Annotated in this window: 47 protein-coding genes and 7 pseudogenes (1 of these 54 running past the window's edge); 22 read left to right on the top strand and 32 right to left on the bottom strand. The window is 62.3% G+C overall.

Translation table 11 applies throughout. The annotated features are described in order from the left end of the window. Nucleotides 1–139 precede the first annotated feature (139 nt). The 7 genes and pseudogenes from F4U95_RS20400 to F4U95_RS20430 all read right to left on the bottom strand — a co-directional run. Nucleotides 140–978, bottom strand: a pseudogene (locus F4U95_RS20400) (IS3 family transposase); the annotation flags it as partial. 200 nt (nucleotides 979–1,178) lie between these two features. Next, entirely contained in the window at nucleotides 1,179–2,435 is a 1,257-nt protein-coding gene (locus tag F4U95_RS20405) for an IS701 family transposase (RefSeq protein WP_120252822.1), read from the bottom strand. Between the two features lie 126 nt (nucleotides 2,436–2,561). After that, a pseudogene (locus tag F4U95_RS25555) lies at nucleotides 2,562–2,768 on the bottom strand (IS110 family transposase); the annotation flags it as partial. A 460-nt stretch (nucleotides 2,769–3,228) separates the two neighbouring features. Next, the gene (locus F4U95_RS20415; RefSeq protein WP_120253509.1) at nucleotides 3,229–4,746 is read right to left on the bottom strand and encodes an MFS transporter; all 1,518 of its coding nucleotides are present in this window, start codon (nucleotides 4,744–4,746) and stop codon (nucleotides 3,229–3,231) included. Between the two features lie 280 nt (nucleotides 4,747–5,026). Continuing rightward, the gene (locus F4U95_RS20420) at nucleotides 5,027–7,081 is read right to left on the bottom strand and encodes a glycoside hydrolase family 97 protein (protein ID WP_120252821.1); all 2,055 of its coding nucleotides are present in this window, start codon (nucleotides 7,079–7,081) and stop codon (nucleotides 5,027–5,029) included. Nucleotides 7,082–7,091: 10 nt separating this feature from the next. Next, nucleotides 7,092–8,702 (bottom strand): alpha-glucosidase, encoded by a 1,611-nt coding sequence (locus F4U95_RS20425; RefSeq protein WP_120252820.1) that lies wholly within the window; start codon nucleotides 8,700–8,702, stop codon nucleotides 7,092–7,094. Next, on the bottom strand, nucleotides 8,699–10,522 hold the full coding sequence (locus F4U95_RS20430) for an alpha-amylase family glycosyl hydrolase (protein WP_120253508.1): 1,824 nt from the start codon (nucleotides 10,520–10,522) through the stop codon (nucleotides 8,699–8,701). The genes F4U95_RS20425 and F4U95_RS20430 overlap by 4 nt, the downstream gene beginning before the upstream one ends. Before the next feature lie 158 nt (nucleotides 10,523–10,680). Here F4U95_RS20430 and F4U95_RS20435 point away from each other — a divergent pair, with 158 nt between their 5' ends. Further along, a complete protein-coding gene (locus F4U95_RS20435) occupies nucleotides 10,681–11,703 on the top strand; it encodes a LacI family DNA-binding transcriptional regulator (protein ID WP_120252819.1) in 1,023 nt (340 codons plus the stop codon). Nucleotides 11,704–11,857: 154 nt separating this feature from the next. On the opposite strand, the gene F4U95_RS20440 is transcribed toward F4U95_RS20435, so the two are convergent. Beyond that, nucleotides 11,858–14,641: a TonB-dependent receptor gene (locus F4U95_RS20440; RefSeq protein WP_120252818.1), complete on the bottom strand. Its 2,784-nt coding sequence runs from the start codon at nucleotides 14,639–14,641 to the stop codon at nucleotides 11,858–11,860. A 197-nt stretch (nucleotides 14,642–14,838) separates the two neighbouring features. On the opposite strand from F4U95_RS20440, the pseudogene F4U95_RS25205 reads away from it, so the two are divergent. Together F4U95_RS25205 and F4U95_RS20450 are read left to right on the top strand one after the other, a co-directional pair. Then, nucleotides 14,839–15,363 (top strand): annotated as a pseudogene (locus F4U95_RS25205) (IS5 family transposase); the annotation flags it as partial. A gap of 66 nt (nucleotides 15,364–15,429) precedes the next feature. Next, complete coding sequence (locus tag F4U95_RS20450; RefSeq protein ID WP_120252817.1) at nucleotides 15,430–15,630, top strand: transposase; 201 nt, start codon at nucleotides 15,430–15,432, stop codon at nucleotides 15,628–15,630. Here the strand turns inward: F4U95_RS20450 and F4U95_RS20455 are convergent. The 5 genes and pseudogenes from F4U95_RS20455 to F4U95_RS20475 all read right to left on the bottom strand — a co-directional run bounded on the left by F4U95_RS20455 (nucleotide 15,605) and on the right by F4U95_RS20475 (nucleotide 20,131). Beyond that, nucleotides 15,605–16,075 (bottom strand): recombinase family protein, encoded by a 471-nt coding sequence (locus tag F4U95_RS20455; RefSeq protein ID WP_211364662.1) that lies wholly within the window; start codon nucleotides 16,073–16,075, stop codon nucleotides 15,605–15,607. The two genes, F4U95_RS20450 and F4U95_RS20455, sit on opposite strands and share 26 nt — an antisense overlap. A gap of 108 nt (nucleotides 16,076–16,183) precedes the next feature. Next, a pseudogene (locus tag F4U95_RS20460) lies at nucleotides 16,184–17,440 on the bottom strand (IS701 family transposase). 132 nt (nucleotides 17,441–17,572) lie between these two features. Then, the gene (locus tag F4U95_RS20465) at nucleotides 17,573–17,890 is read right to left on the bottom strand and encodes a hypothetical protein (RefSeq protein ID WP_232016620.1); all 318 of its coding nucleotides are present in this window, start codon (nucleotides 17,888–17,890) and stop codon (nucleotides 17,573–17,575) included. A 176-nt stretch (nucleotides 17,891–18,066) separates the two neighbouring features. Further along, nucleotides 18,067–18,504: pseudogene (locus tag F4U95_RS20470) on the bottom strand (DUF934 domain-containing protein); the annotation flags it as partial. Further along, complete coding sequence (locus F4U95_RS20475) at nucleotides 18,497–20,131, bottom strand: nitrite/sulfite reductase (protein WP_120252815.1); 1,635 nt, start codon at nucleotides 20,129–20,131, stop codon at nucleotides 18,497–18,499. The gene F4U95_RS20475 and the pseudogene F4U95_RS20470, both read right to left, overlap by 8 nt. A gap of 225 nt (nucleotides 20,132–20,356) precedes the next feature. Between F4U95_RS20475 and F4U95_RS20480 the strand changes: the two genes are divergently transcribed. Further along, entirely contained in the window at nucleotides 20,357–20,800 is a 444-nt protein-coding gene (locus tag F4U95_RS20480) for an Rrf2 family transcriptional regulator (RefSeq protein ID WP_008828736.1), read from the top strand. 27 nt (nucleotides 20,801–20,827) lie between these two features. Here the strand turns inward: F4U95_RS20480 and F4U95_RS20485 are convergent, their stop codons facing one another. From F4U95_RS20485 to F4U95_RS20520, 8 genes and pseudogenes are all read right to left on the bottom strand, one after another. Further along, nucleotides 20,828–21,313 carry a DUF6306 domain-containing protein gene (locus tag F4U95_RS20485; RefSeq protein WP_056379653.1) on the bottom strand — a complete coding sequence of 162 codons (486 nt, stop codon included), beginning with the start codon at nucleotides 21,311–21,313 and terminating at the stop codon, nucleotides 20,828–20,830. Further along, on the bottom strand, nucleotides 21,310–22,158 hold the full coding sequence (locus F4U95_RS20490) for a LysR family transcriptional regulator (RefSeq protein ID WP_120252814.1): 849 nt from the start codon (nucleotides 22,156–22,158) through the stop codon (nucleotides 21,310–21,312). The genes F4U95_RS20485 and F4U95_RS20490 overlap by 4 nt, the downstream gene beginning before the upstream one ends. Nucleotides 22,159–22,615: 457 nt before the next feature. Further along, nucleotides 22,616–23,827: an NO-inducible flavohemoprotein gene (hmpA, locus tag F4U95_RS20495; RefSeq protein WP_004206960.1), complete on the bottom strand. Its 1,212-nt coding sequence runs from the start codon at nucleotides 23,825–23,827 to the stop codon at nucleotides 22,616–22,618. Between the two features lie 39 nt (nucleotides 23,828–23,866). After that, a complete protein-coding gene (locus F4U95_RS20500) occupies nucleotides 23,867–24,142 on the bottom strand; it encodes a TehB family protein (RefSeq protein WP_004206958.1) in 276 nt (91 codons plus the stop codon). Continuing rightward, on the bottom strand, nucleotides 24,135–24,614 hold the full coding sequence (locus tag F4U95_RS20505; protein WP_017503290.1) for a group III truncated hemoglobin: 480 nt from the start codon (nucleotides 24,612–24,614) through the stop codon (nucleotides 24,135–24,137). Before F4U95_RS20505 ends, F4U95_RS20500 begins: the two co-directional genes overlap by 8 nt. Before the next feature lie 319 nt (nucleotides 24,615–24,933). Continuing rightward, nucleotides 24,934–25,092: pseudogene (locus F4U95_RS20510) on the bottom strand (integrase); the annotation flags it as partial. A gap of 110 nt (nucleotides 25,093–25,202) precedes the next feature. Beyond that, nucleotides 25,203–25,988 carry an SDR family NAD(P)-dependent oxidoreductase gene (locus F4U95_RS20515; protein ID WP_004213209.1) on the bottom strand — a complete coding sequence of 262 codons (786 nt, stop codon included), beginning with the start codon at nucleotides 25,986–25,988 and terminating at the stop codon, nucleotides 25,203–25,205. After that, the gene (locus tag F4U95_RS20520; RefSeq protein WP_004213210.1) at nucleotides 25,985–26,536 is read right to left on the bottom strand and encodes a recombinase family protein; all 552 of its coding nucleotides are present in this window, start codon (nucleotides 26,534–26,536) and stop codon (nucleotides 25,985–25,987) included. The genes F4U95_RS20515 and F4U95_RS20520 overlap by 4 nt, the downstream gene beginning before the upstream one ends. A 139-nt stretch (nucleotides 26,537–26,675) precedes the next feature. On the opposite strand from F4U95_RS20520, the gene F4U95_RS20525 reads away from it, so the two are divergent. Further along, entirely contained in the window at nucleotides 26,676–29,633 is a 2,958-nt protein-coding gene (locus F4U95_RS20525) for a Tn3 family transposase (protein ID WP_150426801.1), read from the top strand. Nucleotides 29,634–29,669: 36 nt separating this feature from the next. Here F4U95_RS20525 and F4U95_RS20530 read toward each other — a convergent pair whose 3' ends face one another. Further along, nucleotides 29,670–30,245, bottom strand: a complete 576-nt coding sequence (locus F4U95_RS20530; protein WP_120252813.1) for a lytic transglycosylase domain-containing protein — start codon at nucleotides 30,243–30,245, stop codon at nucleotides 29,670–29,672. A 635-nt stretch (nucleotides 30,246–30,880) separates the two neighbouring features. On the opposite strand from F4U95_RS20530, the gene F4U95_RS20535 reads away from it, so the two are divergent. From F4U95_RS20535 to F4U95_RS20605, 13 genes and pseudogenes are all read left to right on the top strand, one after another. Continuing rightward, complete coding sequence (locus F4U95_RS20535) at nucleotides 30,881–31,762, top strand: DUF7146 domain-containing protein (RefSeq protein WP_232016618.1); 882 nt, start codon at nucleotides 30,881–30,883, stop codon at nucleotides 31,760–31,762. Then, nucleotides 31,759–32,394 carry a thermonuclease family protein gene (locus F4U95_RS20540; protein ID WP_245896652.1) on the top strand — a complete coding sequence of 212 codons (636 nt, stop codon included), beginning with the start codon at nucleotides 31,759–31,761 and terminating at the stop codon, nucleotides 32,392–32,394. The genes F4U95_RS20535 and F4U95_RS20540 overlap by 4 nt, the downstream gene beginning before the upstream one ends. A 29-nt stretch (nucleotides 32,395–32,423) precedes the next feature. Next, nucleotides 32,424–32,714, top strand: coding sequence for a hypothetical protein (locus F4U95_RS20545; protein ID WP_107394154.1), 291 nt, complete (start codon nucleotides 32,424–32,426; stop codon nucleotides 32,712–32,714). Next, nucleotides 32,711–33,151, top strand: a complete 441-nt coding sequence (locus F4U95_RS20550) for a hypothetical protein (protein ID WP_107394155.1) — start codon at nucleotides 32,711–32,713, stop codon at nucleotides 33,149–33,151. Before F4U95_RS20545 ends, F4U95_RS20550 begins: the two co-directional genes overlap by 4 nt. Nucleotides 33,152–33,439: 288 nt before the next feature. Continuing rightward, nucleotides 33,440–33,712, top strand: a complete 273-nt coding sequence (locus F4U95_RS20560; RefSeq protein WP_107394156.1) for a type II toxin-antitoxin system RelB/DinJ family antitoxin — start codon at nucleotides 33,440–33,442, stop codon at nucleotides 33,710–33,712. 598 nt (nucleotides 33,713–34,310) lie between these two features. Beyond that, the gene (locus F4U95_RS20565; RefSeq protein WP_107394157.1) at nucleotides 34,311–35,246 is read left to right on the top strand and encodes an ArdC family protein; all 936 of its coding nucleotides are present in this window, start codon (nucleotides 34,311–34,313) and stop codon (nucleotides 35,244–35,246) included. A 74-nt stretch (nucleotides 35,247–35,320) separates the two neighbouring features. Beyond that, a pseudogene (locus tag F4U95_RS25560) lies at nucleotides 35,321–35,638 on the top strand (DUF7673 family protein). 213 nt (nucleotides 35,639–35,851) lie between these two features. Further along, nucleotides 35,852–36,811, top strand: coding sequence for an Abi family protein (locus F4U95_RS20575; protein ID WP_107394158.1), 960 nt, complete (start codon nucleotides 35,852–35,854; stop codon nucleotides 36,809–36,811). Between the two features lie 663 nt (nucleotides 36,812–37,474). Further along, the gene (locus tag F4U95_RS20585) at nucleotides 37,475–38,830 is read left to right on the top strand and encodes a TolC family protein (RefSeq protein ID WP_370425139.1); all 1,356 of its coding nucleotides are present in this window, start codon (nucleotides 37,475–37,477) and stop codon (nucleotides 38,828–38,830) included. Beyond that, nucleotides 38,827–39,999 carry an efflux RND transporter periplasmic adaptor subunit gene (locus tag F4U95_RS20590; RefSeq protein ID WP_107394160.1) on the top strand — a complete coding sequence of 391 codons (1,173 nt, stop codon included), beginning with the start codon at nucleotides 38,827–38,829 and terminating at the stop codon, nucleotides 39,997–39,999. The genes F4U95_RS20585 and F4U95_RS20590 overlap by 4 nt, the downstream gene beginning before the upstream one ends. 3 nt (nucleotides 40,000–40,002) lie before the next feature. Continuing rightward, complete coding sequence (locus tag F4U95_RS20595; protein WP_232016614.1) at nucleotides 40,003–43,281, top strand: efflux RND transporter permease subunit; 3,279 nt, start codon at nucleotides 40,003–40,005, stop codon at nucleotides 43,279–43,281. Between the two features lie 14 nt (nucleotides 43,282–43,295). Continuing rightward, on the top strand, nucleotides 43,296–43,685 hold the full coding sequence (locus tag F4U95_RS20600) for a DUF190 domain-containing protein (RefSeq protein WP_107394182.1): 390 nt from the start codon (nucleotides 43,296–43,298) through the stop codon (nucleotides 43,683–43,685). A gap of 2 nt (nucleotides 43,686–43,687) precedes the next feature. Continuing rightward, nucleotides 43,688–44,947: a sodium:proton exchanger gene (locus F4U95_RS20605; RefSeq protein WP_232016611.1), complete on the top strand. Its 1,260-nt coding sequence runs from the start codon at nucleotides 43,688–43,690 to the stop codon at nucleotides 44,945–44,947. A gap of 509 nt (nucleotides 44,948–45,456) precedes the next feature. On the opposite strand, the gene F4U95_RS20610 is transcribed toward F4U95_RS20605, so the two are convergent. Beyond that, entirely contained in the window at nucleotides 45,457–47,394 is a 1,938-nt protein-coding gene (locus F4U95_RS20610; protein WP_120252811.1) for an FTR1 family protein, read from the bottom strand. After that, nucleotides 47,394–48,020, bottom strand: a complete 627-nt coding sequence (locus F4U95_RS20615; RefSeq protein WP_107394163.1) for a cation efflux transmembrane domain-containing protein — start codon at nucleotides 48,018–48,020, stop codon at nucleotides 47,394–47,396. Before F4U95_RS20615 ends, F4U95_RS20610 begins: the two co-directional genes overlap by 1 nt. 79 nt (nucleotides 48,021–48,099) lie before the next feature. On the opposite strand from F4U95_RS20615, the gene F4U95_RS20620 reads away from it, so the two are divergent. Continuing rightward, the gene (locus F4U95_RS20620) at nucleotides 48,100–48,510 is read left to right on the top strand and encodes a MerR family transcriptional regulator (RefSeq protein WP_107394164.1); all 411 of its coding nucleotides are present in this window, start codon (nucleotides 48,100–48,102) and stop codon (nucleotides 48,508–48,510) included. 6 nt (nucleotides 48,511–48,516) lie between these two features. Here F4U95_RS20620 and F4U95_RS20625 read toward each other — a convergent pair whose 3' ends face one another. Next, nucleotides 48,517–49,566: an aspartyl protease family protein gene (locus tag F4U95_RS20625; RefSeq protein ID WP_232016609.1), complete on the bottom strand. Its 1,050-nt coding sequence runs from the start codon at nucleotides 49,564–49,566 to the stop codon at nucleotides 48,517–48,519. A gap of 828 nt (nucleotides 49,567–50,394) precedes the next feature. Here F4U95_RS20625 and F4U95_RS20630 point away from each other — a divergent pair. Both F4U95_RS20630 and F4U95_RS20635 read left to right on the top strand, forming a co-directional pair. Then, nucleotides 50,395–50,586 (top strand): hypothetical protein, encoded by a 192-nt coding sequence (locus F4U95_RS20630; protein ID WP_107394166.1) that lies wholly within the window; start codon nucleotides 50,395–50,397, stop codon nucleotides 50,584–50,586. Nucleotides 50,587–50,626: 40 nt separating this feature from the next. Next, the gene (locus F4U95_RS20635) at nucleotides 50,627–52,450 is read left to right on the top strand and encodes a ParB/RepB/Spo0J family partition protein (protein ID WP_120252810.1); all 1,824 of its coding nucleotides are present in this window, start codon (nucleotides 50,627–50,629) and stop codon (nucleotides 52,448–52,450) included. Between the two features lie 196 nt (nucleotides 52,451–52,646). Here F4U95_RS20635 and F4U95_RS20640 read toward each other — a convergent pair whose 3' ends face one another. The 7 genes from F4U95_RS20640 to F4U95_RS20670 all read right to left on the bottom strand — a co-directional run bounded on the left by F4U95_RS20640 (nucleotide 52,647) and on the right by F4U95_RS20670 (nucleotide 56,860). Beyond that, nucleotides 52,647–53,144: an arsinothricin resistance N-acetyltransferase ArsN1 family B gene (locus F4U95_RS20640; protein WP_232016607.1), complete on the bottom strand. Its 498-nt coding sequence runs from the start codon at nucleotides 53,142–53,144 to the stop codon at nucleotides 52,647–52,649. Between the two features lie 67 nt (nucleotides 53,145–53,211). Then, a complete protein-coding gene (locus tag F4U95_RS20645) occupies nucleotides 53,212–53,472 on the bottom strand; it encodes a hypothetical protein (RefSeq protein WP_145986287.1) in 261 nt (86 codons plus the stop codon). A gap of 72 nt (nucleotides 53,473–53,544) precedes the next feature. Then, a complete protein-coding gene (arsH, locus tag F4U95_RS20650) occupies nucleotides 53,545–54,288 on the bottom strand; it encodes an arsenical resistance protein ArsH (RefSeq protein WP_120252807.1) in 744 nt (247 codons plus the stop codon). After that, nucleotides 54,288–55,574, bottom strand: a complete 1,287-nt coding sequence (locus tag F4U95_RS20655) for an arsenic transporter (RefSeq protein ID WP_120252806.1) — start codon at nucleotides 55,572–55,574, stop codon at nucleotides 54,288–54,290. Before F4U95_RS20655 ends, arsH begins: the two co-directional genes overlap by 1 nt. Further along, nucleotides 55,574–56,002, bottom strand: coding sequence for an arsenate reductase (glutaredoxin) (gene arsC, locus F4U95_RS20660; protein WP_120252805.1), 429 nt, complete (start codon nucleotides 56,000–56,002; stop codon nucleotides 55,574–55,576). Before arsC ends, F4U95_RS20655 begins: the two co-directional genes overlap by 1 nt. Continuing rightward, nucleotides 55,999–56,520, bottom strand: coding sequence for an arsenate reductase ArsC (locus F4U95_RS20665; RefSeq protein WP_120252804.1), 522 nt, complete (start codon nucleotides 56,518–56,520; stop codon nucleotides 55,999–56,001). The genes arsC and F4U95_RS20665 overlap by 4 nt, the downstream gene beginning before the upstream one ends. 10 nt (nucleotides 56,521–56,530) lie before the next feature. Next, nucleotides 56,531–56,860 carry an ArsR/SmtB family transcription factor gene (locus F4U95_RS20670; protein ID WP_120252803.1) on the bottom strand — a complete coding sequence of 110 codons (330 nt, stop codon included), beginning with the start codon at nucleotides 56,858–56,860 and terminating at the stop codon, nucleotides 56,531–56,533. Between the two features lie 201 nt (nucleotides 56,861–57,061). Between F4U95_RS20670 and F4U95_RS20675 the strand changes: the two genes are divergently transcribed. After that, nucleotides 57,062–57,671, top strand: the 5' portion of a protein-coding gene (locus tag F4U95_RS20675) for a hypothetical protein (RefSeq protein WP_246171665.1). It continues 254 nt past the right edge of the window; only the first 610 of its 864 coding nucleotides appear in the window; the start codon lies at nucleotides 57,062–57,064; its stop codon lies off the right edge, out of view.

Consider the following 57,671-nt stretch of genomic DNA (forward strand, 5'->3'; position numbering starts at 1 on the left):
CTGGATCCTGTGTTTGCTATGGCAGGGAGCGATCCCGTTGACGGTGGAAGCCATCTGGCTCAGAATGCATGCCTCGCCGCTCAATGCCGGCGCATAGAGATCTGTTGACCAAATCTCGCTTTCCTTCGTGACCCAGGACGTTATCGGACCGTATATGTGCCGGTGGCCCGCGCGAGATGAACAGGTCGGCGAGCGCTGCCAGAACATCCTCATGCTTGAGCTGCCGCGCGACGATGAGCGCCAGGCACTCCCTGCTGACCTCGTCGATGATCGTCAAAATGCGGAACTTGCGCCCGTCATGCGTGCGCCCTTCGACGAAGTCGTAGGCCCATACATGACCTGGATATTCGGGCCGCAGGCGGATGCAGGATCCGTCGTTGAGCCACAGGCGTCCACGCTTTGGCTGGCGCAGCGGAACCTTCAGTCCCTCGCGTCGCCATATCCGCTCGACCCGTTTATGGTTCACCGTCCACCCCGCATGGCACAGCAGCGCCGTCACCCGGCGGTAGCCGTAGCGCCCATATTGCTTTGCCAATGCGATGATGTCCTCCGTTAGCGCCTGTTCGTCATCCGCCCCGCGCGGCACTTTACGCTGCGTCGATCGATGCTGCCTCAGCACCCGGCAGATCCGTCGTTCGGACATCGGGACCGGAAGCTCTCGTCGTACATGATCGATGCAGCGTCGCCGTCGCGCGGGGCTCAGAAGTTTCCCTTTGCAGCCTCCTGCAGAATCAGTTTGTCCAACGTCAGGTCCGAGATCGCCCGGCGAAGCCGCTGGTTCTCTTTCTCCAGATCCTTCATCCGCCGCGCCTGGTCAGTCTTTAGGCCGCCATACTCCTTGCGCCAGCGATAGTAAGTCTGTTCGCTGACTGCGATCCGGCGACACGCCTCCGCCGTCGAGGCCCCCTGGGCCAGCACGATCTCAACTTCACGCAGCTTCCCGATAATCTCTTCCGGCTTGTGCTTCTTGCTTGGCATTCGTCATCCCTTTCGTGGTCCAGACTATCATAGTCTCTGGGCCACTCAGTGGGGGCAGATCAAGTTTGCCCCCCATCAAACACCGTCATTCGCTTTATGGGTTCACGACCTAGCACTACTTTGGCAGAAGTGAGATTGACGCGCTCGAGAGAGCGCCTCTGCAATGAGGGCATTGGCCTGGCGGTGGGCGCGAGAGGCGGTCAAGGATGGCTTGGCGGACTGCCGGCAGGCTGGGCTGAGGTGGTGGCCCAGAGACTCTTTTTTTTCCGTCCCGCTTGAGCGAGCCTGCGGGCCTGAAGGAAGGCATAGGCCATCATTGTCATCAAACAGTGGCGATGCAGCCCGGTCCAGGAGCGACCCTCGAAGTGGTCGAGGCCGAGTTCTCCCTTGAGTTGCTGATGCGCCTGCTCGCAGATCCAGCGCGCCTTGATCACCCCCGCCAGGTCCCTCATCGAGGTATCGGCCGGTAGGTTCGAGAGGTAGTATTTTCGCTCGCCAGTCGAACGATGCTCGCCAACCAGCCATGCTTCTTCGCCGGGCATGTGTTGAGCTCCAGCTGCGCCGATCCGCTGTGGCGCACCATCGGCGATGCGTACACGCACGGCGGCAAAGCGCGCTGACAGGCGCCCCTTCGTTCCCCGGCGCCAGCTGACCTGACGCCACTTTACGTCTTCGAGCATGGCGTGCGCGGCCCGGGATTTGACGTCCGGCACGTGCCGCACACGCGGACGCCCGCGGTTCGCCACCGGGAAGATCAGTTGCACGTCGGCAGGATAGACCTTCTGGTGCCGGGGGATGCCGAAGGCCCAGCAAAGATCCCGTGCGCTCAATGCCTGCCGGAACGAGGCGGATAGGCCATATCCCGCATCGGCCAGAACGCAGCCGAAGCGGGCCCCAGCGGCGATGAAGCGGTCGATCTCCTCAATGGCGATCTCGGGCTTCGTGCGATAGGTCTGGAGAAGATCCGGCACACCAGCCTTGGCCATCCGCACCGCATCGCTCGTCCAGCTTTCCGGCAGGAAAAGCCGTAAGCTCAGCATGACCGGCACTTCTCCCGAGGCCAGCGTCACCGATACCAGCGTTTGGCAGTTCGCGTTCTTGCCCAGCGCCGTGGCGTATTGCGGCGCGACACCGACCGACGCCTTGCCTTTCTTCGGCAGCGCGGTGTCGTCGATGATCAGCCAGGCCTTGTCACCGCCGACCAACTCATCTGCCTGTCGCCATAAGGTCGCTTCCAAGGGCGCGCTGTCCCAGATACCTACACCAATGAAATGGTGCAGCCGGTCGTAGCTGACCTCACTCACGCGGGCCGCCATGGGCTGGATGCTCTTGCGATCACCGGGACCGATCAAGCCCGCGATATACGCTGGACACATCCTCCGCCGTGTCTTGTTGCCGAGCCCCTGCAGATACGGTTCCAGCCAGCGCTCAAGATCGCCCTGCCAATCCCCTTCCATCACCAGCCTCCATCAAAGCTGGCTCCCTATGAATCACGCATCTTGCGCTGGGGGAATCCCAAAAATCAGGCTTCTGCCAAAGTAGTGCTAGCTCAAAGCGATCCAGTTTTCAGGTGGGAGAGCAGTTTGATCTGGCACCCAAACCGCAGTCAGCTTGCCAGCTCGATGGAGCCGGGCCAGGCTTACAGCGTCGCGACGGTTGGCCTTTACCCGGTCGCCCGCAAGTTTGGGAATGAGCGATGGCGCCACCACCTCACAATGGTGGCCGAGCTCAAGGATCTGGCGGTATAGATCGTATCCCGTTGGACCAGCCTCGTAGCAGAAATGAAGCTTGGCGCCGCGCTTCGCAAGCTTGCCCACCATCGATGCTACCGACGCCGGCTCCCCTGAGATATCGCCAAAAAACCGTATTTCGCCACTCCGCTCGCCCTCGGCGACCGCGACTGAAATCTTCAATTTTGATGCATCGAGTCCAACGAAAAGCTCGCTATCCTTTCCCATGGTCCGCCCTCGCTTAAGCATGGGGCTAGGTGCCGGCCCATCCGGCGCAATCCCGCATCGTGCTAAATACGGGGGCGGGGCACCTTCGCAGCCCGAACATACGGCCTTTTGGACGGCACAATCGAAAGCGGACGCTCGTCTGACAGTGCGGTGATGGCGCTTACGCATAACATCTGCCAAATGCCATTCAAACGCAGCAAGCATGATGATAAAGGCTTTGTGACGGCCTCAGATATCATGCTCCAAATCATAGTTTGATCGAGGCTGGACCTTCGATCTGGTCTCCTCGAAGTTACTCGAGCGTTTCTGACCCTAGTTGCAGAGTAGCTCCGGCTGCAGCCAGCATGACCGCGCCAGCGAAGGCCATGGTCCAGATCGGTTCGGTCGGGAAGAAATGGCGCATGATCGTGCCCATCACCGTCGCCACCAGCAATTGCGGGATGACGACGAAGGCGTTGAACAGGCCCATATAGATGCCAAGCTTGGTCTGCGGCACGCTGGAGGCGAGCATCGCATAGGGCATGGCAAGGGTCGAGGCCCAGGCGATGCCGATCGCCACTTCCGACAGGAGCAGCGCCTGCGCATCGCGCAGGACCAGGAAGGACAGGAAGCCGAGGGCGCCGAGCGTGAGCGCCAGCGCATGGGTCCGGGCCTGGCCGATGCGACGGGCAAGCGGCTGGAGCAGGAAGGGCGCGGCGAAGGCGGCAACGCCATTATAGGTGGCGAAGAGGATGCCGACCCAATTGCCCCCTTCATTATAGGCGGCGCTGGTCGGGTCGGCCGATCCGAACATATATTGGGCGACCACCGGCGTAGTGTAGATCCACATGATGAAGAGCGCCGACCAGGTGAAGAACTGGACCAGCGCCAGCTTCTTCATCACCGCCGGCATGGTCGCGAAATTGCCGACCACATGGCTGAGCAAATTATCGGTCCGGCCTTGCGCATGAAGGCCGCGCGCGGCGATGCGGGCAATGCCATAGGCGGCGAGCAGGCCGCCCAGCAGATAGAGTTCCTTTTCCAGCGCCCAGCCCCAGACGGCGGCGATGACGGCGAGGCCGGCGACGATCCAGAGCGGACCACCGGCGGGGACCGGCGGCGCCTCCTTCCGGCTTGCCGCTTCGCTGGCCTGTGCAAAACCGGCCATCTGCTCGGGCGAATATTCGCGGGTGGTGAGCACGGTCCAGAGCACGGCAAGGAATAGCGCGGCGCCGCCGATATAGAAGCTGACCCGTACCGTGTCGGGGATCATGCCGACGGGCGCGACATTGGAGACGCCCATCTGGTCGAGCAGCCAGGGGGTAGAGGAGCCGATCACCGCGCCGGTGCCGATGAAGGCGGTCTGGATCGCATAGCCGGCCATATGCTGTTCCTTCGCCAGCATATCGCCGACAAAGGCCCGGAACGGCTCCATCGAGACGTTGAGCGAGGCGTCGAGAATCCAGAGCATCAGCGCGGCAGCCATCAGGCCTGGCGCATTGGGCATGCCGAACAAAGCGAGCGCCGCGAACAGCGCACCGGCGAAAAAATAGGGCCGGCGCCGGCCGAGGCGGCACCAGGTGCGGTCGCTATAATGGCCTATCACCGGCTGGACCAGCAGGCCGGTCAGCGGCGCGGCGATCCACAGCAAGGCGAGATTGTCGAGATTTTCCCCCAGCGACTGGAAGATGCGCGACATGTTGGCGTTCTGGAGCGCGAAGCCGATCTGGATGCCGAAGAAGCCGAAGCTGATATTCCACAGCCCCCAAAAGCCCTGGCGCGGCCGACCATCGGACGTCGTCGCGCCCGGTTCCAGCCCCATCTCATTCATCCCGGCCATCCCCATCCTTCGCCTTAACTTCGCACATTTCCCGCACATTTTGACATTTAGTTGCGAGCGCCTGATCCTATCGGAAAGTCTGCGTGCATGCGGCCACTAAGCCTATCAAGCGCAGGCGGAATAGGACAGCCGAGGCTTTTGATCGCCCCCTTCCACCCTGCGTCATCCTGACGAAAGTCAGGATCCATTCGGCGCGACATCTGCGAGCGAGCGCTGAATGGATCCCGGATCAAGTCCGGGATGACGGTAGGAACAGAAGAGGCGTCAGCCTTCACCGCTTGCGCTTGCCGCCGCTGGCGACGAAGCGGATCGCCTGGCCGCCGCCGGGCGCAAGATCGATGGCGAGGACGTCGCCCTTCTTCACCTGCTTCTTCTCGATCACGATCGCGTGGCGTGCCTCTGTGCGATAGTCGGCGCCAGGGCCGTCGCGGTAGATTTCGGCGGTGTAGCTGCGGCCGGCATCGAGGAAGTCGAGCGCCACCTTGCTGGAGCGCGCCTGTTCATCGCCGACTGCGCCCAGATACCAGTCGTCGCTGCCCTTCGCCTTGCGCGCGATGGTGACATAGTCGCCAACCTCACCATTCAAGGCGCGGGTGTCGGACCAGTCGGTCGGCACATTCTTGATGAACTGGAAGGGGCCGGGATATTTGGCGTAATTTTCCGGCGTGTCAGCCGCCATCACGACCGGCGAATAAAGGACGACATAGAGGGCGAGCTGCTTGGCGATGGTCGAGTGGATCGTGCTGCCTTCCGAACCCGACAGGCTGAGCACGCCCGGCGTGAAGTCCATCGGGCCGCCCAGCAGCTGGGTGAAGACCAGGTTCGCCTCATGCTCGGGCGGGTTCTTGCCGCCGACCCAGGCATTATATTCCATGCCCCGGCCGCCTTCGCGCGCGACCCAGTTGGGGTAGGTGCGGCGCAGGCCGGTATCCTTGACCGGTTCATGGCTGTCGATGCTGACATGATATTTGGCGGCGGTCTGCACGACGCGCAGATAATGGTTCACCATCCACTGGCCTTCATGCCATTCGCGATGCTTGGCGCCATCGGCGTCGACCCGCTCGATCTGGCCCGCATCGGTGACATAGCCGGTCTTCACCACCTGCTCGCCATGGTCGGCCGCCCATTTGAAGGCGGTGTCGAGCTGGCCGTCATAATGGCTGGCCGATCCGCCGGTTTCATGATGGCCGATCAGGGTGACACCCTTGGACCTGGCATAGGCGGCGAGGCCATCGGCATCGAAGTCCTCGGTCGGCTGCGAGAAATTCATTGCATTGCCGTTGCCGAACCAGTTGCCGTCCCAGCCGACATTCCAGCCCTCGACCAGCACGGCGGGGATGCCACTGGCAGCGGCGAAATCGATATAGCGGCGGACATTGGCGGTGGTGGCGCCATGTTTGGGGCCCTGCGCCCAGCTCCATTCGCCCTTGATCATGTTCCACCAGACGCCGACGAACTTGCCCGGCCTGATCCACGAAACATCGCCGAGCTTGTTGGGCTCGTTCAGGTTCAGGATCATGTGGTTCATGTAGAGGCCGGCGGCATCGTCGGCGACGGCGATGGTGCGCCAGGGGGTGGAGAAGCCGGCGTCGCGCGACACCTTGGGTGCGCCCGCACCCGGCGTCAGATCGGCGCGGAAAGTGTTGCCTTCGGCACGGGCGAGATTCATGCCGGCATAATCGACCAGCGCGGCCTCATGCAGGGCGACATGGGTGCCGTCGGCCAGTTTCACCGTCATCACCGTCTGGGCAGTGCCGACCGCGTCGAGCGGGGTACGATTGTAGAGATATTCCTCGCGGTTCCATTCATAGGCGGGCTTCCACCAGGCCGTGCCGCCTTGCGCGAAGGCGAACTGGGTCAGTTCCTCGGCGATGTTGGCGTGATGGAGATTGGCCTGATCGGGCAGGCTGTAGCGGAAGGCGACGCCCTCATCGAACAGGCGGAAGGTCACGTCCATTTCGCGCTGGAGATCGCCCTTCTCGCGGAAGACCAGCTTGAGCTCATTATGATGGTCGCGGATCGTGCTCCACTCGCCCCAGGGCTGGGTCCAGTTGGTGTCTCTGCTCGCCTGCCTGGCATCGGCCAGCGTCAGGTTGCGCTCGATCTTGGGCGCATCGGTGAACATGAAGCCCAGACGGCTGTCGGCGATCAGCGGATTGCCATTGCGCTGCACGGCATAGCTGGGGCGCCCCTCGCCATCGAGGCTGATGGTGAGGGTGATATGGCCGTCGGGCGAGGCGGCCTTGGCCACCACATCGGCGCGCGCGGCGGTGGGCGCGAGCGCCAGGGCGATGAGGGGAAGAGCGAGCGCGGTCAGTCGCGTCATGGGAACGTCCTTAAACTTGGAAGGCGGCGACGAGGCCGGATGCGGGGGCGAAATTCCAGTCGGCGATGCTGCCGGTCGACAGTTCGACCTGCCAGCGGTCCGCATCGGCCGGGCGCCAGGCGACGGGGCTGGCGCCGAGGTTGAAGACGCAGAGGCGCTGCTGCCCGTCCTGCGTCCGTTCGAAAGCGAGCAGATCGTCCGGCGTATCGAGAAAGGTGATCGTGCCGCCGCGCAGCGCCGGGGTGGCATTGCGCAGGGCCAGCACCTCGCGCGTCCAGTGGAGCAGCGAAGCAGGATCGGCTTCCTGCGCATCGACCGCGAGCGGGCGATGCGCCTCCCCCACCGGCAGCCAGGGCTTGGCATCGGAGAAGCCGAGCCAGGGAGCCGCGCCGATCCAGGGCATGGGCGTGCGGGCGCCGTCGCGCGACAGAGTCAGCGGCCAGTTGGCGATCGCTTCGGGATCCTGCAGATCCTCGAACGCGATATCGACCTGCGGCAGGCCCAGTTCCTCGCCATAATAGAGGAAGATATTGCCGCGCAGGCAGGCCAGCAGCAGCATCTTCATCCGGCAATAGGCATGGGCGTCGATGTCGCCGGCCCAGCGCGAGACGGCCCGCGGCGCGTCATGATTTTCGAACGCCCAGCTGGGCCAGCCAATCCCCTGCTCCGCCGGCCAGCGCGACAGCGCGTCTTTCAGGAACGGCGCGGTCAATTTGGGGGCGTAGAGGAAGTCGAAGCCATAGGCGGTGTTGAGACGATGATCGCCCTGGGTGAAGGCCTTCATCTCCGCATCGCTGTCATCCCCGCCGACTTCGGCGACGGTGAAACGATCGGGATATTCGTCGAACACCGCACGCACCTTTTCCAGGAACAGCGGAATGTCCGGGTGGCTCTGGCTGTAGCGCTTGATCTGGAAATCATAGGGGCGCGTGCGAATGCGGCCATCCTGTAGCGCGGGAGGATTGTCGCGCAGTTGCGGGTCGGGCATCGAATGGTTGATCGCGTCGATACGGAAGCCGTCGACGCCGCGGTCGAGCCAGAAGCGCACGATATCCAGCACCGCCGCCTGCACCTTCCCATTGTGCAGGTTGATCTGCGGCTGCTCCTTCAGGAAATTGTGCATATAATATTGGCCGCGCCGCGCGTCCCAGGTCCAGGCCGGGCCGCCGAACACCGACTGCCAGTTGTTGGGCGGCGTGCCGTCGGGCCTGGCATCGGCCCAGACATACCAGTCGGCATGGTAATTCTGGCGGCTGGAGCGGCTTTCGATGAACCAGGGATGTTCGTCGGAGGTATGGGCCCAGACCTGATCGACGATGATGCGCAGGCCGAGGTCATGGGCGCGGGCGATCAGCGCGTCGAAATCGGCGAGCGTGCCGAAGATCGGATCGACATCGCAATAATCCGACACGTCATAGCCGAAGTCGCGCATCGGGCTCTTGAAGAAGGGCGAGAGCCAGATGGCATCGACGCCGAGCGAGGCGACATAGGGAAGATGGGCGGTGATGCCGGCCAGATCGCCGATGCCGTCGCCATTGGAGTCGGCGAAGCTGCGCGGATAGATCTGGTAGATGGCGGCGCCGCGCCACCAGGGAGCCATATCGGTCAGTGCGTCGGTCATTGCGGATTAGCGCTCCGTACAGCGCAGACGCTGTAGCCAAGGGGAGGAAGGTCGAGGGCGAGGCTGCCGGGCGCCGACGCGCGCGGGGCACAGGCCGCGCCGGCAACGGTGTCGAAAGCGGTGGAGGCTATATCCACCTGGACCTGCGCCCTGATCGGCGCGGTCGATGTGTTGAAGGCGATCAGATATTCCGCGCCCGTGTCGGGATCGAAGCGGGAGACGGCGAACAGGCCCGGTTCGTCGCCGCGCGCGCGGATCGTCTCGCTGCCCCGGCGCAGCGCGGCATGGCCGGTGCGCAGCCGGGCGAGCGCCGCGATCTCGCGATAGAGCGGATGGGCGGGATCGAAGCGCGGTGTGGCGGTGGTGGCATCGCTACCGAGCAGGCGATTGTCGTTATAGCTCGCCACCTGGCTGCCGAACATATCCTCGCGCGCGTCCTGATCGCCACCATCGCCAACGAAACCCTGTTCATCGCCATAATAGATGGTCGGCACGCCGCGCAGCGTCAGCAGCATGACGTTGGCGAGCATCACCCGGCGCAGCACTTCATCCTCGCCCGCCTGCGGGAAGGCGCGGCGGACGAAGGTGGCGAAGCGGCCGGCGTCATGATTGCTGACGAAGGTCGGCAACTGCCGCGCGGTGGCGCCGCCGCCCTGATAGAGGGCGTCGCCAGTCAGCATGCGTTCCCAGGTAGCTGTCGCCGCCTTGCCCGCGACGGTTTCCAGTGCGGCCTGGCGGAAGGCGAAGTCGAGCACGGCGGGAAAGCCGCCTTCGCGGGTGTGCCAGGCAAGCGGGCCGGCATCGACCGTCTCGACATAGACTTCGCCGAAGACATGGAAATTGGGGATGCCGCGCGCCTTGGCCCGCGCCTGCATGGCGGGGACGAATTGCTGCCAGAAATGCGGGTCGACATGGCGGGCGGTGTCGATGCGGAAGCCGTCAATCCCGAAGCGGTCGATCCAGCCGCCGAAAATGTCGATCATGCCGGCGATCACGCGCGGATGTTCGGTCATCAGATCGTCGAGCCCGGCAAAGTCGCCCATGGTCGCGCTCTCGCCCGAATAGGTCGTCTCGCCGCGATTATGATAATAGCGCACATCGTTTAGCCAGGCCGGGTTCTTCACCGCCTGCTCGCCCTTGGGCACGAACGGGGTATAGGCATAGGCGGGGTCGGTGAGCTTGCCGAAATTGGCGGCGCTATGATCGGCGTCGCCGGCAAAGCCCGGATTGATCGCCGGGCCGGCCACGCCGCCGCGGCGCTGATAGGGATAGTCGGCGCGCGAGCGATAGGGACAGGGCTGGTCGGCGCATTCGCGATATTGGATCACGTCGGCCGTATGGTTGGCGATGATGTCCATATAGACTTTCATCCCCCGGCCATGGGCGGCCTTCACCAGTGCGGCAAAATCCGCGTCGGTGCCGAAATGCGGATCGACATGCTCGAAATCGGTGATCCAGTAGCCGTGATAACCGGCGCTTTCCTGCCCCTTGGGACCCTGCACCGGCTTGTTGCGGAAGATCGGCCCGACCCAGATGGCGGTGGCGCCCAGCCCCTGAATATAGTCGAGCCGGCGGATCAGCCCCTTGATGTCGCCGCCATGGTAGAAGCCCTTGGACACAGGATCATAGCCGGTCTGGAGCCGGTCGCCCTTGAGGCCGCCCTTGTCATTGGCGGGGTCGGCATTGTCGAACCGGTCGGGCAGGACGAAATAGATGACTTCATCTTCGGGCAGGCGGGCGCGGAAACCGTCATCCTGTGCCATCGCCGGAGCGGGAAGCGCGCAGAGCCCAGCCAGCAGCATTGCCGTTCGTCCGCGCATGACCTTCATCCCTCCCATTGCCGCTTGTGCCCGATTGCCGCGGCTTGGCCCCTTCTTAGTCGGCGTGGACAGGGCGGGCCAAGGGAGCGGCATACGTATTCAGGCCGGTTTCAAACCCTTCTATTCCCAATGGAGACTCGCTGGCGTAGGGTTGCGCCATGGCCGCCAACGACAAAGTGACATCCTTCGACATCGCCACGCTGGCCGGCGTGTCCCAGCCGACCGTGTCGCGCGCGCTGCGTGGCGACAAGACGGTGAGCGAAGGGACGCGGCTGCGGGTCGAGGCGATCGCCCGGCAGCTCAATTATACGGTGGACAAGAATGCATCCTCGTTGCGGCGGGGCAAGAGCAATACGCTCGCGCTGCTGTTCTTCGAGGATCTGCTGCCCGACGAAAGCTGGATCAACCCCTTCTTCCTGTCGATGTTGGGCCCGATCCTGCAGACCTGCGCCAAGCGCGGCTATGACCTGCTGACCAGTTTCCAGCAGCTGTCGACCGACTGGCATGTCGATTATGAGGATAGCCGCAAGGCCGACGGCATCATCCTGCTGGGCTATGGCGACTATGAAATCTATCGCACCCGGCTGGAGCAATTGGTGGCGCAGGGCACGCATTTCGTGCGCTGGGGATCGGTGGACCAGCATGCGCTGGGGATGACGATCGGCTGCGACAACCGTCGTGGCGGGCGGGATGCGGGCAGACATCTGATCGCGCGCGGATGCAGCCGGATCGCCTTTCTGGGCGACGCATCGAGCCATTATCCCGAATTTCGCGACCGTTATGCCGGCCTGTCCGATGTGCTGCGCGAGGCCGGCCATGCGATCGACCTCGGCCTGCATGTCGATGCACTGTCGACCGAGCAATCGGGTTATGAAGCAGCGAGCCGCCTGATCGCGCGCGGCGTGACATTCGACGCGATCTTTGCCGGGTCGGACCTGATCGCGATCGGCGCGATGCGGGCGCTGGACGAACATGGGCTGTCGGTGCCCGGCGACGTCGCCCTGATCGGCTTTGACGATATCCCCGCCGCCAGCCTGACACGACAGCCGCTGACCACCGTGGCGCAGGACTATCTGCGCGCGGGCGAAGTGCTGGTCGATGCGCTGATCGGCCAGATCGACCGCAAGCCGGTCACGCCAACGCTGCTGGCGCCCCGGCTGATCACGCGGATGACGGCGTAAATCATCTCCCCTCCCTCTCAGGGAGGGGAGGAAGAAGAGCGGCCGAGCCTACTCCCTCTCCCCCCAAAGAAAAACGGACCGCCCTCCCCTCTAAGGGGTGGCGGTCCGGGGAGAGGGATTGCCCGCGTGCAGTCGGGCAATCCGGGGAGGAATTTTAGAACTTATAGGTCAGGCCCAGATAATAATCACGGCCGTAGCGCTGATAGTCGATGACCTGCCGCTTATCGCCATTCTGATAGGTGACGAAGGGCTGATCGGTGAGGTTCTTGCCCTGCAGCAGGATCGACAGGCCGGTGAGTGGCCCCGACTGGAATTCATAGCCGATCTGCGCGTCCAGAATGCCCTCTGCCTTGGCGGTGCGGAAGGTCGGCGCGGCCGAAAGGCCGGCGACTTCGCCCAGGAAGGAGGAGCGATAGCGATAGGAGACGCGCGCCTGGAAACCGCTCTTTTCATAATAAGCGGTGCCGCTGGCGACCCATTTGGAGAGGCCCGGCAGGGTGACGACATCGGTCGGGTTGCTGCCATATTTGACTTCGCTGTGGGTGTAGGAACCGCTGGCGAAGATGCCGAAGCCGTCGAGCGTTTCGCTGAACACCTTGAACGGCAGCGAGACGGTGCCTTCCGCACCCATGATCGTGCCCTTGCCGGTGTTGGCCGGGGCCTTCAGCAGACCGATATAGCTGCCGTCGGCAATGATCTGGTTGCGGATATCGACAGGCAGCGAGGCCAGCACATCCGAGAAATCATAGGCGATATTGTTGTTGGGATCGACGAAGTCGGTCAGATTCTTGAAATAGCCCGCGAGCGAGACATAGCCGCCACCCGAGAAATATTTCTCGATCGACAGGTCGATATTGGTCGACTGATAGGGACGCAGCGCGACGTTGCCGCCGTTCGAGCTGAACGGGCTATATTGCGGGTCGGAGCCGAGGCCCACATTGGCCAGGTTGAAGCTATATTCCTGGTTGATCCGTTCCTGGTCCATGCGCGGACGGACCATGGTCTGGGCCGCGCCCATCTTCACGAAGAAGCCGGGTTCCAGCTCGACCGAGAATTGCGCGCTGGGCAGGAAATTGGTGAAGCTGTCCTTGCCCGAAGCCGGCACGACTGTGACGACGCCGTTGGAGAAGTTGGAGATGGTGCCGGTCGACGCCTGACGGGTGTGGATCACCTGCACGCCGATCGCGCCCTTGAGCGGCTTGCCGCCCAGATCGCCATCCAGCGTCATCTTCGCATAACCGGTGAAGACATCTTCCTTGACGACATTGTCGCGCACCAGCGAGGATGGCCGGTTGTCATACACGGCATCCAGGACATTGTTGTAGAGATAGAGCGGGTCGAGCGTCAGCATCGCCGGCACGCCCAGATAGTCGAGCGAGACATTCTTGCCGAGCAGTGCCTCCTGCGGCACCGGCGCCGAACCGGGCGTGCCATTAGCGATGGTGCAATCCGTGCCGCCGGTGGGGCAGAGGAAATAGCTGGTATAGGCGCTGGTCTTCTTGCGCCGGCTGTAATTGCCGCCGACTTCCCAGTTGCTGAAGATGCTGCCCGAAATATCGCCGACCAAGTTGGCGCGGAACGACTTCATGTCGTCGATGAACTTGGGCCGGTTGAGGAAGCCCGCCTGCACGACGGCGGTGGTGCCGTTGTAGCCCCAGCCATTGGGGTCGGTCAGGCTGATCGCGTTGGTGTCGGTATAGTCGAGCGTCGGCACGATGCTGAACAGGCCGTTCGACTGGCGTTCGACGCGCACCGTGTCGGACACGCCCGACCGCAGATAGCCGGTGCCCGAATAGGTTTCGAGCAGGAAGTCGGTGCGCTTGGCGCGCGACCAGCTGGCATCGACATTGAGCTTGAGCCGATCGTTCAGGCGGATGTCGTTGTTCCAGCCGAGCGAGATAGTGTCGGCCTTGCGCTTGTTATAGTCGTTGCGCTGGACGCCATAGACGTTGGAGAAGGTGGCGCCGGTGACGAAGCCATTTTCGACCGTCACGTCGCTGACGCCGACATTGCTGCCCCAGACGAGCGGGAATTCGATGCCGCGCAGGCGCTGTTCTTCCTCGAAATGCGAGGCGAGGACGTCGAAGGTCGAGTGGAAATTGTCGCTCGGCTGCCATTCCAGCGTGCCGACCATGCCATAGCGCTTGAGCAGGTTCGACTGCACATAGGGCTTGGCGCCGCCGATGATCAGATTGCCGTCGGCATCGGTGGGGTAGCCCCAGGCGTTGAAACGCTCATTCTGCGACGGGGTCTGCGAGGCGGCGAAACCCAGCGACAGGCCCAGCGTGTCGTCGGCGAACTGATCGACATAGGTGGCCGAAGCGCGATAGCCATAGCGTTCGCCATCGGGATTGAGCTTGTCCATGCCGTTCATCTGGCCGCGCAGCGACACGGCGAGGATGCGGTCATTCTTGTCGAGCGGACGCAGCATGCGCAGGTCGACCGTGCCCGAGATGCCGGCGGCGATCAGCGCGGCGTCGGCGCTCTTGTAGACGTTGACGTTCTGGAAGAATTCCGACGGATACTGGTCATATTCGACGCCGCGATTGTCGCCGACGGTGACCTGTTCGCGGCCGTTGAGCAGGGTGGTCGAGAAGTCCGGGCCAAGGCCGCGGATCGACAGGCGCTGGTCGCGACCTTCGAGGCGCTGGGCAGTGACGCCGGGCAGACGGGCGAGCGAGTCCGCGATCGACACGTCGGGCAGCTTGCCAACATCTTCGGCCGAGATGGAATCCACGATCAGGACGGAATCGCGCTTGACCTTCGCGGCTGAGGCGAGCGAGGCCCGGATGCCGGTGACGACGATGTCTTCAGTCAATGATTTTTCAGATGGCGATTCCGTTCCGGCCAGTGCCTGAGCCTGAGCAATTGCTGGAAACGAAAGTGCAGCGCCAGCTAGCAATGTGATGCGAAAAACGGAGCAATGGAAATGACGCATTGCCGGAGCCTCCCCTAACTTTTTGTTTAGTGCGTTGATCTTGCCTACGTTCTTAAGCGCCACGGTAATCCGCCGGTGGCCACCTGCACAGATTTCAACATACGTATTCAACTGCGGCGAACAGGCCTGCTTCCGGCTTGGCTCAATCTTGCGTTTTCAGAGACCGTTTGGAAATGTGTTGATGCGGCGGCTCGGACATGATTCAAATTTGGGATGTGGACCCGAGCGAGCGTGGCCGGATGGCTGGATTTGAGAAACGATCGAAGCGCTACCCGACCGATTTGACGGACGAAGAATGGCTGTTCATTCAGCCGTTTCTGCCGCCCGTAGCCAAGCGCGGACGCAAGCCGTCGACAGACCTGCGTGATGTGCTCGATGCGCTTCGCTATCTGGCACGAACAGGTGGGGGATGGCGTATGTTGCCGAACAACTTCCCACCCTGGCAAACGGTGTATTGGTAGTTTCGTCGCTTCGTGCGCCGGCTCTTGTTCCGTACGATACACGACATCGCACTGATGCTCGACCGCGAACGCGAAAGGCGTGAACAGAGCCCGACAGCCGCCGTCGTGGATAGGCAATCCATCAAGGCACCGGCGGCGCAAAAGCGGGGTTTTAATGCGGGCAAGAAGGTTGTCGGTCGTAATCGGCACATTGCCGTCAATACCGATTGCCGATTGCTCATGGTCAATTTGACCACCGCCGACAATTCCGACAGCGCGGGGCGGGACCGCGATGGCCTCGGGGCGGCTGGCATCAAGGACCGGATCATGCACCGGCGGCACCGCTAGATGCCGAAGCTGCCGCGCTGGCAGGCGCGCCGCAATCTCCTCATCGCCAAACGGCGCGCACCGGTCGAGGCGGTGTTCAGCGCCATGAAGCGCCTCTACGGCGAGGCGCGCGCCAGATGCCTTTCCCTCGCGCGAAACTCCGCCGATTTCTTCGCATTCGCAACCATCTACGACCTCAGACGTACCACGATCCTCGCCTGATGCGCGCGCCGCACTCCACAACACCGCCGCAACCCTCGCCGTCGCACCAACAAAGGCCATGAACCGCCAGCACGCCAGCCTCACTTCCCCGTCCAACCGCGTTTCGAAGAGGAATCCCAAAGGCAGTGCGTCCCGCCTTACGCGCGGTCTCGACATCGACATGGCTGCTGGCAACAATCAGCCCGTTGAGAGCGGCATAGTCTTCGAGCAGCTTGACCTGAGCAGGGATCGAATAGCCTTCCCGCTCCCGATCCCGCGTCGATACCCGGGCGTAGCCGAAGGGCGCCACGGACGGCCAGAGGCCCTGACGGGCTTTCTCGGCCATGCCCTTGGTGGCTTCCTCGGAAAGATTGTCGATATAGCCCTTGACCATCAGCACCTTGATGCCGTGCATGAACTTTTCGGAGGAGCGGCATTCGTCGGAGAGGATAAAATTCTCCTTCACGAAATGCACTTCGATCCCTAGCACTACTTTGGCAGAAGTTTGAAATGCGTGACTGATAGGTTCCCACCGCAGTGTGGGCATTGGTCTGGCGGAGGTCGCGATATTCGGTCAATGATGGCCTGTCGGATGGCGGGCATGCTCGGCTGAGGCGGAGGTCCGGAGACTCTTTTTTTTCCGCCCCGCCTGCGCGAGCCTTCGTGTTTGCAGGAAGGCATAGGCCATCATTGTCATGAGAAGGTGGCGATGCAGCCCTGTCCATGATCGTCCTTCGAAGTGGTCGAGGCCGAGTTCCTCCTTGAGCTGCTGGTGCGCCTGTTCGCAGATCCAGCGCGCCTTGATGGCGCCAGCGACGTCCTTGATCGCGGTGTCGGCGGGAAGGTTGGAGAGATAGTATTTTCGCTCGCCGTTCGAGCGATGCTCACCTACCAGCCAAGCCTCTTCGCCTGGCATATGCTGAGCGCCAGCAGTTCCGATCCGCTGTGGCGCGCCATCGGCGATACGCACACGCATGGCGGCAAAGCGAGCCGTCAGGCGGCCTTTGGTCCCTCGGCGCCAACTGACCTGCCGCCATTTCGCATCTTCGAGCATGGCATGGGCTGCTCGGGATTCGACGTCGGGCACATGCCGAACCCGTGGTCGCCCACGTCCTGCCATCGGGAAGATCAACTGCACGTCGGCGGGATAGACCTTCTGGTGCCGGGGAATACCAACGGCCCAGCGCAAGCCTCGTGCACTTAGCGCCTGCCGAAACGGCGCTGACAAGCCATAGCCGGCGTCGGCCAGGACGCAGCCGAAGCGAACGCCGGCAGCAATGACCCGATCAATCTCCTCGATGGCGATGTCGGGCTTCGTGCGATAGGCTTGGAAATCGTTGGGCACGCCAGCCCTCTCCATCCGGGCCGTGTCGCTGGTCCAGCTTTCCGGCAGGTATAGCCGCAAACCCAGCATGACCGGCACCTCCCCCGAAGCCAAGGTCACTGACACGAGCGTTTGGCAGTTCGCGTTCTTGCCCAGTACCGTAGCATATTGGGGCGCGACCCCGACCGAGGCCTTACCCTTCTTGGGAAGAGCTGTGTCGTCGATGATCAGCCAGGCTTTGTCGCCACCGACCAACTCATCCGCTTGCCGCCACAACGTCGCCTCCAGCGGCGCGCTATCTCAGATCCCGGCACCGATGAAATGATGCAGCCGGTCATAGCTGAGCGCGTCTGCGCGGGCCGCGATGGGTTGGATGCTCTTGCGATCGCCGGGGCCAATCAAGCCGGCGATGTAGGCTGGGCACATCCGACGCCGCGTCTTGTTACCCAACTTCTGCAGATACGGCTCAAGCCAATGCTCGAGATCCCGCCGCCAATCCTCTTCCATCGCCAGCCTCCATCAAAGCTGGCTTCCTATGAATCACGCATTTCCCCTGCAGGGAATCCCAAAAATCACACTTCTGCCAAAGTAGTGCTAGAACCGCGATGAGGGCGGGATAGATCCAGATCTGCGTTGCCATCAGTGCTTTTCTTTAGAGAGGGCGGAGCGGCCCGGCTTGGTATCGCGCGAAGTTCCTCCATCCCGTTCTTCCCGGCCTACCAGATAGAGCAGGCCTGCCCCAACCAGAGCGAACACGGTGGCCATCTTCACGAACTCACTTTGCCCTAACGCAGCCAGCCAGGTGCCACCGACTATGATGAGCAGAAAAGCCGCGCCCCAGCGCGGATGATGAACGCGGGTGGCCAGCCACCAAGCCAGACAGGACAGCGATATCGCGACCAGCAAGCTGCCCAACGTCAGGCCGACAGCCGTGACCAGGATTTGCAACATCGGCATATCTGCCTCCATCGACATCCCCTCCGCGCCCTTCGTTCCAATATATCGTGTTGCGATATATTTACAAGGACCCCGCTCATCACTTCCAGCATTCAAGGCACGATGGTCTGATTAATATATGGTGCGCGCGCCAGGTGCCGAACTACCGTCCAAACCAGAGGAAGGAACTGCCTTCTTTCCGTGGCGAATTGGGGATGCCGCAGCGCCCAAACCGGTACTCGCCCATCTGTCGCGGACTGATAGACGTCAGGGTAGCGGCTCAGCGCAGCATCGACGGCACCCGGATGAAAGGGGGCGTCGGGCTCGAAGCTGTCGAAGCCGCAACGCCGCATAAAGAATACGAGATCAATGAGCACGTCACCGATCGCGCGGATTTCGCCTGTGTAGCCCGCCTCGCGCAATATGCTTGCGCTGGAAAAACCACGCCCGTCGCGAAACCGCGGAAAGTCGATCTCGACGAGCCGCACGCGGCCAAGTTCGGGTAACAAGGCGCGGACATCATCGCCCGCCTCGAGAAGCACTGAGGTTGCGTCCTTCTGATTGAGAAACGCATCCAGGGAAACTCCCGGCTCATCCGGTGCCGGATCGTCCCGGAAGCGTAACGGATCACCCATAAATAGCCTCCTTGAACGGATCCATGCCAACGCGGCGATAGCAATCGAGAAAGCGTTCACCTGGCTCGCGAATCTCACGATAGCGTTCGATCGTGCGTTCGACGGCATCGACGATCCCGGTCTCGTCGAAGCCCGGCCCGGTGATCTTGGCCTGCGAAACATCCTCGGCCCCGGACCCGCCAAGCAGCAACTGGTAGTTCTCTGTGCCCTTACGATCGACACCAAGTATACCGATATGGGCCGCGTGGTGATGACCGCAGGCGTTGATGCAGCCCGAAATCTTGATCTTGAGTTCGCCGAGGTCGAGCTGACGATCGAGATCGGCAAAGCGCTCTGCGATCTGTTGGGCGACGGGTATCGAACGCGCGTTGGCCAGGCTGCAATAATTGAGTCCGGGACAAGCGATGATGTCCGTGACGAGGCCGAGATTGACGCTTGCCAGCCCCCCCGCGTCCAGCGCCTGCCAGACCGCATGAAGATCCCGCTTGCGCACATGGGGCAGCACGAGATTCTGGACATGCGTCGAGCGCAGATCATCGAAGCTGTAGCGTTCGGCAAGGTCGGCCACGAGCTCCATCTGCTCGGCTGAAATGTCGCCGGTTATACCCCCGTCGGGTTTGAGGCTGATATTGACGATGGCATAACCGGGCGCCTTATGTGCGGCGACCTGGCGATCGACCCATAGCGCGAAGTCGGGATCGGAGCGGTCGAGCTCCTCGGAAAGCCCGGTCTCGAACGGCGGCGGGTCAAAATGGGCGGCAATCCTGTCATACTCGGCCTGCGGAAAATCCCGGCCCAGCGTCAGGATGTGCTCGAACTCCATCTCCACCTGACGGCGGAACTCTTCTTCCCCCAGTTCATGAACAAGGATCTTCATCCTCTGCTTGTGGATGTTGTCGCGCCGCGCATGCCGGTTCCACACCCGCAGGATCGCCTGGATATAGGAAAAGATCTGGCCTGCCGGACAGAACGTCCTGATCGGGAAAGCGATAATCGGCGTGCGCCCCATACCGCCGCCAGCATAGACCTCGAACCCCTGCTCACCGCTCTCGTTCTTGATGATGCGCAGTGCACAGTCGTGCCAGCGCAGCGCGGCACGGTCTTCCTGCGCGGCGATCACTGCGATCTTGAACTTGCGCGGCAGATAACTGAATTCTGGATGGAACGTCGTGGCCTGGCGGATCAGTTCGGCCCAGGGCCGCGGATCGCATATCTCGTCGGGAGCAGCTCCAGCATAATGATCCGCCGACAGGTTGCGAATGCTCTCGCCGCTCGTCTGGATGGCGTGCATTTCCACCGTCGCGAGCTCAGCGAGGATGTCGGGCGCATCCGCCAGTTTGATCCAGTTATATTGGATGTTCTGTCGTGTCGTGAAATGACCGTAGCCTCGGTCATATTTGCGCGCGATATGCGCCAGCTTGCGCATTTGCCGCGAATTGAGCGTGCCGTAAGGCACCGCTACGCGCAGCATATAAGCGTGCAGTTGCAGGTAGAGCCCATTCTTGAGCCGCAGAGGCTTGAACTGGTCTTCGCTGAGATGGCCTTCGATCCGACGGCGCGTCTGGTCGCGAAACTCTTCGACCCGGGCATCGACCATGGCCTGATCATACTCGTCGTATTTGTACATATCAGCCTCTCACGCCCAAGGGGACATCAGGATGGCATCACGAGCACTCATGCACAAAATGACTTTTAATGCAGCGATCCATCAAAATAATTGCTCGATAAGGCCGGTCGCTGCAGGCCAACAACCATGGGCCGATCGTTGCAAGCCGGCTCGAGGGCGATCCCGGCCTTAACATGTCTGTCACATACAGGTATGATGTTGCAGATTGGTTCTCGGGAGTTCTGCGTGCGGCTGACACGCTACACGGATTATTCACTGCGGGTCTTGATTCACCTGGCCCTTCACGAAGAGCGCCTGTGTTCGATCGGCGAAATCGCGCGGGCTTATGATGTCTCCCACAATCACCTGATGAAGGTCGTCAACGCCCTGGCGCACGACGGCTTCATCGAAACCGTTCGCGGTCGCGCCGGCGGCATGCGTCTCGCCCGACCAGCGGATGAGATCACCGTCGGCGAGGTCGTCCGCCGCACCGAGGAAGGCTTCCAACTCGCAGATTGTTCCGGGTGTGCGCTGTCTCCCGCATGTGGACTGACCGGCGTGCTGGCGCAAGGCATGCAGGCGATGATGGCGGTATTCGATACCTACCGGATTTCCGATCTCCTGTCCGATCGTGAGGCCATGAAGCGGCTGATTAACCGCCAATCACCGCTCGGCGTCGGCATGGACTAAATGATACAGCTGCGGATTCCGCGCAGGTCAATGCTCCGCTTCAAGATGCGCTGCGGCGCGATCGATGTTGACCCGATGGCTCTCGAGCATCTCGCGAAGATCGGCATGCAATGCCTCGTCACGAACCCTAGGGGTCAGAGATTCCAGTTTGCGAACCACCCAGGCTTGTCCGCGGTTGAGAAAGGCGAGCCTTTCAAGCGGATCAGGGATTGCCAACGCCTTCTTGTAAAAGGCGCCGGTCTTGCGTGAGGGCGCTGCGCCCAATCGCCTGATCTGCCTCGAGAGCATCGCGCACCAACGTGCTTCGTCGGCACGGACCGATCGCATCAGTTCGGCGTAGTCGGGATCGTTCGCCGACTTGGTGCTGGCGAGCGCGACGCGGGCGCCGGCCCGTTCGGCTTCCAGCAGTTCGTGGAGCGCCGCGAGGATCTCCTCGCGACCGGCAAAGCCCATGTAAATGTCATCGGCTTCGCTGGCGTAACAAACGGGCGAGGATGGTTCGTTCACGGTCATGCTGTAATCGCCGCGGCCGCCTTGAGGCCGGCACGAATGCGGTCCATCACGCCCGGGTCGGCCTTTGTGCTGTGGACGACATAGGCCGAGTACGAAAATTCAGGACTTCCGGGGACGAGAGCGAGGCGGCCTTCCTCGAGATAGGAGCGGATGAAGCCTTTGCGAAAATAGCCGCTACCCCCTGTCGCCAGGATATACTCGAGCGCGAGCGGACCATAGCTTATCGAAACGACGGCGTTAGGCTGATCCGGGAAAGCGGCGTGATAGCTCCCGGCAAACTCCTCACCCCAATCGATCTGAACATGATCTTCCGGTGCGAGAGGGCTGCTGGTTGGCGTGGTCCGCACCAGGACCAACTTTTCCTCGAACAAGAGTTCGGCGATGATCCCCGGACGGCTCGGCGCGGCATAGAGCACCGCCATATCGAGTGAGCCATCCTGTACCTGCTCCATCAGGCGTTCGGATGTGTCGATATGGGTGCTTACCGCGATTTCCGGACATTCCCGACGCATCCAGAGCAGCCAGTGCCGCAGCAAGGGACTCCACAGACTGAGCTCGGCGCCGACCGTTACCACGGTCTCCCGTCCCGGCGGGAGCGCGACGGCGCGGCGCGCCCGATCCCAGACCTGCACCATGGTGGTTGCAAAGCGCAGAAACTGCTCGCCCGCCGGTGTCAGCTTCGCACCTGCCTTGTTGCGGATGAATACTGGCCGATCGAGCAGGTCCTCAAGCACCCGGATGCGGGCACTGACTGCGGTCTGCGTGAGGTGAAGGTTCGACGCAGCGTTCACAAAACTGCCGGTTTTGACGACTTCCAAGAATGTGCGCGCAACATTGATATCCATAAGCCATCATCCTTGCGCTCAATGCGCAATAATATTCATTTGCTTGCTTCATGGTAGCGGGCCGATGATGGGATCACAAGGCAAGACCCGTGTGATCGACCCTGGACAGGCACCAACAACCATAAGGCGTCCAACGGTTTGGGCGAACTTTCAGATGAAACCTTTAGGCCGCTTCACGCCCGAACTTAGACGGAGGATAGGCCCAGCGACGGATACGGGTAGTGCGGTAATCAACCCGCGGATGAGAGCATGATCAATCGTCGTCGATCAGGCGCCCGCGGCACACCCGCCAAGGTCAATGCGACCGCTGGTCTCGAGGCTAGCGAAGGAGTAAACTCGGCCAGCGTCTCGCATGGCAGTCATGAGGCGTATATCTGTGCCCGTTTTATGTGACGCCCCCGACATGGCGGTTTGAGTAGACGCGGAGAAGGGCGATGTCGCCCTTCTCCGCGCTCAGTCAGGCGGCGAGCAATTCGTCCGCCGGACCGAAGAATTCGTAATGAATGCGGTCGGATGGGACGCCAGCCAGCGACAAGGTCGAGACGGCGTGCCGCAGAAACGGGCGTGGTCCGCAGATATAGTAATCGGCCTCACCTACAGGCGTGTTGGCGACCAGCCATTCATCGGTAATGATGCCGGCGACGTCATAATCCCGTCCTGCGACTTCATCTTCGAGCGGGGTCTGATGAAAATCGGTGACGGTGATTGACTTGCCCCGCCCAGCGACAGCGCGAACATGATCACGCATTGCGTGGGTATCGCGGTCATGAGTTCCGTGGACATAGTGCACGGGGACTCCCGCCTCGCCCTCAGCAAGCGTTTCGAGCATGGCCACCATCGGGGTCAGCCCCACGCCGCCCGACAGGAGGATCACCGGGCGTTCGACATGCGCTGCCAGGAAGAATTCGCCTGCAGGCGCGGCAACTTTGAGCACCGTGCCCGGCTTGGCTTCATCATGAAGCCAGCCTGACGCAAGACCAAGCGGCTCACGCTTGACCGAAATGCGATAGGTTTCGCCGTTGGGGGCTGCTGAAATCGAATAGTTGCGCTTGACTGGCGGATGTCCCGGAATTTCAAGCCAGAAGGTCAGATATTGCCCGGGCTTGTGCCGCATGACGGCCCCGCCATCAACGGGGCGCAGAACGAAGGAATTGATGACGCTGCTCTCACGCACGACGTCCTCGACGCGAAAATCGCGCCAGCCATTCCATCCGCCGGTCGCATCCTTCTGTTCTGAGTAGACTCGCTGCTCGCGGGCGATCAGGATGTTGGCCAGGAACCAGTAGGCTTCGCCCCAGGCAGCGAGAATCTCATCGGTGGCCGCATCCCCCAGCACCGCCTTGATCGCCCCCAGGAGCGCCTCGGCAACGTGCGGATAATGTTCGGGCAGAATTTGCAGGCCAACATGCTTCTGCGCGATCCGCTCGACCGCCGGGGCAAGCGCACCGAGATTTTCGATGTTGCTCGCATAGGCGAGAATGGCGCCGGTCAGCGCCCGCGGCTGCGAACCGGCATCACCATGGTGCGATTGGTTGAAAAGGTCGCGAATGTTCGGGTTCTGGAACATCCGGGAATACATCTCGTTCACGATGTCGAGGCCATGCGCTTCGAGCGCGGGAACGGTCGCCTTGACGAGCGCAATGGTCTGATCGCTGAGGGGCTGCGTCATCAACTTCTCCTTTTTGAATGCGTTGAAAATCCCGGAATGTCAGAGCTTGGGAATGTGATCGTAAAAATCCACCTGCATCTTCATCGGCCCTGTCGGCGTTACGAAATGCGGTTGCTGAGGGAGAATCAAGCCAGGCTGGTCAGGCGTCAGGACGATCTCCGAAGGTGGCTCGAGGTAGGTTAGCCGGAGTTCGCCCTCCAAAACCCGGATCACGCCCCAAACACCAGCCTTCGTGTCATGTCGCGCGCGCAAGGCAGCCGGCAGAGTGTCCTGGTTGAACACCGGCGTGGAACGGTAAGGCAAGATTTCAGCCATGGGTTTGCCCTGGTCGCTCGATGGCATCCTTACGTTCCGCGTTGGCGACCGATGCAGCACTCCGTTCCTCCAGTTGGAAGAACATCGCCAGTTGCAGGCTCTCGGCGATGCGCCGCGCCTTCGCTTGTAGCGCCGCTGCCGCTTCGGGCGTCATCCTGTCATTGGTCGTTTGAACCCAGAGTGCGAGCCAGCGCTCGAACAGCGCGGGCGTTATCCTGGCCTTATGCTTCAAATGGGCCGGCACCGGTTGCCCCTTGTATCGGCCACTGGTGAGCATGACGGAGGACCAGAACGCAGTCAGCTTCCCAAGATGCTCCGGCCAGTCATCGATCGCATCGTTGAAAATCGGCCCAAGCGCGGGATCGGCGCGGACCCGCGCGTAAAATTCCTCCACCAAAGGAGTCAGCTCTTCTTCTCTGATTTTCGAGACACCGTCCACGACTCGCGCTCCAATCATGTATATATAATACATCTATCATGATTGCGCATAAACGCAAGGCTAGCGCATATTTCCAGGTCGTCGGTCGCGGCGATGTACACAGCCTGAGAAACTGCTCAGCCCCGCTAGTTTAGCCTTGAATCCGAAACACGAAGGCATAGCATCAGCCAGCGACCCGAAGGAGTCTCGGTAAGACGTAGACACCTTTCCTTGCCCGCCCGTCAAAAGACGGGCGGGTTTTCTTTTCCGATTCCGTAGGACATTCGCTGGAACGCTAATCCGCGTGATCTGGCGCACTCGGAATTTTCAAACACCGTCACAAATACCTAATTGTGCGCAGCTCAAGATCTAATCACCCGATTTTCGCGATCAAGCGGCCGGCGGCACCCTGCTCTGCCGCCAGATTGCGATTATAGGCGAGCGGCATCCGGGGACTCTTCCAGCGTAGCGCATCCATGATCCCCGCCAGATCCTCGCCGCTCGCAAACAGATCCTGGTTCAAGCCCACCCGGGGGTGACTACACGAAAGTGACGTATCTGCACGCTAAGGGCGAACAAATCCGGTACGATGCCAGCAGATGCTATTCGCAGGCTTTCCTGCCCCTTTTATGTGGTGCCGCCCTACGGGCGCCGATATGGGAGGGCGGCAATCCGATTGACCAACGATCGAGGTAGAACCCTGCTCGCCAAATATGTGAGCTGGTTGCCCATCCCCGGTATGGCGAAGGATTGCCGATAAACCAGAGCGTGGACTGCATGGGCCGCGCACCGGTCAACGTCCATCAAACCCAACCTCCCCCACTTCAAATCGCTGAGGGCAGCCATGTCTGTGTCGATTCCACCGGGTGCAAAAGACCCAACACTCACTCCCGTCCCGGCAAGCTCCACGGAAAGCGCTCGCATGAGGGTGCTCACATAGGCTTTCGACGCGCCGTAGACCGCTTGGAAGGGCACGGATGTTTCGCCCGCCAGGCTCGACACGGCGATTACTGAGGATTCAAACGGCTGCTCCCTGAAAATCGCAATCAGGCGAGCCAGCAAATCCGTGAAACCGAGTATGTTTGTTTCAATTACCTCGGCATAAGTGTCGGCACGGCCTGCATCAAATGAACCAACGCTCGTCATTCCGGCAACCAACAAAGCGGCTGTTACTTGCAATTCTGCAACCTTAGCCGCGATTTTCTCCCTGCCCTCGATTTCACGTTGATCAGCCACTATAATCTCGCACGGCACATTGAACCGCTCGTCAATTTCGGTCTGTAGCTCCCGCAAGTTGTCGAGCCTTCGTCCAACAATCAGGGGCTTGGCCTGGTACGATGCCGCCAAGCGGAGGGCGGACGCTCTGCCCAAACCGGTCGAAGCCCCTGTGACCAGCACCCACGAGTTCTTGATCGCCAGCGGTTTCACGCGTTTTCCAGAGCCTTGTATAGGGCGGTTTTGCCGATCTTGAGCCGGGCCGCCGCCTCACGAACAGTGAGGCCCGCTGCGATATGCGCCCGCGCTTTACGTAGTTTGTCGGGGGTAACGACAGGCCGGCGACCACCCTTGTTGCCCCGCTCGCGTGCGGCCTTGAGGCCGGCATGAGTGCGTTCACGGATCAGGTCACGCTCGAATTGGGCCAGCGAGCCGAAGATGTTGAACACCAGCATGCCGCCCGAAGTGGTGGTGTCGATATTCTCGGTGAGTGAGCGGAACCCGATGCCGCGCGCCGCAAGCTCGCCGACCTTCTCGATCAGGTGGCTCATCGAGCGGCCGAGGCGGTCGAGTTTCCAGACCACCAGCGTGTCGCCGGGGCGCAAATAGGCGAGCGCTTCGGTTAGGCCAGGCCGATCGGCTTTTGCCCCGGATGCGTGATCGTCGAATATACGGTCGCACCCGGCAGTGTTCAGCGCGTCAAGCTGGAGCGACAGCTTCTGGTCTGCGGTCGAGACGCGCGCATAGCCGATCAGCGCCACATGATGCCCGATCCTGTCCGTTTTCCCGTCATTATGCGATCTTGTCCGAATCGCCGTTACAGGTCCAGAGTTAACGGACATATTCCTGTTGGCCGCCAGAGGACCGTCTGACGGACACGCAAAGCGAAGGAGATGATGCTTGGCGAGACGGCGACTGGTGAGCCTGGAAATCTGGGCGAGGCATTATGGCGCGCCGCTCGATGAGCGCGAGATCGCGCGTCATTATACGCTGACCAGCGACGACCTGGAAATTGTCGGCCGCCGTCGCGGCGATGCCACCCGGCTCGGCTATGCGATGCTCATGCTATATATGAGATGGCCTGGCCGTGCGCTGGAAGCGGGCGAAGTCCCGCCCGCTCCTGTGCTCGCCTATGTGGCGCAGCAACTCGGCGTCGCGCCGGCAGCCTTCGCGGATTATGCCCATCGGGACCAGACCCGTCGCGAGCATCTCGTCGAAATCCGACGATCGCACGGGTTCAGGATTTTTGACCGCAACGCTTTCCGTGAAGTTGTCGCCTTCTCGGTCCCAATCGCGCAGACCATCATACACCCCGGCCAGATGGCAGACGTCATCGTCGATGAACTCCGGCGCCTGCAGATCCTCCTGCCTTCTCCGTCGATTCTCGAAGCGGTGCTGCGGCGGGCGCGCCAGCAAGCCGAACAGCTTACCTATGAAGTGCTCACGAATGGCCTGCTGCCTGACACCCTTCAGGGCCTGGACGATTTGCTGGCCCGACGACCGGGGCAGGTCGCGACATGGCTATCCTGGATGCGCAATGCGCCACAATCGCCGGCAGCGCGCAACATCCTGCGCCTGATCGAACGGCTCGCCTATATCCGCGCGCTGGGCCTCGATCGCGCCCGTGCCGACATGATCCCGGCTTTGACTTTTGACAGGCTGGCGGACGAAGGCAGCCGCATCACACCCCAGCACCTTGGCGAACTCAATGCCCTGCGCCGCCATGCGACGCTGGCGGCAACCGGCATCCGGCTTGAGGAAAGCCTGACCGACGCCACCCTGACGATGTTCGACAAGCTGTTGGGCAGCATGGCGCGCCGCGCCGAGAACCGGACCCGCGACAAAGCCCTCAAGACGGTGCGCGAGTTGCAAGGCCACCTCCGGACGCTCACGGGGTCTTGCCGCCTCTTCATCGACGCGCGCAGCAAGGGCGTGGATTCTCTGGCGCAGATCGAGGCGCTGGACTGGCAGCACTTCGCCGTGGCCGTCGAGCAGGCCGAAGTGCTCGGGCGACCGGAAACCGTCGATCGCACCGCCGAATTGATCGAGCGGCATCGGACGGTGAAGCTCTTTGTCGGCGCTTTTCTCAACGCCTTCGAGTTTCGCGGCGCCGGCGCGGTTCAGGGGCTCCTGTCAGCGCTGGCCATCATCGCGGAGCTATATCGGACCGGCAAACGGCGCTTGCCTGATCGCGTGCCGCTACGCTTTGTGCCGCCCGCATGGCGCCCGTTCGTCCTGCGGGATGGCATCGTTGATCGTGCCGCTTATGAACTATGCGCCTTGTCGCAACTACGCGAGCGGTTGCGAGCCGGGGATATATGGGTCGCGGGAAGCCGGCAGTTTCGCGATTTCGACAGCTATCTCATACCGCCGGCGACCTTTGCGGCGCTGCGCGAGAAGGGGCCGTTGCCGCTCGCCATCGAAACGGATTTCGAGCGCCATATCGAGGAACGGCGCACCAGGCTCGACACGGCGATCGAGCAGGTAACGGTCCTTGCACGGCAAGGGGAGCTGCCCCAGGTTAAGCTTGACGAAAACGGTCTCATCATCTCGCCGCTGAAGGCGGCAACACCGCCCGCCACCGAGATTGCCCGTCGCGCCGCCTATGATCGACTGCCGCGCGTGAAGATCACCGATCTTCTGCTGGAGGTCGATGCCTGGACCGGGTTCAGCGAATGCTTCATCCATCGTCGTTCGGGCCGGGAAGCCGACGATCGCAATGCGCTGCTCACGGTCATCCTCGCCGATGGCATCAATCTCGGCCTCACACGCATGGCGGAAACCTGCCGGGGCGCAAGTCTGCGTCAGCTCGCCCATCTTCACGACTGGCACATCAGCGAAGCCGCCTATGGCGAAGCGTTGGGAAGGCTGATCGACGCCCATCGCGCCATGCCGCTCGCCGCGCTGTGGGGAGACGGCACCACTTCGTCGAGCGACGGACAGCAATTTCATGCCGGGGGCCGTGGGGCCGCGATCGGCGACATCAACGCGCGCAGCGGCAACGAACCAGGCGTTGCCTTCTACACCCATGTCTCGGATCGATATGACCCCTTCGCAAGTCGGGTGATCGCGGCGACCGCTGGCGAAGCGCCCTATGTGCTGGATGGCTTGCTGTATCACCAGACCGGCCTGACGATCGAGGAGCACTACACCGATACGGGCGGGGCATCGGACCATGTGTTCGGCCTCATGCCCTTCTTCGGCTACCGCTTCGCGCCGCGCCTGCGCGACATCAAGGAGCGTCGTTTACACCTCCTTCCCGGCCAAGAATCCGGCCCCTTGCTTGCCGGCATGACGGCCGAACCGATCGCATTGGGTCATGTCGCGGCGCATTGGGACGAACTGCTGCGGTTCGCCACGTCGATCCGCACCGGCACCGTCACTGCTTCGGCAATGCTGCGCCGCTTGTCCGCCTATCCGCGACAGAACGGACTGGCCCTCGCACTACGCGAGCTGGGCCGCCTCGAACGCTCCATTTTCATGCTCGACTGGCTGCGCGACATCGACCTGCGCCGGCGCACCCAGGCGGGCCTCAACAAAGGCGAAGCCCGCAACGCGCTCGCCCGCGCGCTCTTCTTCAACCAGCTCGGCGAACTGCGCGATCGTCGGTTCGAGAACCAGACCTATCGCGCCTCCGGCCTCAACCTGCTCGTCGCCGCCATCATCTTGTGGAACACTCGCTATCTCGAAATGGCGCTGGCGGACATCGGCACAGCCGACGAAATCGCACGCCACATCGCGCCATTGGGCTGGGAGCATATCTCGCTGACCGGTGACTATAGCTGGAATGTTGAAGATCAACCCGATCCGGACGCCTTGCGACCGCTGCGCGCCGTCAACTCCCTACTTGCCGCGTGACGTTCGCTATCCGTTCGCCCTTTCCGTGCAGATACGTCACTTTCGTGTAGTCACCCCGACCAGGGCGGCCAGCACCGTCGCCGCGTTTGCGGTGTCAGCCGTGCTGGCAATTGCGGCCGATGGGACCGTCGCAGGCTGGGCGGTGGTGGCGAAACCGGCATTGCCGACCACCCGCCCCACATAGCCATTGGCAAAGCCACGTGACTGCGATCCGGTATTGTACATGGAGAGCGCGATGCGCAGCGCGCGTTGCGGGTGCAGCCCGTTTCTGACCTGACGATAATTTCCGGCGAGAACCGCCCCGGCAGCAGCGATGTTCGTGCAGGGTTCGAAAACCGTATCCCACGTCAGGCCGAGGGCCTTCATGTTCCGAGAGTTGATCTGTCCCAAGCCAAGATCGACGGAATAGCCTTTGGCGACATAGGCGCGCGCGATACTAGTCGCCTGCGCCAGTGTAGTTGGCTGGGCGACCTTGTGGCCCAATCCGTTGACGTTGATCGCCAGCTCGTAGCCCTGGCTTTCCGTTTTCACGATTGCCGCGATTGTCTCTGGAGCCACATCTGGCGCGCATTGCGCGGCGAGGCCCATGACGACTGCGGCGGGAAGCGTCACCGCTTGCAGCTTTCTATGTCAGGGGCATAGGGCAAGAGCGCGATCGTCATTCCACGATCGCCAGCAATGTCAAAGTCGGCGGTCCGGGCCGAAACCGATGCGATCAACGCAGCATTATGCGCGACGCACACCGGGAATGAACATAAGCGATTTGCCATGTTTTCACTCCAGTTGTGAAAACAGGCTATGTTAAGAAAACCGTGATGGCCACCCCGAAAGCGACATTGGTTGCTGCTACTGCGAACAGCTTACCCCGCTAAAACGTCGCCTCGTCCCTCATGCCCGGATATGGGTGCAAACTTATTACGCCCTCGTACCCGTATCCTAGAATGATATGTCGGATTGCTGAAGAAGCGCGCTTATACAAGCGGATGCGCTTCTTATCATAAAGCCCCACATGGAAAAGGGCAGTTCCACGCCAGCTCACACGGATATTGATGTGCCACTTGCCGGAGTCGTGCTGGCACACGTGAACATCTGTGATCGTCCCGCCTGGAGGGCGATGCGTCGTAAGTTCACGTTCCAGTAGTAGCTCTAATTCCATTCCAACCCTACAAGCGATTTATATGGTTTTCGCTGGTGTCATGTATCGCGCTGCGATAGCATGACAAGGCGCTTCAACGGAGGTGTCTTAAATGGCCCGACGGCATATCGCTACGATTGAGGAACAGGCCGACCGAATTGTTCGCCAGCTTGGCGGCCGATGGACGGGCGATTTTGCCATGTGCCGATGCCCTGCCCATTCCGATAGCAAGGCAAGCCTTTCCGTTCGCGTAGGCGACCGCGCCGTGCTGTTCCACTGTTTCGCCGGCTGCAATGCCGAAGCCATCATGGCGGCGCTTCGGTCCGGCAAGATCCTTGCGCCCCCCGATCATGATCCGGGGCAGCGTCAGGAGAGCAAGACTGATCTCAACAAGATCGCCCTTGCAGTCTGGCGTCATGCTGACCCCTATGTCGGCACCCTCGCCGATCGCTACCTGCGCACCCGTGCGATCGTGCCCGAGGGGATCAACGCTCGCTTCGATCCGCGTTGCCAGTGCGGTGCAGGCGCCGCCAAGGCGTTTGCCCCGGCGCTGATCGTGCCGATCGAGGAAGACGCCGGCGTCGTTGCGATCCACCGCACCTTCCTGACGCCCGATGGCCGCTGGAAGGCCGACATGCCCGAACCCAAGCGTATGCTGGGCAATCCCGGCACCGGCGCGGTGCGCTGGGGCGGTATTCCAACCGATGGCGTGCTGCGTCTCGCAGAAGGCGTCGAGGATGCCGCAAGCGTGATGAACCTGCTCGAACCCGGTCACTTCGTCTGGCCGGTGCTGGGCATCGAGCGCTATCAGGGCATTGCGATCCCGGAGAGCATCCACACCGTCATCCTCTACAGCCAGCACGGCGTCGAAGCGGCGCGCGCCGTAGAACGGGCCACCCCTCACCTGACCAATAATGGCCGTAGGCTACTCACCAAGCTGCCGCCCCATAGCGGCGACTGGAACGATCTCCTGCGCGAGATCCGGGCAGCATGAAGCTGTTTCCCGGCGTCCCGCCCTATCAGCGCTGGATGATGGGGGCGACCTTCGTTGTCGTTGCGGTCTATTCCATCGCCCAGAACAAAGCATCGCTGGTCGAAGCATCGCAGACCCAGCTATCCTCTCCTTCCCCCCGGATTATCGATGGCGATACCGTCGATTTCTCAAACGGTCGCGTGCGGATTGTCGGGATCGATGCTCCTGATGACGATCGGCCGCAGCTCAAGGCGCTGGCGAGTGAGGCGCTGCGTGAGCTGGCGGCCCGCGACGGCGGGCTGACGTGCTCCGCGTCGCTGTTCGACTATGCCCTGCGACGCGAAGAGCAGTGCCGCACCACAGCCAAGAGCTATGGGCGATTGAATCTGTCCTGCCGCTTCCCCAGCAACAAGGCGAGCGTGGGCGCCACCATGGTCGCTCAAGGCTATGCCGTCGATTACCGCGTCTATTCGGGCGGCGCCTATGTCGACCTGATGCGCAAGGCAGCAGCGCAGCGTGCAGGTTTGTGGGGCGTCGATTACGAAGGGATGCGGCAGCTTGCCGTGCAGCGTGCGCAAGTGTCGCAAGGGTGCGACGTGGGGACAATCAAGAAGGAGCCGGGGGCAGTCGCCGGCGCAGGCTCGACGCGGTAATGCTCGAACCCGGCTCTCCCGTTGTCGCCATGGTTGGTCGCTGGGGGGGAGCCAGCTCGCTGGTGATTGGCGCGGTCCTGCTCGGGCGCGTCATCCGCGACATGCCGTACCTGCTTCCCAACCGCCTGCCCGGCTTGGTCCTCTATGAGGTGGGGCCGGGCCTGCTCCTGGCCGTCGCGATATGGTTTGCAGTCAGCATCACGCGCGGGTGCTTTCGCGCACGAACGAGGCTGATCCTCTTTGTGGTGATGTCCGCCCTTGTCGGCTCGATCGCCATCGGCAATGCCTTTGCCCCCTCGCTGGATGAGCGTTGGCTATGACCGGGGGCGTCAGCAGGCCGGAACCCGAACGCGCGGTTCACTATCTGGCCTTTGCCAACGATTATGCCGATGCAGCAGGTCGCATCCTCTTAATCAACCGGGCAGACGCTGCGCGGATGGGCTATTTTGCGCTGGTTGCGCATAGTCTGGAACTTGCGCTCAAGGCGATACTGATCGCCGATGGCTGGGACGAAGAGCGGCTTATGCAGATGGGCCATAGCCTGCATCGATGTTGCAGGGCCATCAATCGCGGGTCGCTCGATCTTGCAGTGGGCATTTCGGCTAGCGACCATACGACGATCGACGCGCTCGATTGTCCGCACGCCATGCAAAGTTTCCGTTATCCTGGCTTGCCCCCGCAAGACCTTCCAGCCCCGGCGGCGGCGCATGACTGCCTCCGGCGTGTACTGGCGGTGGCCGCCCAGCGCATATACTGACGCCGGATAGGATCGGTGCGCCCTGCGGGGCGAGGCAACCGGCCTGCTACGCGGCCGTCGCCTTCGCCCCGGATCGGCGCTCGGGTCATCCGAACAGTTCGCTGTGCGAACCGATACGGGCCAGAACGAGTGCATCATCCGTCTTGCGGTAGATCAGCGTGCTGCATGTGCTCCACGTGCTGCCGGGAGAGTGCAGAGAGGGATACTGTTATTGACGCCCCGGCGTTAGGAGAGCATTTAGGTTTGTAGCTACAATGTGGCTCAGGTGAATTTGATGGGGTGAGTGAAGTGGCAGCGGCCGACGTAGTACGTGCTCGGATTGATTCCGACCTGAAGAAGGAAGCCAGCGCAATTCTTGCGGGGATGGGCCTGTCTGTGTCCGACGCCATCCGGCTGATGCTGGTGCGCGTAGCCTCCGACAAGAACCTGCCCTTCGATATTCGCGTTCCCAATGCCACCACCCAGGCGGCGATGCGCGATGCGTCCGAAGGCAAGGTGGAGCGGTTCGCTACCGTCGCGGATCTGATGGGCGCGCTCAATGGGGACGATGACGAGGACTAGGCACGTTACGCTGGACCAGCGCGGCGTACCGCGGCAGGTTCAAATGATTTGACGTGAAAACGACATGGCCGTCCCGCTGTTGCCTCCGGCATCAGGGGGCGGCCTTCGTGTTTCAGGGGGCGGGGCACCGTCTCTTCTCTCACCATGATCGCTGGGAGCGTATGAGCATCCCACAGGGCGCGACCCTGCCGGGCACGGCTCTATCGCCGCGAGCGCCGACCGAGCCACCGTGCCGGCGTCTCAGCCCATTCGGGTGACGATCCTCGCGCGAGGGGTGTGCCACGTGGCGCACCCCTGTTGCCGCGCCGTGGCGCGGTGTTTCCTTCACAGGGCGCTTCCGGCCCTCCCCCGGAGCCCGCACGCTTAGGGGAACGCCAAGGGCTACTGCCCTTTCGTCCCCGAACGACAATCATGCCCCCCGTGTAATCCGCCGAGCGCGGCACCCGATGCCCTGAAGGCATCGGCCGCGCTAGGGCGGCTCGCCCGCGCCAGGGGCCAAGATTCTCGCCCTCCCTCCCCATCCCGTTCCTCGCCGGAAAGGCAGAGCCGCATGCCGCAGAGCAAGCGGCTTTCAGCCTCAAGTGGAAAGGACGAAATCATGGGACGCATCACCGACAACCGGGCCGACGTCTATCAGGAGGTCACCGACCAGATGATTGCCATGATCGAGGCTGGCACCCGGCCTTGGTCCAAATCATGGAACGGCAGCACCGCCCCCAACATCCCGCTGCGCTCGACCGGAGTTCCGTATCGCGGGATCAACGTCCTGACCTTGTGGGTGGCCTCCATGACCAAGGGCTATGCCTCCCCCCATTGGCTAACCTTCAAGCAGGCGCTCGCGCTGGGCGGCTGTGTCCGCAAGGGCGAGAAGGGATCAACCGTGGTCTATGCCAACAAGATCGTGGTGGGCGACGGCAAAGGTGGCGAAGCGAGCAGCGAACAGGGCGAGGACGGCAGGCGGCAGGTTGCGTTCCTGAAACGCTATACGGTTTTCAATTCGGAGCAGATCGACGGCATCGAAACGAAATATCCCATGCCCGAACCGATCATCACCGCCACCAATCCCCACGACCGGGACGCCGAGCTTGATACGCTCTTTGGCCGGGTGCCAATCACGCTCCGTCATCACGGTTCGCAGCCCTATTATCAGCCGAGCGGCGATCATGTCGTCATGCCAGCATTCGCCGACTTCCACACCAGCGACGATTATTATTCGACCCTTGCGCACGAACTTTGTCACGCCAGCGGCCATGTGGATCGGCTTGCCCGTCCCACCCTCATTTCCACAAAGCGCGAAGACTATGCGCGCGAAGAACTGGTGGCCGAGCTGGGGGCCGCGTTCGTCAGCGGTGCGATCGGCATCAAACTCCACGACCGCGAGGATCATGCGGCCTATCTGGCAAGCTGGCTGTCTGCCCTTCGAAACGACAAGCGGTGCATCTTCACCGCCGCGCGCCAAGCGCAGGATGCGGCTGACTGGCTGCTGTCACGCATGGGCGCGGAAACCAGCGCATCGCTTGAGGAGGTGGCCTAACGGCTGAAACAGTCCCGGCTGCGGGGCTGGAATTGCGCTTGGTTGCTGAAGAGATTTCGAGCAGGATTTGCATCATGAACCCACCCCAACGCCGTCCAGCTATTCGTGCCGTCAGCTTTGACGAAGCCGGTGAGGCTATCGCCCGCCTGATCGGTATTGCTGGCTCCGATACCGGACAAGCCTCGCGCGCTGCCGACTTTCTCCTCGCTTGGTAGAATGGCCCCGATAACGGCCATTTCCCACTGCTGCACTTGTGCAACTGCGATGAGACCATCGCCGAAGACATGCTGATCGTGATGGCCTATCTCGCCCAAGAGCCGACGGTCTATCACGACGCTTGGGGCTTTAGGGATGCTATCGTGAGATTGGTCGAACGATGGCGCTTGACCTAGCCTGCACCTAGCGGACGGCTCGGCCGCAAAATCGGCGCCGCCCTCCCGCAAGCGGGCGGGCGGCGCTATATGGTATTTTACACGTTTACTGGGGCCTGAAGCCATTTCAACTTGTTCTTGAAATGTTAACTTTCGCAGCGTATATCGATCACAACATGGCCGTCCCCGCTGTTGCCTCTGGCATCAAGGGGCGGCCTTCTTCATATCAGGGCCATGTTGCCGCCCTACACCAAACCTCATCTCAGTTTCGCGGACCAGCTTACGCTTCTCGTTCAACGCGGCCTGGTCGTCACTGATGCGCCAAAAGCGACCGAACATCTCCAGCGTATCGGTTATGGCCGCCTCACCTTGTATTGGCAGCCATTTCAGCAGCGCGTGCCCGATCCGAACAATCCAAAGAAGACCCTGCGCGTCGAGCAGTTTGAAGCCGGCGCGGAGTTTCGCCATGCCGTCGATCTCTATCTGTTCGACAAGCAATTGCGCCTGCTCTTCCTCGACGCGCTGGAAAGGATCGAGGTCGCGCTACGTGTGGATCTCGCGCACGCACTGGGCAAGCGCAACGCATGGGCACATCGTGATCCGGCCCATCTCGACGCGCAGCGCGCCAATCAACCCTTGCAGGGCAGCACGCGGCATACGAGCTGGCTGACGAAGGCCGATCAGTCCATTACCCGCTCCAAGGAGGATTGGGTGCTGGAATTTCTGGCGACCTACAGCTCGCCCATGCCCATCTGGATGGCAGTGGAAGCCTGGGATTTCGGCACACTTTCTTGGCTCCTCGAAATGGCCCACCCCAACGATCGTGCCGCCATCGCCAAGCGCTACGGCCTTCTTCCTGATACGCTGGTGAGCTGGGTCAGATCGCTCGCCTTCGTCCGCAACATCTGCGCGCACCATGCCCGGCTCTGGAACGCTGGCATTGTCAATCAGCCCAAGGTGCCCAAACAATGGGAAGCGGCGCAGGTCGTCCATATCGGCGACAACTTCGTGCAGCGAAGCCGCGTCTATGGCGCCGCTGCTGTTGCCAGCCACCTTATCAAACGGATCAATCCCGGTACCACTTGGAGCAGCCGGCTGAAGGATCACTGGCTCGCCTTCCCCGCAATGCCTTACGCCAATGTGGCACAGGCCGGTTTCCTGCCGGGATGGGATCAGGAAGCCACATGGGCCTGAAATCACGGGCGATCCATCGCAGGCGATGTTCCACCGTCGCCTTTTTGGCGTGCAGCCTGGCCTATTCGGCGTAAAGCCGGTGACCCACATGCATCAGGCAGCGCTCGGCCAGTCGTAGATTGGAAAGCAGAGCCGGTTGCGGAGAAGCTGTCCCAGAACGCGCGCGATCCCCAACGGCGCAGCCAATTGGCTGCGGATCGCGCAGCGGGTCTGCATTGAGGGCGCTATCCTAAAACGACCGGCCCAAGCACGTTCATTCGTCGGTCAGCGGTTCGGTGCGCTAGGGCATGGAATCACAATCGGAGGCGTCTTTCTGTCCGGGCCAAACTCGCGAACGCAACGCTTCGCCGATGTTGTCGAGGACGACCATGTCGCTTGTTGGTTTGTAGTGCAGGCTGAAGTGATGACAACGCCAGCGAGTGCGAGCGCAAGGGTCAGATAGCGACGGACTCTCATTTCAATCTCCATCGAGAAAGTGCGAAGCTGCTCTTGGCGCTGCGCAATATGTGAGGCATGCCGCCTACAGCTACTGGAGGAGCAAGCGCAAAGTTACGGGCGATCCCGTTCACGGAAAATTCGAAAGCCATGAAGGTAGTTTAGTCTTGCTTCTCTAGTGGCTGTAGGATGCAAGGACAGCCTGCGAGTGAGTCGCAGGGGAAGTGGATGACCAGCAAATATCAATTACGGCCGAGAGTAGGGCCGATTCGGCTCTGGTCGGGCTTGGCGATGATTTTGGTTCTGATATTCCCCGCGTCCGATGCAATGGCGCAGACGGCTGCCCAATCATCACAACCAGCGCCCGAGCCGATTTTCACTTTGGAGCGGGCTCTTTCGCTCGGAGGCGCCGTCTCTCCCTCGCGTGAGGCCGGAGCCGCTGGCGTGCAGGCCGCAACCGCTGGGCGTGCGGTCGCTGCGCTACGTCCCAACCCCGAGATTGTCGTTGAGACTGAGAATGTCACTGGAAGCGGCGACTATCGCGGCTTCCGCAGCGCAGAGACGACAGCAGGCGTAGCGCTTCCGATCGAACTTGGCGGCAAACGCTCGGCGCGTATGGCAGTTGCGGATGCACAGATCGACAGCGCCCGGATCAGCGCGACGGTCGCCATTGCCGACCTGACGCTGACGATTACCCAAGCTTATATTGAGGCTGCGGCATCAGAACGCCGTTTGATTGTTGCGCGTGAGCAGGCGGTTTTGGCCGCTGAGGGCGCGCGGGCAGCGCGGGTACGCGTGACTGCTGGCGCGGCGTCGCCGATTGAGCAACAGCGCGCCGAGGTGCTTCGCATCAACGCGGAGACTGCGGTTGAGCGCGCAGCGCGCACGGCCGAGGTCGCGCGCGGCAATCTGGCGCGGCTGATTGGCCAGCCTGTGACCGGCCTACTCGACACGACCTGGTTCGAGCGGATAGGCGGCTACGGCCCTACCCAGCCCGTAACGGCCGAGGGCACACTGGCGCTGGCGGCGGCGGCCGCCGACGCGCGAACTGCGAAAGCCCAGGTTCAACTCGCGCGCTCGCAGCGCGTTCCAGATGTGACGGTGAGCGCGAGCGCGCGCCGGCTGGAGGCGACCAACGATGTGGCAGCGGTGTTCGGTGTGTCGGTTCCGATTCCCCTTTTCAACAACGGCCGCGCCGCTGTTGCGCAGGCGACTGCGCAGGCGACCCAGGCTGAGGCCCTGCGTCGGCTCGCCTTGATCGAGGCCGAGCGTGGAATCGCGAGCGCCCAAGCCGAGCTTGCCAATGCGGCGACGACCGCGCGTACAGCTGGCGGACCTGCCTTGACCGCAGCTGCCGAGGCCGCGCGCATCGCTCGCATTGGTTACGCTGCAGGCAAATTCAGCCAGCTCGATTTGCTGGAGGCTGAGCGGACGCTTCGCGAGACCCGCGCCGCAGCTATCGACGCACTTGCCGCCTATCGCGACGCGGAGGCGCGACTTGCACGATTGACTGCCCCCTCTACACTTTCGGCCGACCAGACGCTCTCGAATGCGCGCTCGGCCCTCCCCGGAGATATTCGATGATCCCTCAAGACAAACGTCTGTTGGGCGGGGTGGCGGCCGCGGTGCTCGTCGCCGCGGCTGGCGGCTTCACCGTCGCGCGATGGACGACCGACACTCCGGTCGCGCCCGCGACTGAAGGAGGAAAGACCGAGGCGGCTGAACCGGAGGCGGCACCGAGCGATACGCTGGTGATGAGCGCCGAGATGATGAAAAGCGCGGGCGTCGCCACCGAAACCGTCAACCCGGGTGGTTTGGCGGCCGAGATCGTGGCCCAAGCGACGGTCGCGCCGTCCCCTACTGGCGAGGCGATTGTGACCGCCCGTGCGGGCGGCGCAGTAACGCGGGTGTTTAAACGCTTGGGTGACCCTGTTCGACGTGGTGAGACGCTGGCGATCGTCGAGAGCCGCGATGCCGCGCAGATCGCCGCCGATCGCACCGCGGCGGCCGCAAAGGCAACGCTCGCGCAACGTAATTTGGCGCGGGAACGCTACCTGTACAGCCAGAAGGTGTCCCCGCGCGTGGACCTTGAGACAGCGCAGGCAGAAGCGGCGTCAGCGGCGGCCGAGGCGCGGCGCGCGAGCGTAGCGGTAGGGGCCGCCAATGTGACGAGCGACGGACGTGGCGTTGTCGTCGCGTCCCCGATTGGGGGGCGGGTCACTTCCGAGAATGTCAGTTTGGGCGCGTTCGTGCAGCCCGAGACCGAGCTGTTCCGCGTCGCCGACCCGAGCCAGATTCAAATTGAGGCGGCGATCGGCCCTGCGGACGCGCAGCGTCTCGCGCCCGGTGACAGGGCGACCGTCGACCTGCCGGACGGCACCACGACCAGTGCCCGTGTTCGCGCGGTAACGCCCACCTTGAGTGGTGAAACGCGCGCAGCGACCGCGGTACTCGATGTGATTGGCGGCCGGCTCCAGCCGGGGCTGGCACTGCGCGTGAGACTGTTCCCGAGCCGCGGCGGTGTGTCCGCCGCGATCGTGGTGCCCGAGGAGGCGGTTCAGTCGCTCAATGGCCGCGACATGGTGTTCGTCCGCACTCCCAAGGGGTTCAAGGCCACGCCAGTCACCACGGGCCAGCGCAGCGCCGGACGGATCGAAATCGTGTCGGGCCTCGGCGCCGGCCAAACCATCGCCACCAAGAACGCTTTCCTGCTCAAAGCCGAACTCGGCAAGGGCGCGGGCGAGGAAGAATAATAGATGATCGCCAATCTCATTGCGCTGGCTGTCCGCGCGCGTTGGGCGGTTCTGTTCATTTTCCTCGCAATTGCCGGCATCGGCATCTGGCAGCTTACAAAGCTGCCGATCGATGCCGTGCCCGACATCACCAACAACCAGGTGCAAATCAACACGGTCGATCGGCGTCTCTCGCCGGTGGAGATGGAAAAGCTTGTCACTTACCCGATCGAGACAGCGCTTGCCGGCATCCCTGGCCTAGAAACGACCCGCTCCATCTCGCGCAACGGGTTCAGTCAGGTCTCCGCGATCTTTTCGGAAAAGACCGACCTTTACTTTGCGCGCCAGCAGGTCGGCGAGCGGTTGACCCAGGCGCGCGACACGCTGCCTGACGGGATCCAGCCGCAGATCGGCCCGGTCACAACCGGGCTTGGCGAGATCGTGTTCTACACGATCCGATACCGCAATCCCGGCGGGAAGGGCGCAAAAATCGAGAGCGGCCAGCCGGGATGGCAGTCGGATGGCAGCTATCTGACGCCCGAGGGCGACAGGCTTGTCAACGAGGTCGAGCAGGCCGGTTATCTTCGCACCGTGCAGGATTGGATCGTTCGGCCGCAGATACGTTCCGTTGCTGGCGTGGCAGGCGTCGATTCGATCGGCGGCTACGCTAAGACGTTTGTGGTGGAGCCTGATCCAACGAAACTGGCGGCGTACGGCATCTCCTACAGCGAACTTGGCGAGGCGTTGGAGAACGCCAATCTCGCAGTCGGAGCCAACTACTACAATCGCGGCGGCGAAGGCTATCTGGTCCGGCTCGACGCCCGGGTGCGTTCGGTCGACGAAATCAAGAACGCTGTAGCGGCCACGCGCGGCGGCGTGCCGATCACGGTGGGGCAGATCGCCAATGTCGAGAGCGGCGGCGATCTTCGTACAGGTGCGGGCAGCGTGAACGGCAAGGAGGCGGTGATCGGCACCGTGCTCATGCTGATCGGCCAGAACAGCCGAATCGTCGCGCAGGACGTGTCGGCCAAGCTCGACCAGATAGAAAAGACATTACCGCCGGGTGTGGAAGTCGGGATCGTGCTCAATCGCGCCGCGCTTGTCAGCGCCACGGTGGCGACGGTCGAACGCAACCTGACCGAGGGTGCCATTCTTGTCGCTGCGGCTCTCTTCCTCCTGCTGGGCAACTGGCGCGCGGCGCTGATCGCGGTGCTTGTCATCCCGTTTTCGTTCCTGATGATGGCGATGGGGATGAACGCCTTTCGAGTGCCCGGGAACCTGATGAGTCTAGGGGCGCTCGACTTCGGCCTCATTGTCGACGGAGCGGTCATCATCATCGAGAACTGTCTGGCGCGGCTCGCGCATCGGCAGGAGCATGAGGGGCGGCTTCTATCCCTGCGGGAGCGGCTTGAAGAGACGATGCGGGCGTCGCAGGAAATGATCAAACCGACCGTGTTCGGACAGGCGATCATTCTGCTCGCCTTCGCACCGCTGCTGATGTTCACCGGCGTCGAGGGAAAGACCTTCTCGCCGATGGCAATCACGATCATGCTCGCCTTGGTCGCGGCCTTCATCCTCGCGCTGACGTTCGTGCCCGCCATGGTCGCGCTGCTGATCCGGGGCCGAGTCGCCGAGAAGGAGGTGTGGCTGATTGCCAAGGCCAAGACGCGCTACCTGCCCCTGCTCGACAAGGCGGTTGCGCGACCGTGGCCGTTCATTGCGGGAGGGTTCGCCTTCTTTCTGGCCGCCGTGCCCGCGTTCGGGCTGCTCGGCTCCGAATTCATCCCGCAACTCGACGAGCAGAATCTCGCACTCGCGTCTACGCGCGTGCCCTCCGTCAGCTTGGAGCAGTCGCTTGCGATGCAGCGCGAGGTGGAGCGTGCCGTCACCAGCCTGCCCGAAGTCGCGTTGATGTTCTCGAAAACTGGCACGGCCGAGGTTGCGACCGACCCGATGCCGCAGAACATGTCGGACGGCTATGTCATTCTCAAACCAAAGGACCAGTGGCCTGCGGGCGTTCATACCAAAGCCGAAATCATCGAGCGCGTCGAAAAAGCTTCTCGGGGTCAGCTCGGCCAGCTCTACGAAATGAGCCAGCCGATCCAGCTCCGCTTTAACGAGCTGATCGCGGGCGTGCGCGGTGACGTGGCGATCAAGCTTTACGGCGACGACCTCGACAAGATGGCGCAAACGGCTGACGAGATGGTCCGTGTCCTCCAGTCGATTCCGGGGGCCGGCAGCGTCAAGGCCGATCAGGTTGGCGGCGCGCCTACGCTCGATGTCAAGCTCGATCGCGCTGCCATCGCCCGCTACGGCCTGACGGTTAGAGAGGTCGCGGATACGGTTTCCGCGGCTCTCGGCGGTCGCGAGTCCGGCTTGCTTTACGAGGGCGATCGGCGTTTCGATATTTCGGTGCGCGTGCCTGAGCAGACGCGGATCAACCTCGACGAAATTCAGGCCCTGCCCGTGCTGCTCCCGAGTGAAGCCGGCCAAGCCCGCCAGCAGGTGCCGCTCGCTCAGGTGGCGCAAATCCGCGCCGTCGAAGGGCTGAACGAGATCAGGCGCGAGAACGGCAAGCGCCGCCTTGCCATCCAGATCAACCTCTTGGGCAGAGATGCCGGATCGTTCGTCGCCGAAGCACAGGCAAAAATTGCCCAAGTGCAGCTTCCCGCCGGCTATTATCTCGAATGGGGTGGGCAGTTCCAAAGCCTCCAGGACGCGAGCCGCAGACTCGCGATCGTGGTGCCCTTGTGCTTCCTCGCCATCTTCGGGCTGCTCTACATGGCGCTGGGCGGCTTCGCGCGTGCCGGAGCAGTATTCTTGGCGGTCCCCTTGGGGCTAGCGGGCGGCGTGTTCACCCTCGCCATGACTGGCATCGCCTTCTCCGTATCGGCCGCGGTTGGGTTCATCTGCCTCGCTGGCGTCGCCGTGTTGAACGGGCTGGTCGTGATGACCGCGATACGGGAGCGTATCGAGAACGGTGCGCCAATTGCCGAAGCGATCCGCAACGGCATGGCCGACAAGATGCGCGCGGTCGTCATGACCGGGTTCGTGCCCGCGATCGGCTTCGTGCCGATGGCGCTCGCGCACGGCACCGGCGCGGAGGTGCAAAAGCCCTTGGCGACGACCGTGATCGGGGGGCTGGTCGCGGCCACCATCCTAACCCTGCTCGTCCTACCCGCCATCGCTCGCGTGGTGCTCGGCTGGGGCGAGCGCCGGGTTAGGCCGGAGGGCACCGAACCCGGCGCTCCTGCAGGACTGGGCGATGAGCCTGAGTCTTCCGTTTTAGCAGAACGTGCGTGAGGAGAGAGGCGACCATGAGCGAGCAAACCAAGCTGCTCCGCGTTTACACCGATGAGGCTGCCTATTTCGGGGACCGCAAGGTGTTTGAGGTTGTCGCCTCCCGTGCGCGTGATGCGATGTTGGCGGGAGCGACGGTGCTGGAGGCACTGATCGGTTTTGGTCGATCGGCTCACGTCCACAGGCGTCATGTCCTCGAAAGCGACCGCGCCGTGGTCGTCGAGATCATCGACCAGGAGGAACGGCTACGCGCTTTCGCCCCGACGCTGGGTGACGTTCCGGGTATCGCCCTGATTACGTTGGAAGCAGTCGAAATCGTCGGTGGGGAGGCCGCATCGGCGCTATTCTTCGAGCCAGACCAACACTCCGGCGACGGCGCGTCGCAACCGCCGAGCAAGGAGGCGTAGCAATGGATACAGCGTCCGACATGCGACCTTCCGGTGAGCCCCGCCCCTCTATGCGGCGCTTTGTGACGCTAGTCGCCATTACGGCCGCGGCGATGATCCCGGCGATCGTGCTCAGGATCGAGGGCTGGCGACCCAATCCCATCCTCGACGCCTTCCTGTTCGGCGCGGCGATCCTGGCGGGCGGCTTCTTCCTGTCATGGGGAGCAGAGGCGGCCGAGAAGCGCATATCGGCCGGCCTGATCGTCGCGATCGTCGCGCTGATCACCGTGCTTCCCGAATATGCCGTGGATTTCTATTACGCCTACTCGGCAGGAGCGAACCCGGGCTCCAACTACGTCCACTACGCCGCGGCGAACATGACCGGCGCGAACCGGCTGCTCGTCGGTCTTGCCTGGCCGTTGCTGGTGCTGCTCCACTGGCGCAGGACACGCGAACGCGCGATCCCCCTGCTGCCCGCCAACCGAACCGAGGTTCTCTTCCTCCTGTTGCCTAGCGTCTATGCCTTCACCATTCTTCTGAAGGACGCCATCACGGTCGTTGACACCATCATCCTGGTCGCTCTGTTCGGCGTATATATGTGGCGGGCCAGCGAAAAGGGTGAAAGCGCCGAGGACGACGATGATGACGAGCCAGGCCCCGCGGCCGCCCTCGCCGAGTTGCCGGCAGCGCGGCAATGGCTCGCAATGGGCGCCCTAACCGTGGTCGCGGCGGCGGTGATCCTCATTTCCGCAGAACCCTTTGCCGAAGCGATGGTCGAGTCGGGGCGACTGGTCGGGTTCGATGAGTTTCTTCTGATTCAGTGGCTGGCCCCCCTCGCCAGTGAAGCGCCAGCCGTCGTAATCGCTGTCCTGTTCGTTCTCTCTGGCCGCGCCGAGACCGGTTTGGCGACCATGATTTCCGACAAGATCAACCAATGGACGTTGCTCGTCGGCATGTTGCCGCTCGCGCTGAGCTTGGGCGCAGGCCAGCTCTCGCCCTTGCCCCTCGATGCGCGCCAGCACGAGGAATTCTTCCTGACAGCTGCGCAGTCCCTTTTCGGCATCGCGTTGCTGCTTCGGCTTCGGCTAGGCCTCAGTGGCGCTGCGGCGCTTGCCGGGCTGTTCGCGGTTCAAGTCACGTTGGCGGTCTTGTGGCAAGGCGACGAGGCACGAACGATCGCCAGCCTTACTTGGCTTGCTTGGGCCTATATCGGGCTTGCTTTCACTATTTTCGCGCTGAACGTCAGAACTCTGCCTGCGCTGGCGAAGCCATTGTGGAGTTGATCAATCGATGCGGAGCAGCAGACATGCGCTGCTTCGGACGCTCCGACGCATCCATAGCCGACCGCTGATTCACCAGTTGCAGGGGTGGCTCTGGAGCGCACAACGCGCCCAGTGCGGCGATGCGGCTCTCCCCGTCCTGCCCCATCCCCGGGGCGGGGAGTCGAACACAAGGAAAGGCGGCCAGATAACTGGAAAACGGACAGGCGATGTTGATCCGGTTCGCTCTACCTCACGCGACTTCGTACCGGCATTTGGTCGCGCGGAGCTGACGGACTTCTATAATCGGGGCATGGCCCTGATGACGCAGGGGTGTCGCTGGCACGCTACCCTGCTGCGCTTGGTGGCCCCGCGCCCAAGTGAAACAAATCCTCAACGTAGAATGCGGCACGGGCAGCTTTGTGGTGATAGTGAAGCTGCAATGTCCGCCTCGATGGCGATGGCTTCGCAGACCGGGCCGACGCGAACAACCAGCATCAGCGCCATTATTGCGTAAAGCGACGCACCGACCTCTAACGAGCCGCCACTTGTCCCGAGGCTGAGCGTGCTTCGCTGCGGCGGTTCCAGGCAAACCCCAACGCGACAGCGACCGCCATTAGGAGCTGCGCAAGGAGCGACTGCCACGTAGGGAACACGCCGAGCATCGATAGCCGAGGCACATCGGAGAGCGGCGCGATATCGACGAGGCCTGCCTCTTGGAGCGCGGCGACGCCCTTGCCCGCCAGCACGACCGTCAGCACTGCCATAAGCCAGGCGCTGTAACGGAAGAACTGCGCAATCGGCAGTTTGCGGCTGTAGCGGAGCATGGCCCAAGCGATCATGCCGAGCACACCGATCGCGAACCCGGCCCCTGCAAGTAGCATCGCGTTATCACTCTGCGCCGAGAGCGCGGCGTAGAACAGGATCGTCTCGAAAACTTCCCGATAGACAACCACAAACGCGAGTCCGAACAGGAACCATCCTGACCCGCCCCCAAGCGCTCGCGACATCTTCTCGCGGATATAGCGTTGCCATTGATCGGCTTGTGCCTTGCCGTGCATCCATATCCCGACCGACAACAGTACGACTGCAGCGAAGATGGAGCCAAATCCTTCTGTCAGCTCGCGGCTCGCGCCGCTGATCCCGATCACATAGGTTGCAACCGCCCAAGTCAACGCGCCGGCGACGATCGCGCTGATCCAACCGCCATGCACATATCGGAGTTCCTCCCCACGCTCGGCTTTGCGGAGGAATGCAATCATGGCGACGACGATGAGCAGCGCTTCGAGTCCTTCGCGCAGCAGGATAGTGAACGCGCCTAAGAAGGTGGAGGTTTGCGTAGCGGCGTCGGGTGCGAGCACGGCCTCCGCCGCATCGAAAAGGTTGCCTAGGGCGGACACTCGTTCGGTGAGGGCGTCGGGCGAGTCGCCGCGATCGACCGCAGCGCGGTATTCGCCCATCGCGCCTTCAATCCGTCCCATCAGCGTCGCGTCGCGCGCGGTAAGCGTCGGCTCGACCGGCTCGAACCCGTCAAGATACGCCGAAAGCGCCAACTCTCTCGCACCGCGCGCGTCACCACGTCGGGCCGCTTCGAGGCTGGCGGCAAGCTTGGCGCGCGCGACCGCGAGCGAAGCAGGCGCTTGTGGCATGACTGCCTCCGGGTGACGGCGGAGATAGGCCATGACCGCGTTCGCCTTAGCGTCGCCGATCGAGCCGGCCAGCGCGGCCGGAGTAAGTGCGACCAAGGCTTTCAAGTCCGGGATGCGCTGGCGCAGCGACGTGTCCGACTTCCACAGCCGCTCGCCTTCCCGCACCTGAGCGTCGGTGAACGCGAACTGTCCGGCGTGGAATGCGACCGCCCACCGCTGATCGTTGGGCATATCGGCGAAGCTTTGCATCGCTGTCCCGTCGAGTCCTTGCGTCACCACCTGATAGAGCGCGAATACGCTGCGCTGGCGCGCGCGCGCCGCATCGGTGAAAGCGATCGGAGGGGTAGACAGCTTGGCCGCGTCGGGGCCGTGCCCGTCACCCTTCATGCCGTGGCAGGCCGCGCAATTTTGCTTGAACAGGGCGGATCCAGAGGCGATGTCTGGCGCCTTGTCCGGCGCGAGCGGCACCGGATAGGCGCGCAGCAGATCGGCCGCGAGTCCGCGCGCGATCATCGCGACCTGTTCGGGCGAGCCCTTGTGCACGATCAACGCCTGAAGTTTGGCGCTTCCCTGTACGAGCGCTTGCTGCTCTGGTTTCGCTGGTAGGCTGCGCAGTCGCGCCGCGACGGCTGCGGCGAACTCGTTCATCTCGGCGTATTCCGATACGTTCTTAACCCGGCCGGCCTGAACCGCGCCGCCATAATCGACCGCCATATAATCGAGCAGCCGCCATGCGGTTTGAACGTCGCTGGATTCCGCTATCGCTGCAGCCGGGACCAGCGCCAGGAGGACGGTCGCGAGCCGGAGCAGAAGCGTACGCATTACAGCTCGCCCAGCTCGCGCCGCGCGCCGGTGACGATTTCGTAGGCGGAGTGAAGAAACAGGAGAGCGATAAGACCAGCGACCGCGAGGTCCGGCCAAGCTTGGTCCGTCCACGCCACCAGCCCGGCCGCCGCAATAACCGCGACATTGGCAAGTGCGTCGTTGCGGCTAAACAGCCAGATCGCACGGACGTTGGCGTCGCCTTCGCGAAAGCGGGCGAGCAATATTGCGGAGAGGACGTTGATCGCGAGAGCGACAACACCAATCACGCCCATCAGCTCAGCATCTGGCGCGGTCGCGTTGAGCGCGCGCCAGACCGCGAAGCCGATTACGCCGAACCCCAACGTGCCAAGAAACAATCCTTGCGTCAGCGCCACCCGCGCCCGTGCTCGAGCGGACCACGCAAGCGCAAGCAGGCCGATCAGGGTGATCGAGCCGTCTCCAAGAAAGTCGAGCGAGTCCGCCTTCAGCGCTTGGCTGTCGGCGATGAAACCACCTAACAGCTCCGCGATGCCGAAGCCGAGGTTGAGCACCACGACGATGATCAGCGCGCGACGATATGCTGGATCATGCTGTGCCCGAACCGGCTCTCCATGACACCCGCAGCTTTCGATTTGTGTATTCATTGGACTTCACTACATCCTCCAGTCGCTATAGAAGCAAGCGAAATTTGCGATAAGGTCGCATTAGCGAGGATGGTGTGAGATGGCAGCGCGACAAATAATGATTGGCGACCTTGCGCGTAAAACATTGACTAAGGTGACAACGGTACGCTTTTACGAGTCGATCGGGCTGCTCAAGCCAGCACCGCGAACCGCTTCGGGACGGCGAACATATGATGCCAGTGACATCGAGCGGTTGCACTTCATTCGCAACGGCCGCCGCCTAGGCTTCTCGGTTGAGGAGATACGCTCGCTGATTGGCCTCTCGGAAAATCCGGATCAGGAATGCAGCCGAGCGTCATCGATTGCGGCTGAGCACTTGCGCCAAGTCGAGGGGCGGCTTCAGCAGCTTACCGCACTCAGAGACGAGCTTGCGAAACTCAGCCAAAGTTGCAGCAAAGCCCGCATCGCCGACTGCCGTATCATGAAAGCGATCGGCGACATCAACCATTAGCAGGCGTCAATAATAGTCGGCGAGCCGCAGTTCACGTTTGTCGCCGGCTGCCATTGTAAGCGTCACGAGCGTTCCGGCAGGGCCATAACGCCATCGCCAGAGTCTCCCATGGGTATAGTCGGCATCAATGGGACGACCATTTACCATGATGATCCGGTCCCCAATCGCCCAGCCCGCCTTTTCCGCAGGACTGTTCGCCGCCACATGAACGATGGCGAGCCCTATCGGGGACGCCGCCACGCCGAGGCCGCTGCGATCTTTGAGCATCGGAATGCGGTGACGAGAAGAGATAGGCCGAAGCCACACGAACCCCGCCGTCACATCCATTACCGCGTCGAATTGCGCGATGAGTGGCAGGCCGATATTGCCGACGGTGCTGGTCGAGAGCCAATCCCTCATGCTCAGTGTCGTGATGTCGCAGACCTCGAGCCCTTCGACTTTGACATCGGAAATCCTGAGAACGTCATTGACCCTTATACCGTCCACGCCGCCCAGCGCCGCAGTCGTTACTTGCTTATCTTTTAGCAACTGCTGATCGCGCAAATAGTCCGCCGAAAGAATCAGCGGAGCCGAGTTGCCGAGATCGAGCATCAACGGCACAAGTGGCAGGCTCGCAACTGACGCCCTGATGAACAGCTCCTGCTTCGCGCCGCGGCCGAGTGCGGCCCTCCTCCAATTGGGACCGGCCAGAAAAGACCCTGATTTGGCGACCGCTAGCCGCCTTTTGCCGAAGTCGAGGGCGATGCAACTTTCTGTGAACATGTCGGCACCGAGCATCATGTCGATCGGCCGTCCGAATGCAGCCGATGTCGCGCTTAGATCGGCGACGATGGCGAACGGTAGGCGACGAGGTTCGCCGGCAAACACAACCTTAATGTCGCGCACTAGCAATGCCTGAGCCCTGGCGCTCAGCCCGCTGATCGTGCGCCGCTCGCCCCTCAGACCAAGTCTCGCCGCAAGTGCCGTGCTGATGATCGAGGCTCCGCTGCCGCTGTCGAGCACTGCCTGCACCGGCAAGCCGCCAACGTGCGCCGAAACTACGAGGGTATCGTCCATCGCCAATTCCAGCGGCTCCCAGTTCAGGGAAGTAGTACCAAAGTTCCAGGTGCGCGCTGGTTGAGAGACGGCGCTGGCGAAGGCAGGTACACCCGCGATTACGCCGCACCCGAAAGTCAGCGTTTGGTTAAGCAATGAGCGTCGAGACATTCCGATCGCTCCGATACGGGTTGTCGTCAATGAGCCGGCTCCGATCTCAAGGCCGCTTAGGCGCGAAGACCTGTTAGATGCTCTAGCTACTAGAGGGTCAAGGCCTGAAAAGCAGTCGGTGGGAAATCAGAATCGCTTAGATAACTCGGCTACGACGAACGAATGGCCTGGCTTTGTTCAAGCTATCCTCGCCCCATTCTGAAATTTGTTTTGGCATTAAGGCTGTGTCTCGTTGGATTTGAGGGACATTCGGGCGCGACCCTGTCGGGCACGGCTCTATCGGCGCGAGCGCCGACCAAGCCACCGTGCCGGCGTCTCGGCCCATGCGGGTGACGATCCTCGCGTGAGGGGGTGTGCCACATGGCACACCCTCATAGCCGCGCCGCAGCGCGACCCTTGGCCCGATAGGCGCTCTCGGCCCTCCCCCGGAGGCCCGCACGCTTGGGGGAACACCAAGGGCTGCTGCCCTTTCGGTCCCGAAGGATAATCGACAGCCCCGTGTGGTCCGCCAAGCGCGGCACCCGACGCCCCGATGGGCGTCGGCCGCGCTAGGGCGGCCTGCCCGCGCCAGGCCATCGATTTTCCTCCTCCCTCCCCATCCCGCTCCTCGCCGGAGAGGCAGAGCCGCATGCCGCAGAGCAAGCGGCTTTCAGCCCCGAAGGAAGGAGAAGAAGGACAATGGCTTACACACGATACAAGCGCGATCCCTACTGGAAGCGGGCCAAGGTAGACGGGACCAGTGCGGACGGAAGCCTCTACCGCAAGGGCGAGCGCGTGTTCTTCTATCCGCGCACCGGGGCGACCTACGCAGGCGATGCCGCCGCGCGCGCATCCGCCGAATTTGACGAACTCGCAGCCCTCGAAGGCTGACCTCCCCCATCATCGACACCACAGATCAGGAGCAACCATCATGGCTATCATCACCGCCAAGCTGTCGCAGCTTCGTCTCTCCCCACTCAACCAGCGCCGCGTCAAGCCATCGGCTATCGAGTCAATGGCCGATGACATTCAGGCGCACGGCCTGTTGCAGAACCTTGTCGCCTATGAGGAAGACGGACTGTTGTGGGTGTTCGCAGGCGGGCGGCGTTATCGCGGCCTCAAGGAACTGGTGAAGCGCAAGAAGGTCAGGAACAGCGATCTTTTTCCCGTCGAGGTGCGCAGCAAGGAAGAGGCTATCGAACTGTCGCTGGCAGAGAATTTCCAGCGGGAGGACATGCACCCTGCCGACAGCATCCGCGCCTTCGCAGCCCTGCGCGATACCGGCATGGACGCCGAGGAAATCGCGGCCCGGTTCGGTCAGGCCGTCAGCTTCGTCTATAAGATGCTGCGCCTTTCCGCGCTCGCCCCGGCACTGATCGACCTGATCGCCAAGGACCAGTTGACCCTTGAAGCGGCCCGCGCGTTGACCCTCACCGACGATCACGACTTCCAAGTGAAGGTGTGCAAGGCAGCGAAGGGTCAGGCCCATACCATCCGCCGGATGCTCACTACCGAAAAGGTCGACACGACCAGCGGCATGTTCCTGTTCGTCGGACGCGAAGCCTATGAGGCGAAGGGCGGCACGATCACCGTGGACCTGTTCAGCCAAGGGGATGAGGGCTTTGCCGACAGCCCCGAACTGGTGCAGGAAATCGCAGAGGAAATGCTGGACGCCATCGCAGCCGATTATCGGAGCATCGGGTGGCATGAGGTGCGCGCCGAAATCGAGCGGCCCTATGACCTCTATATGAAGGGCAGCATGTATCCCGCCTCGCGCGAGCCGACCGAGGCAGAAGCGGAGCGCATGGCCGTCCTTGCCGCCGAGATCGAGGCGATTGCCGATGATGAAGGCGAAGACAGCGAGCGGATAGAACCGCTGGTGGATGAGCAGGAAGCGATCATGGAGGGCCTGCGCGCCTTTACTGCCGAACAGGTGTCGGTGGGCGGCGTGGCGCTCTGGATTTCGCAGGACGGGACGCTGGGCAAGAGCGTCTATCGCGCCAAGGCTGAACCCAAGCCCAAGGCGAGCCATGACGGGCCGACCCCGCTCTATAGCAACAGCCTGTTCGCCGACCTCTCGCGCATCAAGACGCGGATCGTGCAGGAAGCCGTCGCATCCGACCCGGCGCTGGCGCTCGACATCATGCTGGATAGCCTTGCAGGCCAGTTGCTCCACGGCGCACACTGCTACCAGATGGCAATCGAAGTGCAGGCCAAGACCATTGGGACGGAGGTTGCTGACGAGTTGATGGCGACCAGCGATGTGCAGACCGTCGAAGAAGTGATGGCAACCCGCTTCGCTTCCATCCCAGAAGAAGGCCGGTTCGAGGCGATCCGGGCCATGACCGGCGACGACAAGATGGCGCTACTGGCTGGCCTTGTTGCCATGACCGTGGACGGCACCGTGTTTTCGGGTGGCTCCCCCGGCCAGCGCCATCACCAGTTCGAGCAGATCGCCCGCGCGAGCGGGGTGGACATCGCAGCGCGGTGGAAGGCTCCCATTGTCCTGTTCGATAAGATGCGCCGTGCCGCGTTGATCGATGTGCTGCGCGAAGAAGTGGGCGCGCCGAGCGCGGAGAACTGCGCAACCATCAAGAAGAAGGCCGACCTTGCCGTCAATGTATCAGAGCGTTTGCCCGCAGGCTGGCTTCCCGCGCCTATGAAGATTGGTGCCTTCGATCAGCGCGCTGACGGCATGGATCAGGACAGCGACATGATCGACGAAGAGGATATGGCCGAAAACGAAGATGCCTGATTGAATGGGGGGGCTGGTGCAAACCGGCCCCTTCTCTCCATGCCGAGATCCAGTGCGGTGCGGCCCGACGCCCCGGCGCGCCCGCCATGCCACGGCATGACGGGCGCGCGCTGTTCCTGGCGGAACCGCGCAGCGCCGCGCGACCAAGGCCGCGCGGCGCCGGGGCAACTCTGGAATCCAGACGATGCAGGCTGTTTCACAGCAGCCGTTGCCACCAGCCTACGTCGTGCCAGTTCCCGAACTTGCGGCCCACTTCATGATAGATACCAAGTGACATGAAACCCATGCTTTCATGCAGAGCGATGCTGCCTTCGTTGGGCAGGGCAATGCCGGCAAACGCCGCGTGAAAGCCGCGCTCGGCAAGGGCAGGCAGCAGCTTGCCATATAGTGCGCGACCCACACCGCTCCGCCTTACCCCCTCGGCAATGTAGACAGTCACATCGACGGATGTGCGATAGGCCGCGCGAGTGCGGTGCTGGCTGGCATAGGCATAGCCGGCCACCTCGCCATCCAGCTCTGCCACCAGATAAGGATAATCCTGCATGGTGGCCTCTATCCGCGCCGCCATCTCGGCCACGCTGGGCGGCGTTTCCTCGAAGGAAATGGCGGTATGCTCGACCACGGGCGCGTAGATGGCCTGTATGGCGGGCGCATCAGCCGTCGTGGCGGCACGGATAAGAGCCGGTCCTTTCATGCGGGCGACCATGACGAGGCGGAAAACATGGCCTCATTCTGGGGAGCGATTTTCCGGTGCGTCAACATCAGTTTCGTCCCACCGCCCATGACATGCCGACGATCCAGATCGTCGCGGGCGCAACCATGAATATGGACCACAACAACACCGGCTTCATGAAGCATCGGGCGGCCAGGCCGATAGTGAGTACCGCCACGAAGGGAGCGGCGATCTCGACAGAGACGATGGCGAAATCGCCAGACTCGTCGAGCGACGTAGGGGCCTTGATGATGAAAGGCAGCATCGCCGCGAAGGGGAGGCAGAAGGCCAGGACCAGCACGCCTGCCATTGCGAAGGCTATGGCGAGCATCTGGATGGCTTCTTGCCACGATGTTCGCCCCTCCCCCATCGCCGTGGACCACTACCTGCCAGAGATCGCGATAGCGGAGTGATCGGTGGCGGGATCGACCGGCACCCCGAGCTGCTTGCGTTCGGAGTAGCGATCGACGAGCTGAACCGCGTGCGGGCGCATCAGGACGGTGAAGCGCACCAGCTCCTCCATCACGTCGACGATGCGGTCATAATAGCTCGACGGTTTCATGCGGCCTGCTTCGTCAAACTCCTTGTAGGCCATCGCCACGGATGACTGGTTGGGAATGGTGAACATTCGCATCCAGCGGCCCAGCAGGCGAAGCGTGTTCACGGCGTTGAACGACTGCGAGCCGCCAGATACCTGCATGACCGCAAGCGTGCGCCCCTGCGTTGGGCGCATTCCCTTCATTTCCAGTGGCAGATGATCGATCTGTGCTTTCATAATGCCGGTGATCTGACCGTGCCGCTCCGGGCTGCACCACACCTGGCCCTCAGACCACAGCGCCAGTTCGCGCAGTTCGTGAACAGCGGGATGATCGTCGCCCGCTATCTGGTCGGGCAGCGGCAGTGTCGATGGATCGAAAATGCGGGTTTCCGCGCCAAACAGGCGCAGAAGTCGCGCGGATTCCTCGACCGCGAGACGCGAGAAAGACCGTTCGCGCAGGCTGCCATAGAGCAGCAGAATGCGCGGTGCGGGATCGAGCGCCCCCAGCCCTGCCGCTGGCCGGTGATGGATAAAGGCCGGATCAAGCGCGGGCAGCGTGTCGGGATCGGGAAGGTCGCGGATAGGCATCAGGCAATTCCAATACGCAGCGCGAGCGCCGCAAGGGTGATGAGCAGGATGGGCACAGTGAGCGTCGCGCCCACGCGGAAGTAATAGCCCCACCCGATCTTGATGTTTTTCTGACCCAGGACATGGAGCCACAACAGGGTGGCGAGCGAGCCGATGGGCGTGATCTTGGGGCCAAGATCGCAGCCGATCACATTGGCGTAGATCATCGCTTCCTTCACCGCGCCGGTGGCGTGCGTGGCGTCGATCGACAGCGCGCCCACCAGTACCGTCGGCATGTTGTTCATGACGGATGACAGGACGGCAGCGATTACGCCGGTCCCCAGCGCGGCACCCCATACCCCGCCTTGCGCGGTGCGATCGAGCAGCGCGGCGAGGTGGTCGGTCAGTCCTGCATTTCGCAGGCCATAGACCACGAGATACATGCCAAGCGAGAAGATGACGACCTGCCACGGTGCGCCGCGCAGCACCTTGCGGGTTTCGATCACATTCCCTCTAGCCGCGATTGCGAGCAGCAGGATTGCGCCGGCTGCGGCAACCGCGCTGACCGGCACGCCCAGCGGATCGAGCAGGAAGAAGCCGACGAGAAGAAGCACGAGGACGACCCAACCTGCGCGGAAGGTCGCGGCGTCCCGGATCGCCGCCCGCGGCGCACGCAGCGCGGCGACATCATAGTTTGCCGGTATGTCGCGGCGGAAGAACAGCATCAGCGCGCCGAGCGTGGCGGCGATCGCTGCCAGATCCACCGGCACCATCACGCTGGCGTATTCGTCGAAGCCGAGCTTGAAGAAATCGGCTGACACGATGTTGACGAGGTTCGAGACGACCAGCGGCAGGCTGGCGGTGTCTGCGATGAAGCCCGCCGCCATCACGAATGCCAGCGTCGCCTTGTCGCCATAACCCAGCGCGCGCAGCATCGCGATAACGATAGGGGTCAGGATCAAGGCCGCGCCATCATTGGCGAACAGGGACGATACCGCCGCGCCGAGCAGCACTACCAGAGCGAACAGGACGCGGCCATTGCCCTTGCCCCATCTCGCGACATGGAGCGCCGCCCATTCGAAGAACCCGGCTTCGTCCAGCAGCAGGCTGATGACGATGATCGCGACGAAAGCGCCCGTCGCGTTCCAGACAATGCCCCAGACCACGGGCACGTCGGAGAGCGATACAACGCCCGCGAGCAGCGCGACGACCGCCCCGCCCATGGCGCTCCACCCAATGCCGAGGCCCTTGGGTTGCCAGATGACGAGCGCGATCGTCGCGATGAAGATCAGAATTGCTGGCAGCATCAGGCGATACGCTGGCCCGAGGCGTCCACGACCTGTTCCCCATCTTCTTTCGCGAATGCGCCGAGCTGGCCTGTCGGCAGCAGATCAAGCACCGCTTCGGAAGGACGGCAGAGTTTTACACCGAGCGGTGACACAACGAGGGGGCGGTTGATGAGGATCGGATGTGCCATCATCGCGTCCACCAGCGCGTCGTCCGACAGCGACGTATCGTTCAGGCCCAGCTCTGCATAGGGGGTGCCCTTCTCGCGCAAGAGATCGCGCGGGGCCATGCCGGCGCGGTCGATCAGTTCGACCAGCAAAGCGCGTGTGGGCGGCGTCTTGAGATATTCGATCACGTGCGGTTCGGTGCCCGCGTTGCGGATCATGGCGAGCGCGTTGCGCGACGTGCCGCATTCGGGATTGTGATAGATGATGATGTCGGTGGTCACTTGGCGGCTCCCGCTTTGGCGCTGGCCCCTTCGGCCTGCCCGATTTCCTTGAGTTTGCTGCGCATCGCCATCTCGTTGAGGCTGGCGATCGGCAGGGCGAGAAACAGCGAAATCCGGTTCTGAAGGAAGCGCAGCGCCTGTAGGAATGCTTCGCGCTGGCCCTCGCCCTCTATGGCTGCCGGATCTTCGATGCCCCAATGTGCGGTAAGCGGATGCCCGATCCAGACCGGGCAAGCCTCACCGGCAGCGTTGTCGCACACGGTAAAGATGAAATCGAACTTCGGGGCGTCCGGCGCGGAAAATTCGTCCCAGCTCTTCGACCGCATCCCCGCAGTGTCGAAGCCGAGGCCGGTCAGCACGGACAGCGCCATCGGATGCACATCGCCCTTGGGCTGGCTCCCGGCGCTGTAGGCCCGGAAACGCCCTTCGCCGAGCTTGTTCATGAGGGCTTCGCCCAGGATCGAGCGGGCGCTGTTCCCGGTACACAGGAACAGCACATTGTAGACCTTATCAGTCACGGTAAATCCTTCAGCAGCAGGTGAGTTCGGCAACCAGCGGTTCGCAAAGCTCGGCGCGGCCCTGGCAGCAGTCCTTCGCCAGAAACAGCATGAGATCCTTCAGCGCCTTTATGTTCGCGCGCTGGATTTGTTGGCGCCCGCGTTTCTCAGGCAGGACCAGACCGGCTTTCACAAGCACAGCGAGATGCGTCGAAAACGTGCTTTGTGTCAGCCCCGACGCTTCCACGAGCTGGCCCGTCGATAGCCCGTCAGGTTCATGTCGAACGAGCAGACGAAAGGCGTCGAGACGAGTGGGGTGCCCCAGGGCCGCCAATATCGCGAGAGAAGAGTCGGTTTCCATTAAACGCAAATAACCGATGGGTTTTAACCGGTCAACATCTATCGAAAGTTGCCGATGGATTCCTGTGCCTGCAAGGGCGAGATACGTTTAGAGTTGCTCGCCGCGCGCCCTGTTTTGCAGCATGGTTGAACCATGAAGGATACTGAAACACCGCAATGGGAGGGCCGGAAGCGCCACTTCACCGATCCGTATCGCGGGCGGTTGCCGGAACTGGAGCGCTGCATGATCCGGCACCGCGCTTTGGAAATGATCCTTGTCATCTATCACGCAGAGGAATTGAAGCGCAGCGTCGTCGAAACCGTTGATACGCAAAAGCGCTGGAAGCTCTCGCGCAGCGATGACGAGGCAACCGAACCCGCGCCGGAAGTGCCCGAGCGCAAGAGAGTCCAGCGGGCCTTCGACTGGCTGGTCAAGGAAGGCGTGCTGACAGCCGATGAGCGCCGCGAAATGGTTAAACTCATTGGCCGGCGAAACAGCATCGCTCACCATCTCGATCAGGTGACGGCCGATCTCAATCCAGATTCCTGGGTCCGCGATCATCTCGCCTTCATGCCGGATCGGCAGCAATACGACTATGAGGCGCTGGACCGCCTCAAGGCCATGCGGCGGCTGCTGGAGCAGCGGAAGATCGCGAAGCATTATGTTGGCGTGATAAGTATGCGCGGCCTGTTTTTCGAGGCTACCGAGCGGGTGTTGCGCGACGATCTGAAGCGCCTCGACCGCCGTATCCGCAAACTCGTTCACAAGCGGATCGATGCGATTGCAGCGGTCAATTCCGAACTATCGCTTGAAGGCAGCGAGCTGGTCGGCA

It is taken from the genome of Sphingobium limneticum, from assembly GCF_008710165.1.
Classification (GTDB): domain Bacteria; phylum Pseudomonadota; class Alphaproteobacteria; order Sphingomonadales; family Sphingomonadaceae; genus Sphingobium; species Sphingobium limneticum.

Coding starts and splice junctions, on each gene's coding strand:
- F4U95_RS20405 (WP_120252822.1), bottom strand. CDS start 2,435: ATGGAAGGGGATTGGCAGGGCGATCTTGAGCGCTGGCTGGAACCGTAT.
- F4U95_RS20415 (WP_120253509.1), bottom strand. CDS start 4,746: ATGAATGAGATGGGGCTGGAACCGGGCGCGACGACGTCCGATGGTCGG.
- F4U95_RS20420 (WP_120252821.1), bottom strand. CDS start 7,081: ATGACGCGACTGACCGCGCTCGCTCTTCCCCTCATCGCCCTGGCGCTC.
- F4U95_RS20425 (WP_120252820.1), bottom strand. CDS start 8,702: ATGACCGACGCACTGACCGATATGGCTCCCTGGTGGCGCGGCGCCGCC.
- F4U95_RS20430 (WP_120253508.1), bottom strand. CDS start 10,522: ATGCGCGGACGAACGGCAATGCTGCTGGCTGGGCTCTGCGCGCTTCCC.
- F4U95_RS20435 (WP_120252819.1), top strand. CDS start 10,681: ATGGCCGCCAACGACAAAGTGACATCCTTCGACATCGCCACGCTGGCC.
- F4U95_RS20440 (WP_120252818.1), bottom strand. CDS start 14,641: ATGCGTCATTTCCATTGCTCCGTTTTTCGCATCACATTGCTAGCTGGC.
- F4U95_RS20450 (WP_120252817.1), top strand. CDS start 15,430: ATGCCGAAGCTGCCGCGCTGGCAGGCGCGCCGCAATCTCCTCATCGCC.
- F4U95_RS20465 (WP_232016620.1), bottom strand. CDS start 17,890: ATGCCGATGTTGCAAATCCTGGTCACGGCTGTCGGCCTGACGTTGGGC.
- F4U95_RS20475 (WP_120252815.1), bottom strand. CDS start 20,131: ATGTACAAATACGACGAGTATGATCAGGCCATGGTCGATGCCCGGGTC.
- F4U95_RS20485 (WP_056379653.1), bottom strand. CDS start 21,313: ATGACCGTGAACGAACCATCCTCGCCCGTTTGTTACGCCAGCGAAGCC.
- F4U95_RS20490 (WP_120252814.1), bottom strand. CDS start 22,158: ATGGATATCAATGTTGCGCGCACATTCTTGGAAGTCGTCAAAACCGGC.
- hmpA (WP_004206960.1), bottom strand. CDS start 23,827: ATGACGCAGCCCCTCAGCGATCAGACCATTGCGCTCGTCAAGGCGACC.
- F4U95_RS20500 (WP_004206958.1), bottom strand. CDS start 24,142: ATGGCTGAAATCTTGCCTTACCGTTCCACGCCGGTGTTCAACCAGGAC.
- F4U95_RS20505 (WP_017503290.1), bottom strand. CDS start 24,614: ATGTATTATATATACATGATTGGAGCGCGAGTCGTGGACGGTGTCTCG.
- F4U95_RS20535 (WP_232016618.1), top strand. CDS start 30,881: ATGGCCCGACGGCATATCGCTACGATTGAGGAACAGGCCGACCGAATT.
- F4U95_RS20540 (WP_245896652.1), top strand. CDS start 31,759: ATGAAGCTGTTTCCCGGCGTCCCGCCCTATCAGCGCTGGATGATGGGG.
- F4U95_RS20545 (WP_107394154.1), top strand. CDS start 32,424: ATGGTTGGTCGCTGGGGGGGAGCCAGCTCGCTGGTGATTGGCGCGGTC.
- F4U95_RS20550 (WP_107394155.1), top strand. CDS start 32,711: ATGACCGGGGGCGTCAGCAGGCCGGAACCCGAACGCGCGGTTCACTAT.
- F4U95_RS20565 (WP_107394157.1), top strand. CDS start 34,311: ATGGGACGCATCACCGACAACCGGGCCGACGTCTATCAGGAGGTCACC.
- F4U95_RS20575 (WP_107394158.1), top strand. CDS start 35,852: ATGTTGCCGCCCTACACCAAACCTCATCTCAGTTTCGCGGACCAGCTT.
- F4U95_RS20585 (WP_370425139.1), top strand. CDS start 37,475: ATGACCAGCAAATATCAATTACGGCCGAGAGTAGGGCCGATTCGGCTC.
- F4U95_RS20590 (WP_107394160.1), top strand. CDS start 38,827: ATGATCCCTCAAGACAAACGTCTGTTGGGCGGGGTGGCGGCCGCGGTG.
- F4U95_RS20595 (WP_232016614.1), top strand. CDS start 40,003: ATGATCGCCAATCTCATTGCGCTGGCTGTCCGCGCGCGTTGGGCGGTT.
- F4U95_RS20600 (WP_107394182.1), top strand. CDS start 43,296: ATGAGCGAGCAAACCAAGCTGCTCCGCGTTTACACCGATGAGGCTGCC.
- F4U95_RS20605 (WP_232016611.1), top strand. CDS start 43,688: ATGGATACAGCGTCCGACATGCGACCTTCCGGTGAGCCCCGCCCCTCT.
- F4U95_RS20610 (WP_120252811.1), bottom strand. CDS start 47,394: ATGCGTACGCTTCTGCTCCGGCTCGCGACCGTCCTCCTGGCGCTGGTC.
- F4U95_RS20615 (WP_107394163.1), bottom strand. CDS start 48,020: ATGAATACACAAATCGAAAGCTGCGGGTGTCATGGAGAGCCGGTTCGG.
- F4U95_RS20620 (WP_107394164.1), top strand. CDS start 48,100: ATGGCAGCGCGACAAATAATGATTGGCGACCTTGCGCGTAAAACATTG.
- F4U95_RS20625 (WP_232016609.1), bottom strand. CDS start 49,566: ATGGACGATACCCTCGTAGTTTCGGCGCACGTTGGCGGCTTGCCGGTG.
- F4U95_RS20630 (WP_107394166.1), top strand. CDS start 50,395: ATGGCTTACACACGATACAAGCGCGATCCCTACTGGAAGCGGGCCAAG.
- F4U95_RS20635 (WP_120252810.1), top strand. CDS start 50,627: ATGGCTATCATCACCGCCAAGCTGTCGCAGCTTCGTCTCTCCCCACTC.
- F4U95_RS20640 (WP_232016607.1), bottom strand. CDS start 53,144: ATGAAAGGACCGGCTCTTATCCGTGCCGCCACGACGGCTGATGCGCCC.
- F4U95_RS20645 (WP_145986287.1), bottom strand. CDS start 53,472: ATGGCAGGCGTGCTGGTCCTGGCCTTCTGCCTCCCCTTCGCGGCGATG.
- arsH (WP_120252807.1), bottom strand. CDS start 54,288: ATGCCTATCCGCGACCTTCCCGATCCCGACACGCTGCCCGCGCTTGAT.
- F4U95_RS20655 (WP_120252806.1), bottom strand. CDS start 55,574: ATGCTGCCAGCAATTCTGATCTTCATCGCGACGATCGCGCTCGTCATC.
- F4U95_RS20670 (WP_120252803.1), bottom strand. CDS start 56,860: ATGGAAACCGACTCTTCTCTCGCGATATTGGCGGCCCTGGGGCACCCC.